The organism is Sphingomonas swuensis, from assembly GCF_039538045.1.
Taxonomy (GTDB): domain Bacteria; phylum Pseudomonadota; class Alphaproteobacteria; order Sphingomonadales; family Sphingomonadaceae; genus Sphingomicrobium; species Sphingomicrobium swuense.
In genome coordinates this window covers 493,337-547,053 of record NZ_BAABBQ010000001.1, presented here as the reverse complement: position 1 = coordinate 547,053, position 53,717 = coordinate 493,337, and the positions used below count along the sequence as shown (strand labels likewise).

Below are 53,717 nucleotides of genomic sequence, written 5' to 3'. Positions count from 1 at the left end.
CAGCGCGACGCGCTGACCGAGGGGCCTTCCGCGATCCCGATCGGCCCCTCCACGACTCGCTTTGCGCGCGGTTTTCCTTCCGACCGCTTCGCGGCAGGAAGGTTCGATGACCGCCTCCGACCTCGTCCCCGACAGCGAACGCCGCGGCCTCATCGCCGCGCTTCCCGCTTCGGCCCGCCCCTATGCCAGCCTGATGCGGATCGACCGCCCGATCGGAACCTGGCTGCTCTACTGGCCCTGCGCGTGGAGCGTCGCGCTGGCTGGCGTTCAGGGACGCTGGGACCTCTTCGCCTGGTTCCTCCTCGGCGCCTTCGCGATGCGCTCGGCGGGCTGCGTCTACAACGACCTCGTCGATCGCGACCTCGACGCCAGGGTCGAGCGCACCCGCCTTCGCCCGCTCGCCAGCGGCCGGGTCTCGCCGCGCTCGGCGTGGCTGCTGGTCGGGCTGCTCTGCGGGCTCGGCCTACTGGTCCTCTTCCAGCTTCCGGCCATCGCGCAGCTGGTCTCGCTCGCCAGCGTCGCACTGGTCGCCGCCTACCCTTTCATGAAGCGGATCACCTGGTGGCCGCAGGCCTGGCTCGGACTGGTCTTCAGCTGGGGAGCATTGGTCGGCTGGCCCGCGGCAACGGGCTCGCTGGCCGCCGCTCCCATCCTGCTCTGGCTCGGAAGCATCTTCTGGGTGATCGGCTACGACACGCTCTACGCGATCCAGGACAAGGAGGACGACGCGCTGGTCGGCGTCCGCTCCTCTGCCCGTCGCCTCGGCCGCCACGCCCAAGCGGGTATCGCGACCTGCTACCTCCTCGCCCTCCTCGGCTGGGGCGCGGCATTGTGGCAGGTTCGTCCCGACCTGCTCGGGCTCGTCGCCCTGCTCCCCGCTGCCGTCCACCTTGCCGGCCAGGCGCTCCGGACCGACCCCGACGACGGCGAGCTCGCGCTTCGCCTGTTCCGCTCCAACCGCTTCACCGGCCTCCTCCTGCTGCTCGGTTTCGCCGCGGTGGGGTTGAGCAGCGCTCCTTAGCCTCTACATCGCGGCCATGCTCACAGAGGAACAAGCCGCCGCGCTCGCCGCCGACCTGGTCTCGGCCGCCACCAGGGCTGGCGCCACCGCCGCCGACGCAATGATCGGGGTCAGCCGCTCGAGCGGCATCTCGATGCGGCTTGGCGAGGTCGAGGACATCGACCGGAGCGAAAGCTTCGAGGTCGGGCTTCGGCTGTTCGTCGGCCAGCGCAGCGCCACCGTCTCGACCGCCAGCCTCGATCGCGCCGACTTTCCGGAGCTTGCCGAGCGCGCCTTCGCCATGGCCGAGCAGGCCCCCGAAGATCCCTATGCCGGCCTCGCCGATCCCGCGCTGATCGGCGACGGGCGTGGCATCGACCTCGACCTGTTCGACCCCGCCGAGCCCGACCTCGCCAGCCTGCGCGCCAGCGCCACTCGCGCCGAGGAAGCCGCACGAGCGGTCACCGGCGTGACCAACAGCAACGGCGGCTCGGCCGGCGCCGGCCAGAGCCTCGTCGCTCTGGCCACCTCGACCGGCTTCGCCCGTGCGCTGCGAAGCAGTCATCACAGCATCTCGGCCAGCGTCGTCGCGGGCGAAGCGGGCGGGCTCCAGCGCGACTATGCGCACCATGGCGCGCGCTTCCTCGCCGACCTCGAGGCGGCCGAGATCGTCGGCCAGCGCGCCGGCGACCGCGCGGTCGCCCGCCTGAACCCGGTCCGGATCGAATCGGGCACCATGCCGGTGCTGTTCGACCCGCGTGTCTCGGCCTCGCTGCTCGGCCACTTCGTCGCCGCCATTACCGGCAGCGCCATCGCCCGCCGGACGAGCTTCCTCCTCGACGCGCTCGACACGCCGGTGTTCGCCAAGGGCGTCACCGTCCGCGACGACCCTCTGCGAGTACGCGGGCTTCGCAGCCGTGCCTTCGACGGCGAGGGCCTGCCCTGCCGTCCGCTCGACCTCATCGCCGACGGTATTCTCACCAGCTGGCTCGCCGACAGCGCCTCCGCCCGCCAGCTCGGCATCCGGCCGACCGGTCACGCCGGACGCGCGGTCGGCGGGAGCCCGGGCGCGGGCCCGTCCAACCTGTTCATGCTCCCCGGCAAGCGAAGCCGCGAGGAGCTGCTCGCAGCGGCCCCGCGCGCGATCCTCGTCACCGAGCTGATCGGACAGGGCGTCAATCCGGTCACCGGCGACTACAGCCGCGGCGCCGCCGGCTTCCTCGTCGAGAATGGCGAGATTGGCCCCGCGGTCGCCGAGATCACCATCGCCGGCAATCTCCGCGACATGCTGCGGACGCTCGAGCCCGCGTCCGATCTCGAGCTTCGCCACGGCATGGATGCCCCGACCCTGCTCGTCCCCGAGATGACGGTGGCGAGCGCCTAAGGGTCGAGCCGGGCGAGCACCGCCTCGGCAAGCATCCGGAAGGCCGCGGCGGCCGGTCCCTCGCCGGCGGCCGGCGGGCGGCCCGCGTCGGACGCCTCGCGCAGGCTTGCCGACAGCGGCAGCCGGCCGAGGAACGGCACGTCGAGCGCGGCCGCCGCCGCTTCCGCCCCTCCGCTCCCGAACGGATCGGAGGTCTCCCCGCAGTTCGGGCACTGGTAGCCGGCCATATTCTCGATCAGCCCGAGGATCGGCACCTCGGTCTTGCGGAACAGGTCGACTGCCCGCCGCGCGTCGATCAGCGCCAGGTCCTGCGGGGTCGAGACGATCACCGCCCCCGCCGGCCGGCTCTTCTGGATCAGCGACAGCTGGACGTCGCCGGTTCCCGGCGGCAGGTCGATGATCAGTATCTCACGGTCCGACCAGTCGCCCTCGACCAATTGGGTCAGCGCGCCGGATGCCATCGGTCCACGCCAGGCAAGCGCGTGGCCGGGGCTGACCAGTTGCCCGACCGACAGCAGCCGGATGCCATGCGCCTCGACCGGGATCAGCTGCTTGTCCTTGGCCTCGGGCCGCTCGCTGGTCCCGAGCAGCGTTGGCTGCGAGGGACCGTAGATGTCGGCGTCGATGATCCCGACCTTCCGGCCGAGCCGCGCCATCGCGATCGCGAGGTTGGCCGAGACCGTCGACTTGCCGACCCCACCCTTGCCCGAACCGACCGCGATCAGCCGCGGCCCCGCCTTGCGGCTGGCGGTCATCGCGACCCGCACTTCGTGGACGTCGGGCTGCGCCAGCGCGACCGCGCGCAGATCCTTCTCGAGCGCCGCGCGCTCGCCTTCCGACAGGCCGGTCGCCTCGACAACCAGGGTCGCCACGCCGTCGACCAGGCGGGACGAGCGGAGCCGCTCGCGGGCGGGACCGAAGATGCTGGGGTCGAGGCTCATGGCCGCTCCCTTGCGACCGTCATGGGTACGGCACAAGGGCGATTGTTCCGCCCCCACTGTTAATCGCGGCGGCGGCATCTATATCTGCCTCCATGAGCATTTTCCCGGGGTGGGCGGCGCGCGGGCGCGGTCTTTTTGCGGACAACAAGGGACCGTGGGGTCCGTCGAGCGGCGGCACTCCGTCGGAGCCTCAAGGCAGCGGGGCCGAGTCGCCTCGTCCGTCGAGCCCGTGGGGCAATCCCGGTCCGTCGACCGGAAGCGGTCCCGGCAGCGTCACCAGCCTCGACGACTTTCTTGCCCGTGGCCGGGCCCGCTTCGGCGGCGGCGGAGGTGGCGGCCGTGGTCCGGCGCTCAACCGCTCGCTCATCCTGTGGGGCATCGCCGCCTTCCTCCTCCTCTGGCTGCTGCTCAGCACCTTCCACCGCATCGCGCCCGAAGAGCGCGGCGTGGTCACCCAGTTCGGCCGCTACAGCCGCACCCTCGGCCCCGGCATCGGCATCACCCTCCCCTCTCCGCTCGAGCGGGTGCAGAAAGTCGACGTCGAGAACATCCGCAACGTCGACCTCGGCTCCACCGCCGAGGAGACGGTGATGCTGACCGGCGACCAGAACATCATCGACATCGCTTATTCGGTCCGCTGGAACGTGCGCGATCCCGAGCTCTTCCTGTTCGAGCTTCAGAACACCGAGCAGACCATCCAGCAGGTCGCCGAGAGCACCATGCGGGCGGCCTTGAGCGGCGTGACGCTCAATCAGGCGATCGGCGAAGGCCGCGGCGACATCGAGAACCGCGTTCAGGAGAACATGCAGCGCGTGCTCGACGCCTACCGCTCCGGCGTTCGCATCCAGGGCGTCGCGATCAAGCAGGCCGACCCGCCTGCCGCGGTCAACGACGCCTTCAAGGCGGTCAGCGCGGCCCAGCAGGCGGCGCAGAGCGACATCAACCAGGCCCGCGCCTATGCGCTCCAGCTCGCCCAGCTCAGCCAGGGCGAGGCGACTGCCTTCGACAAGGTCTACGAGCAGTATCGGCTCGCCCCCGAGGTGACTCGCCGCCGCATGTATTACGAGACCATGGAGCGCGTTCTGCAGAACGTCGACAAGACCATCGTCGAGGCCCCGGGCGTGACGCCCTACCTCCCGCTCAATCAGACCCGTCCGCCGACCGCCGTCCTCCAGGATCCGACGGCCTCGGGAACGACCGCGCAGGGAGCCGGCCGATGATCGACGCCATCCTCCGCCGCCCGTTGTTCAGCGGGATCATCGCCCTGCTCGTGCTGGTCACCATCCTGTCGAGCGTCAAGATCGTCCCCGAAACCAGCCAGGCGATCATCGTCCGCTTCGGCAAGCCCGAGCGTATCCTCAACCGCTACCAGGCCAATGCCCCGATCGGCGGGCCCGGTGCCGGAATCGCGGTCAAGGTGCCGTTCGTCGACGACATCGTGTGGATCGACAAGCGCGTCCGCGACGTCGACATGGAGCGCCAGATGGTGCTTTCGACCGACCAGCTCCGGCTCGAGGTCGACGCCTTCGCCCGCTACCGGGTGGTCGACCCGCTGCGCATGTACATCCGCGCCCGCTCGGAAGAGCGCGTCGGCGAGGCGCTTCGTCCGATCCTCGGTTCGGAGCTCCGCAACGAGCTCGGCAAGCGGCCGTTTGCCGACCTGCTGAGCCCCGAGCGGCAGGGCGCGATGGAGAATATCCGCCGCGGCCTCGACCGGATCGCCCGCCAATATGGCGTCCAGATCATCGACGTCCGGATCAAGCGCGCCGACCTCCCGAGCGGAACGCCGCTGGAGAGCGCCTACGAGCGGATGCGGACTGCCCGCGAACAGGAGGCCCGCTCGATCCGCGCCGAGGGCAGCAAGCAGGCCCAGATCATCCGCGCCGAAGCCGACGCGTCGGCCGCCCGGACCTATGCCAACAGCTTCGGCAAGGACCCGGCCTTCTACGATTTCTACCGTGCCATGCAGGCCTACGACCGGACTTTCACCAGCAAGTCGAAGCCGACCAATGTCATCCTTTCCCCGCAGAACGAGTTCCTGCGTGAATTTACGAGCGGGGGCGGACGCTAAAGCGGTTCAATGAGCGTTCAGGCGCTTGACCTAGCACCAGAAGCCGGGGCCTTACGAGACAAGGAAGTTCATCCGAATGACGTCACCGAAGGAGTTTTCCAAAGTGCGCTATGCCTATGGTGTCGCGGCGGCCTTGCTGATCGGCGGAAGCGCCTTCTCGCTCGCCACCGGTCCGGTCGGTGCGCAGGTTGCCCAGAATGCGCCGGCCGTGATGGCCCCGCAGGGCGCGCCCATGTCGTTCGCCGACCTCGCCGCACGGTTGCAGCCGGCGGTCGTGAACATTTCCACCCGCCAGCGGGTGCCGGTGTCGCGCCAGCAGAATGATCCGCTGGCCGAGTTCCTCCGCCGCTTCGGCCAGCCCGCCCCCGGCGGCGGTGGCGGCGGCACGGGCGAAGCCCCTTCGCGCACCCGCGAGACCGGGTCGCTCGGCTCGGGCTTCTTCATCTCGGCCGACGGCTATGTCGTCACCAACAACCACCTGATCCAGGGCGCCGGCGGGACCGGCACGGTCGACAGCGTCACCGTCATCCTGACCGATCGTCGCGAGCTTCCGGCCCGCATCATCGGCCGCGACCAGGCTTCCGACCTCGCCCTGCTCAAGGTCGAGGGCGCCAACTTCCCCTACGTCAACTGGGGTGACAGCCAGCGCGCCCGGGTCGGCGACTGGGTGCTTGCGATCGGCAACCCCTACGGCCTTGGCGGAACGGTCACCTCGGGGATCATCTCGGCGCTCCATCGCGGGATCACCGGCGCCGGCGCCTACGATCGCTACATCCAGACCGATGCCAGCATCAACATGGGCAACAGCGGCGGCCCGATGTTCGATCTCAACGGCAACGTCATCGGGGTCAATTCGGCGCTGATCAGCCCGACCGGCGCGAGCGTCGGGATCGGTCTCGCCATCCCCGCCGAGCTCGCCCGCCCGGTGATCGACAGCCTTCGCCGCGGCCAGCGTCCGCAGCGCGGCTATCTCGGCATCGGCCTGCTTCCGCTCGACGAGAGCAGCGCCGCCGCCCTCGGCATCGCCAAGGATCGCGGCGAACTCGTCCGCTCGGTCGTCCCCGGCCAGCCGGCGCAGCGTGCCGGGCTCCAGCAGGGCGACGTCATCCTCCGCGTCGGTGGCCGTCCGGTCACCCCCGACGAGACCGCCTCCTACCTCATCGCCAACGTCACGCCCGGCCAGCGCGTGCCGATCGAGATCATCCGCGACGGTCGCCGCCAGACGGTCACCGCCACGGTGGCGCAGCGTCCGACCGAAGAGGAACTGGCGCGGATCGGCGGGGCGACCACCCCCGAGGGCACGCCGTTTGATCCCAACGATCGCAACCAGCCGGCGGTCCCCGCCGGACAGGCGCTCGGGCTCTCGCTCCAGCCGCTGACCGCCGAGATCGCGCAGGCGGTCAACGTCCCCGCGGGCACCCGCGGCATGGTCGTGACCAACGTCGATCCGAACAGCGACGCGGCCGAAAAGGGCATCCAGCGCGGCGACGTGATCATCTCGATCAACCGCCAGGCCGTGAACAGCCAGGCGCAGGTGACCGCTGCGGTCGACGCCGCGCGCCGGGCCAACCGCACCGCGGTCCTGCTGCTCGTCCGCCGGGCCCAGCTCCCCGAGCTGTTCATCGGCATCGACCTGCCCCCGCGCTAGGCTCTCGCCTTGAGCACCGTCCCTCGCTAGGCTTCCGCCGCAGCGAGGGACGGGAGTGGGCATGGCAGGAATCTTCATCGGCGCACGCAGCGGCGGCACGGCCCCGCAGCAACTCGAACTTAGGCGCGCCAATCGGCACGGGCTGATCGCCGGCGCGACCGGCACCGGCAAGACCGTCACGCTTCAGGGACTGGTCGAAGGCTTCTCCGCCGCCGGCGTCCCGACCTTCGTCGCCGACGTCAAGGGCGACCTCGCCGGGCTCGCCATGGCCGGCTCGCCGACTTCCAAGACCCATGAGATCTTCGCAGGCCGCGCCGCCGAGCTCGGCATCGCCGACTGGCAGTATCGCGACAATCCGACGGTCTTCTGGGACCTGTTCGGTCAGGCGGGTCACCCGATCCGGACCACCGTCAGCGAGATGGGGCCGCTGCTCCTCGCCCGGCTGATGAACCTGAACGACGTCCAGGAAGGCGTCCTCACCATCGCCTTCCACGTCGCCGACAAGGAGGGCCTGCTGCTGCTCGACCTCGGCGACCTTCAGGCGATGCTCGTCGCCTGCGGGGAGCGGGCCGAGGAGCTGACCCTCGAATATGGCAATGTGGCCAAGCCCACCATCGGCGCCATCCAGCGCAGCCTGCTCCAGCTCCGCAGCCAGGGCGGCGACAACTTCTTCGGCGAGCCCGCGCTCGATCTCGAGGACTTCCTCAAGCTCGACGACAGCGGCCGCGGCATGGTCAACATCCTCGCCGCCGACAAGCTGATGGCGTCGCCGCGGCTTTACGCGACCTTCCTCCTCTGGCTGCTCAGCGAGCTGTTCGAGCTGCTCCCCGAGGTCGGCGACCAGGACAAGCCCAAGCTCTGCTTCTTCTTCGACGAGGCCCACCTCCTGTTCGACGACGCCCCGCCGGCCTTGCTAGAGAAGGTCGAGCAGGTCGTCCGCCTGATCCGCTCCAAGGGCGTCGGCGTCTACTTCATCACCCAGAACCCGATCGACATTCCCGACAGCGTCGCCGGCCAGCTCGGCAACCGGGTCCAGCACGCGCTTCGCGCCTTCACCCCGCGCGACCAGGCCGCCGTGAAGAGCGCCGCCGACACCTTCCGCCCCAATCCCGAGGTCGACGTCGCCAGCGCGATCACCGAGTTGAAGGTGGGCGAGGCACTGGTCTCGCTCCTGCTCCCCGACGGCAGCCCGTCGCCGGTCGAGCGCGTCCTCATCCGCCCGCCTGCCTCGCGCGTCGGTCCGCTGAGCCCCGAGGAACGCCAGATCCTCATCTCGACCGATGCGATCGGCACCAAATACGATCAGGCGGTCGATCGCGACAGCGCCGAGGAGATCCTCCGGGCCAAGGCCGCCGAAGCCGTTGCCGCCGCCGATGCCTCGCGCGCCGAGAAGGAGGAAGCCAAGGCGGCCGCGCTCCGTGCCAAGGAAGATGCCCGGCTGGCCAAGGAACAGGCCCGAGCCGACCTCGCCGCCGAGCGCGAAGCCGACCGCCGGGCGAAGGAGGCCGAGCGCGAGGCCGCGCGCCAGGCCCGCGAGGCGGCACGCCCGACCATGTTCGACAAGGCGGTCCAGTCCGCCGCCCGCTCCGCCGCTTCGTCGGTCGGTCGCCAGCTCGGCAACCGTCTGCTCCGGGGAATTCTCGGCGGCCTTCTCAAATAAGGCGTTCCATGTCCGATCTCGTCATCAGCCCGGTCACCTCGACCGCCGACCGCAAGCGCTTCGTCCACTTCGTCTGGGACGTCTATCGCGACGATCCGGCATGGGTCCCGCCCTTGAAGTCCGAGGCGCTCGGCCTGTTCACCCCCGGCGAGAACCCGTGGTTCGAGCATGGCGAGGCGGCGCTGTGGCTGGCGACCCGTGGCGGCAGGCCCGTCGGCCGCATTTCCGCGCAGGTCGACCAGCTCGTCCTCGAGCATATGGGCGCGGGGACCGGCCAGTGGGGCTCGCTCGAGCTGCTCGACAGCGAGAAGGAAGCCGGCCCGATCCTCATCGCCACCGCCGAGGAGTGGCTTCGCGAGCGCGGCATGACCCGTGCGCTCGGCCCCTTCACCCTCGGCGTGTGGGACGAGCCCGGCGTGCTGATCGAGGGTTTCGACCAGCCCCCGACCGCGATGATGGGTCACCATCGCCCGACCTACGCCCCGATCATTGAGGCGGCCGGCTATGCCAAGGTCAAGGACCTCCACACCTACGAGCTCGACATCCGGATCCCCCTCCGGCCGCTGGTCCAGAAGCTGGTCGATGCGGGCAAGAAGTCCAAGCGGATGCGCATGCGCGAGGTCGACAAGAGCCAGTTCGACCGCGAGGCGCACATCATCCTCTCGCTCCTCAACGATGCCTGGTCGGACAATTGGGGCTTCATCCCGCTGACCGAATCCGAGATCGCCTACGCCGGCAAGAAGCTGAAGACGATCATCTACGAGGACCTCGTCACCATCTGCGAGGTGGTGAACGACGCGGGCGAGTGGGAGCCCGCCGCTTTCATGATCACCCTCCCCGACATCAACGAGCTGACCGGCGACCTCAACGGCCGGCTGTTTCCGTTCGGCTGGGCCAAGCTCCTCTGGCGCCTGCGCAAGCCGCGCGTGTCGCGTGTCCGGGTCCCGCTGATGGGTGTCGCCAAGCGCTTCCAGGGCAGCCGCCTCGCAAGCCAGCTCGCCTTCGTGATGATCGAGCATTGCCGCGAGCGGTCGGTCGCCGGCTATGGCGCCACCCATGGCGAGATCGGCTGGGTGCTCGAGGACAATCAGGGAATGGTGTCGATCGCCGACCTTGCCGGCACCACCCGCAACAAGGTCTACCGGATCTACGAGAAGGCGCTCTAGCCCGCGTCCGGCGAAGGCTTCTCGCGGTCGAACAGCACCCCGCCCTCGCCGTTGAAGGCCCAGCGCACCTGGCCCTCGATCGGCCCCGCGTCGGGCAGGATCAGCGTCACCCGCTCGCCGATCAGGAACACGCCGGCGACCCCGCACCCTTCGTCCGAAAGGTTGGTGACGATCGCGCTGCTGACCCGGCCATCGGCGTGCACGACCTCGGCAACGAGTTCGACAGGCTGGCGGGGATTGCGCTCTGACCAGTAGCAACTGTCCATGGCGACCATAAGGTGACCGTTCAGCAGCGTTCGGTCAACGCCAACTTATCGTCGTTACTTGATTCGGGTTAGGACGCCTCGGGCTGGAGGGTGATCCAGGTCGGCGCATGGTCGCTCGCCTTCTCCTGTCCGCGTGCCCAGCGATCGACTCCCGCCGCCTCGAGCCGGTCGGTCACCAGCGGCGACAGCAGGAGGTGGTCGATCCGGAATCCCGCATCGCGCTGCCAGCAGCCCGCCGTATAGTCCCAGAAGGTGAACAGCTTGTCCTCGGCCGGGTGGAGCGAGCGAAGCGCATCGGTCCAGCCCTGGTGCATGATCCGCCGCCACGCCGCCCTTGTCTCGGGCTGGGTCAGCGAATCGTTCGCCATCGCGGCGACGGAGAAGGTGTCGCGGTCGTCGGGAATGACGTTGAAGTCGCCCGCCAGGATGACCGGCTTCTCCTCCGCCAGAAGCTCCGCCGCGTGCGCCCGGAGCCGCTCCATCCAGCGCAGCTTGTAGTCGAACTTCTCGGTCCCGATCGGATTGCCGTTGGGCAGGTAGATGGAGGCGATGACCACTCCGTCCACCTCGGCCTCGATGTAGCGGCTGTGGCTGTCGTCCGGGTCGCCCGGAAGCCCGACCCGGCGCAGGTCGGGCGAGCGCCCGCGAACCAGGATCGCGACCCCGTTGAAGCCCTTCTGCCCGTGCCACACCGCGCGATAGCCGGCACCCTCGATGTCGAGCACCGGAAGCGCCTCGTCGGCGCACTTCAGCTCCTGCAGGCAGGCGACGTCGGGCTGCTCCTTCTCGAGCCACTCGAGCAGTCGCGGCAGCCGCGCGCGGATTCCGTTGATGTTGAAGGTCGCGATCTTCATCGGGCGGGCTTAGCGGGCCGCTCGGCCCTCGTCATCCCGCCGGATCGTCAGATCCCGAAGCTCGACCCGCAGCCGCAGCCGCTCGCGGCATTGGGGTTCTTCACCTTGAATGCCGAGCCGCCGAGATCCTCGACATAGTCGACCTCGCTTCCCTCGAGCAGGTCGAGGCTGACCGGATCGACCACCAGCCGAACGCCTCCGGTCTCGGCGATCGTGTCGCCTTCTTCCGGATCGCCGAGCGCGAACTTGTAGGTGAAGCCCGAGCAGCCGCCACCCTCGACGGCAAGGCGGAGCACGGGCGGCTTGGCCTGGCGGGCGGCGATCGCGGCGACGCGCGCGGCGGCCGATGGGGTCAGTTGCAGGGTCACGAAGCCGATGTAGGGCGGCGAGGCACCAGCCTCAAGCCGGGGTCTTAGCGCTCGGCGCGCTTGCCCGGGCCGCCGAGGGCGACCTGGTCCATCGCACCGTTGCGGTCGCGGATGGCGAGGATGAAGTCAGTCGAGCGCATGAAGGGGATCGGGTTGACGGCGCGGCCGTCGATTCGGACCTCATAGTGGAGGTGGCTTCCGGTCGAACGACCGGTCGAGCCCATGCGGCCGATCAGCTGGCCGCGCTTGACGCGCTCGCCGGCACGGACCGAAATCCCGCTGAGGTGGCCGTAGCGGGTCTCGATGCCGCGGCCATGGTCGAGCTTGATGAGGTTGCCGTAGCCGCCCGCGTTCCAGCCGCCCTCGGTGACGACGCCGTCGGCGGTCGCATAGATGGGGGTGCCGATCGGGCCGGCGAGGTCGATCCCGGCGTGCATCGCGGCGCCGCCCTTGAACGGGTCCGAACGGACTCCGAAGCTCGAGGTGAAGGCGGCCATCTTGACCGGCTTGTCCGACGGGACGGCGATCACGCCGTCCTGCAGGCTGTCGAGCTTCTTCCAGCTGTTGAACAGCGCCTTGAAGGTCGGGTCAGCCTTGCTGACCGGCTCGAACGGACCACCGACGCCGAGGCGCTGCGGGTTGAGGCCGAGCTTCTTCAGCTCGCGAGCGGCGCTCTTGTAACGGGCGTCCATCTGCGCGGCGGCGGCGCTTTCCTCGGCGGCGAGCTTGTCGGCGGCCCGCTCGAGCGGGGCGGCGACCGCCGCCGGAAGCGGCTCGACCGCGCCGGTCTTGGCGAGCAGGGCGGGATCGACCTCGCCGCCGGCGAGCATCGTCGCGAGCATCATCTGACGCTGCTCGATCGCACGGGCACGCTGCTCGGCGGCGAGCGCCAGCTGCTCGAGCTTGTCGGCATCGCTGACCACCACGGTCGCGGCCTTCTCGCCCGACACGAAATGCGCGGCGGCGAAGGCCGACCAGGCGATCATCACGGCGGCGAGAAGGAAGAAGGCGACCTGCACGGGAGCGGAAAGGCGGATCCGGCGAAGCTTGGTGCCGTCATGCACGAACAGGTCGCGGCTGCGAAGCAGTCCGGACGAGGCGATTGCATGAGCCATTCGTGTAACGCTCCTCACGTCATTCAGAGTTGAACCGGCCCAGTGCCGCGGGCGTGCCGCCGACCGTGCTGGTTCGCAAAATGTCAGAGGCTCCCCAGCCCCCGCCCGAAAGAAGCGATTTGCCCCTCGCCGTTTCGGACAGGCAGGAAAAGACCCGCTAGGGTTAATGAATACAACCTCTTCGTTCCCGCGTCGGGACGAGTCGCGGCGACCAAGCGGTGAACGGAGGCAAAATCGGCAATTCGCCGCAACTTTTTCGGTCCCGCCGCCGACTTATCCACAGAATCGCAGTGCCGCTTGCATGCGCCCGGATAGGCGCTACAGCGGCTGCGGGCCACGCCGTCCCAACGCGGCGCGTGCTCTCTGAAAGGAGAGTTTATATGACTGACATGTTGAAGCCGGACGTCCGTCCGGAACGCCCCTATTTCTCGTCCGGGCCTTGCGCCAAGCCGCCGGGCTGGGCCGCCGACAAGCTCGCGACCGACAGCCTCGGCCGGTCGCATCGCAGCAAGATCGGCAAGGCGCGGCTCAAGCGCTGCATCGACCTGATGCGCGGGCATCTCAAGCTTCCCGACAGCCACCGCATCGGAATCGTCCCCGGCTCCGACACCGGCGCCTACGAAATGGCGATGTGGACCATGCTCGGGCAGCGTCCGGTCACCGCCGTCGCCTGGGAAAGCTTCGGCGAGGGCTGGGTCACCGACGCGGTCAAGCAGCTGAAGCTCGATCCGACCATCCTCCGCGCCGACTATGGCCAGCTTCCCGACCTCGGCCAGGTCGACTGGTCGACCGACGTCCTCTTCACCTGGAACGGCACCACCAGCGGCGTCCGGGTCCCCGACGGTGAGTGGATCGCCGCCGACCGCGAAGGCCTCAGCTTCGCCGACGCGACCAGCGCGGTGTTCGCCTACGACCTTCCGTGGGACCGGATCGATGTCGCCACCTTCTCCTGGCAGAAGGTGCTCGGCGGCGAGGGCGCGCACGGCGTCCTCATCCTCGGACCCCGCGCGGTCGAGCGGCTCGAAAGCTATACGCCCGCCTGGCCGCTGCCCAAGCTCTTCCGCCTGACCAGCAAGGGCAAGCTGATCGAGGGCATCTTCTCGGGCGAGACGATCAACACGCCCTCGATGCTCGCGGTCGAGGATGCGATCGCCGCCCTCGAGTGGGTCGAGAGCATCGGCGGCCATGACGGTGCGATCGCCCGGACCAACGCCAATGCCGCGGCGCTGGACCGCATCGTCGAGTCCCGCCCGTGGCTCGGCCATCTCGCCGCCGATCCCGCCAGCCGGTCGCGCACCAGCGTCTGCCTGACGGTCGAGGGCGCCGACGAAGCCCGCATCAAGGCCATGGCCGCGCTGTTCGAGGCCGAGGGCACCGCCTATGACGTCGCCGGCTACCGCGACGCCCCGCCGGGCCTCCGGATCTGGTGCGGCGCGACGGTCGAGACGACCGACATCGAGGCCCTCGGGCCCTGGCTCGACTGGGCCTACGACCAGACCGCGTGACTGTTCTCCTGCGAACGCAGGAGCCCAGTGCCTTCTTTCTTCAAATGAACTGGCCCCCGCCTTCGCCGGGGATCGACGAGGTAAGACATGACCCAGCCCAAAGTCCTCATCTCCGACAAGATGGACCCCCGCGCCGCCGCCATCTTCCGCGAGCGCGGGATCCACGTCGACGAGATCACCGGCAAGACCCCCGACGAGCTCGCCGCGATCATCGGCGACTATGACGGCCTCGCCATCCGCTCCTCGACCAAGGCGACGCCCAAGCTGCTCGAGCATGCGACCCGGCTCAAGGTCATCGGCCGCGCTGGCATCGGGGTCGACAATGTCGACATTCCCGCCGCGACCCAGCGCGGCATCGTCGTCATGAACACGCCGTTCGGCAACTCGATCACCACCGCCGAGCACGCCATCGCATTGATGTTCGCGCTCGCCCGCCAGTTGCCCGAGGCCGACGCCTCGACCCAGGCCGGCAAGTGGGAGAAGAACCGCTTCATGGGGGTCGAGCTGACCGCCAAGACGCTCGGCCTGATCGGTGCCGGCAACATCGGCTCGATCGTCGCCAGCCGCGCGCTCGGCCTCAGGATGAAGGTCATCGCCTTCGACCCCTTCCTCTCGCCCGAGCGCGCGATGGAGCTGGGGATCGAGAAGGTCGAGCTCGATGCACTGCTTGCCCGCGCCGACTTCATCACCCTCCACACCCCGCTGACCGACCAGACCCGCGGGATCCTCAGCCGCGAGGCGCTCGCCAAGACCAAGAAGGGCGTGCGGATCATCAACTGCGCGCGCGGCGGGCTGATCGACGAGGCCGCCTTGAAGGACGCGCTCGACAGCGGCCAGGTCGCCGGCGCCGCCTTGGACGTGTTCGAGACCGAGCCCGCCACCGCCTCGCCGCTGTTCGGCACGCCCGGCTTCATCTCGACCCCGCACCTCGGCGCCTCGACGACCGAGGCGCAGGTCAACGTCGCGATCCAGGTCGCCGAGCAGATGAGCGACTTCCTGCTGCTGGGCGGGGTCACCAACGCCATCAACATGCCCTCGCTCTCGGCCGAGGAAGCGCCCCGCCTCAAGCCCTACATGGCCCTTGCCGAGAAGCTCGGCCGCCTGCTCGGACAGGTGCTTGGCGACCAGGTCCGGGCCGTCTCGATCGAGGTCGAGGGCGCGGCCGCGCAATTGAACCAGAAGCCGATCACCGGCGCCGTCCTGGCCGGCCTCATGGGCACCTATTCGCAGACGGTGAACATGGTGAATGCGCCCGTGCTGGCGAAGGAACGCGGACTCGACGTGCGCGAGGTCCGGCATGAGCGCGAGGGCGACTATCACACCCTCGTCCGGGTCACCGCCACCACGCCCGAGGGCAAGCGAAGCGCCGCCGGCACTCTGTTCGGCAACTCGGCCCCCCGCCTCGTCGACATCTTCGGAGTCGCGGTCGAGGCCGAACTCGACGGGCCGATGCTCTACATCGTCAACAATGACGCGCCGGGCTTCATCGGCAAGCTCGGGACGACGCTGGGCGAAGCCGGCATCAACATCGCCACCTTCAATCTCGGCCGCCGCAAGGCCGGAGGCGAGGCGGTCGCGCTGGTCGCCATCGACGATCCCGTCACGCCCCACCTCGTCCAGCAGCTGTGCGCGATCGAAGGCGTCCGCGAGGTCGTTCCCTTGAGCTTCTGAGCATCGCGACACTGATGGCCATTGTGGCAGCGTCACCCTGGGCCGCGCCCGGGGTCCACCTGCCCTCTCGCCAATGTCCGCTTACGACCCATTGCAGACATTTGCCGCGACTGCGACACAACAAGGAATGGCGAAGCAGATTGACTTGGAGGGGATTGAGGCAGCCCGCGTGATGGCTGCGCTTTCTCCCGAAACACAACGGCGCTTCGACAAAGCAACGTGGCGACTTACGGGTCATCCCAATGATGTCGCGCACGCCGCCTTCTCGGCCATCGGTGTGGCTGTTGGTTCAAGCAGGCAGCCCGTTCGAAGTTCTGACAAGAAGAAGCTGTTCACTTTCGCAGAGCAACTCATTCGAGATGGGTCTCAGGATTTGGTGTTCAGCGTCGCCAACGGTTTTTTGGTCGCTGTTTGGCAGGCCGCCCAGAATGGCGGCTTAGACTTTGGCGATGTGGATGACTTCTTAGGTCCGGAATCGCGCCGCTATCTCACATGGTGGGACGACACCCAAAGAACACGAACACCGGGTCTCCGACGCGCCTAAGCGGATGTCCGCTTTCCACCCAAAGCGGACAGTCCGCTTGCGACCCATTGCGGTCATTAGAGGGTCGAGGCATTGACCGTGAAACGGTCGAAGAAAAGCGCGGAGACTAAGTTGGGGTATCGCAACTGATTTTCTTGGTGCTCCTCCTCTTTCCTGCAGGGCTTGCGTGGGTGGTCATCCGTGGTCTTCGCAAAGGCGTAGTTTGGGGACCGAACGGCTCCTACGTCCGCTCAGAGGACCCTGTTTTCTTCTGGCTGCAAATGACGATTTGGGCAGGGTTTTCCGGATGGATGTTTTACACTCTGGGCCCGATATCGTTGGACCTATTGAAAAGTTTCATTGAATTCGGTTGGGTGGCCTAATGTCCGCTCTCCACCCATTGCGGCCATATGGCTCTGCCGCCATTCCAGATCGATGAGCGAACTTCCCTGCATCGTTTGCCCGCACGTCTTCGCTCACCAACGGAGCGTTCGAGTACTCATCCATCATTACGACAAGACGTGGCAGGCTGTTTGCGGAGAGCATGATCACCAAGACGATTGCAGTGATTTTCGGCCAGTCGGACTGAACCACATCATTGACCGTCAACCAAACCTGCAACCGCTACAATCATTGCCAACCTCGTCGATCGCAGAGCTCAGCGGTGACGGATGGCAGGTCTCGAGATTTGACGAATGACGGCGACGCCAAGGTCCGCTTTCCACCCAAAGCGGACATTCGGCGAAAAATCCCGGGTCGACCACCCGGCCTGAGCTCCGCTCGACCGCGCAGCCTCAGCGCAGGCCTTTCAGGAAGCGGTCCACCTCCGCCGTGCTCGGATCGCCGGCGGCCCCAAGCTCGCGGTTGAGCGTGGCGTGGGTCTTGCCGGCCTGCGGTACGACCCGCGCCTGCGCTCCTCCCGAACGCAGCGCCGTCGCCAGCTTCTCGCTCTGCGCGGTCGAGTCGCGCCGGCTAGCCACTGGAAGGATCAGCCAGTTGGCCGCATTGGGCGCGGCGGCGTGACGGGTCGGCGACAGCGCCGCCTGCCGCTTCGGATTGTTCGAAAAGGCCTGCGTGTACATCGACGCGACCGCGTTGTGCGGCTCGGCCATCTGCTCGCCGACGTCATAGCCCGCGCCGTCCAGCAGCACGACGCCGCGGATGGCGCTCATCGGCACCCCCGCCGCCTTGAGGTAGGTCGGATCGCTCGCCACCAGCGCCGCGAGATGCGCGCCAGCGCTATGGCCCATCAGAACGATCCCGTCGGCATCGATCCCCGGCTGCCGGCGAAGGAAGGCCACCGCCGCCGCGACGTCGGCCGCCTGCTGTTCGACGCTCGCCTGCGGAACCAGCCGGTAGTTGGTGCTCGCGAAGCCCCACCCTTCGGCCAGGAAATGCGCGCCCTTCTGCCCCGCGCCCATCCTCTTGTCGCCGATCGACCAGCCGCCGCCATGGACGAACAGCAGCAGCGGCACCTTGCCGGAGGCATTCGCCGGCACCGCCCAGTCGAGTGCCTGCCGCGGGTCGCTGCCATAGCGATCCTCGCGCCAGCCCGCGGGGAGCGTTCCGGCCCGTCCCGCCGCCCGCTCGCTCACCGCCTTGCGGCAACTGTCGGGAAGCGACTGCATGGCATCGCGGAAACAGGCCTGCCGGTCGCCGCCCGCGAGCAGGCACTGGCGGAGCGCCGGCACCCGGCACTCCTCGGGCAACATCCGCCCCTGCTGCGCCCACGCGCCGCCGCCCGCGACCGTCGCGGCCCCGACCAGCACCATCATTCCAACCCTTCCCCGTCCCATCCTTGTCACCCCTGAACTGGACCAAACGGCCGGCAATCAATAGGAGCGCCGCTGAACCGCGGCTGATCTGGCCGTTCACTTGTCGCACAGGAATCGTTTCGGATGGGCAACGTCACCGTCATCGGCGCGCAATGGGGCGATGAGGGCAAGGGCAAGATCGTCGACTGGCTCGCCAGCCGGGCCGACTGCGTGGTCCGCTTCCAGGGCGGCCACAACGCCGGCCACACGCTGGTCGTGGGCGAGCAGGTCTACAAGCTCAGCCTTCTTCCCAGCGGAATCGTCACCGGCACGCTGTCGATCATCGGCAACGGCGTGGTGCTCGATCCCTGGGCGCTTCGCGACGAGGTCGAGCGGCTCCGCGGCCAGGGCGTCCGGGTCGAGCCCGACGTCCTCCGCCTGGCCGAGACCTGCCCGCTGATCCTCCCCATCCACCGCGACCTCGACGCCCTGCGCGAGGATGCCTCGGGCGCCGGCAAGATCGGTACCACCCGCCGCGGCATCGGCCCGGCCTATGAGGACAAGGTAGGCCGCCGCGCGATCCGCGTCTGCGACCTCGCGCATCTCGACAGCCTCGATCCGCAGCTCGACCGCCTCTGCGCCCACCATGACGCGCTCCGCGCCGGCTTCGGCCATCCCCCGGTCGATCGCGAGCGGCTGAAGCGCGACCTTTCCGAGATCGCCGACTTCGTCCTCCAGTTTGCCCGCCCGGTCTGGCTCGACCTCGACGAGGCGAAGAGCCGCGGCCGCCGGATCCTGTTCGAGGGCGCGCAGGGCGTCCTGCTCGACGTCGATCACGGCACCTATCCGTTCGTCACCTCGTCCAACACCGTCGCCGGGACCACCGGAAGCGGCAGCGGCATGGGTCCGGGCGCGGCCGGCTTCGTCCTCGGCATCGTCAAGGCCTACACCACAAGGGTCGGCTCGGGCCCCTTCCCGACCGAGCTCGACGACGAGGTCGGCCAGATCCTCGGCACCCGCGGGCGCGAGTTCGGCACCGTCACCGGCCGCCAGCGCCGCTGTGGCTGGTTCGACGCGGTCCTCGTCCGCCAGGCGGCGGCGGTCAGCGGAGTCACGGGGATCGCCCTGACCAAGATCGACGTGCTTGACGGCCTCGAGACGGTGAAGATCTGCGTCGGTTACGAGATCGACGGCAAGCGCTTCGACTATCTCCCGCCGCACGCCGCCGACCAGGCCCGTGTCCGCCCGATCTACGAGGAGATGCCCGGCTGGGCCGAGAGCACCGCCGGCGCGCGCAGCTGGGCCGACCTCCCCGCCCAGGCGATCAAGTACATCCGCCGGGTCGAGGAGCTGATCCGCTGCCCGGTCGCGCTAGTCTCCACCAGCCCCGACCGCGACGACACCATCCTCGTCCGCGACCCCTTCGCGGGGTGAGCGCAGGAACCTCCCCGCGGCAAAGCCGCAGGGAGGTCCTTCAGCCCTACTGCCCGACGCTCGTCGCGCTCGGATCGAAGTCGAACCCTTCGGGCCGCTTCTTCGCGCTGCTGCCGCCGAAATTGTAGGTCAGGCCGAGGAACAGCGCGCGCGAGTTGACCTTGAAGTCGAGCTCGTCGCGGAGGCTCGGCGTGCGGATCACGACCTTCTGCCGAGCGGTTCCGAGGACGTCCTGCCCGGTCACCAGCAGCGACAACTTGTCGTTGATCTTGCGTCGGTAGCCAAGGTTCACGATGCCGCCGAGCTTGCGATAACCCTGGGCGATCAGCTGCTTGCCCGGCGAGGTCGCGCTCAATTGCACATAATCCTCCGCCGACGGCTGCCAGGTGATGCTGCCACGCGCCGAGGCGACCACGTCGCTGACCTCGGCGAAGTTTCCGCCGCTTCCGTCCGCATCGATCGTCCAGCGCTGCAGCGTGCCCGAAAGGTTGTAGGTCAGCTTCTTGCTGAGCCGGCCGTTGACGATCGCGTCCACGCCCAGCCGCTCGCCCTTGCCCAGGTTGGCGCGGGTGGTGAGCAGGGTGCCGTCCGGGAGCAGCTCGACGATCTCGCTGAACCCGTCCTTCGACCGCCGGTAGAAGGGCGTCAGCGACAGGAAGGTCGCGTCCTTGCGATATTGCAGTGCGACCTCGAAGGCATCGGTGATCTCGGGCTTCAGCTCGGGATTGCCGCGCCGGATGTTCCGCGGGTCGAGGTAGAAGGTGTAGGGGTTGAGCTCCAGCGGACCCGGCCGCTGGATGCGCCGGCTGTAGCTCGCGCGAAGCTTGGTCCGATCGCTCAGCGCCCGTCCGACGTGGATGGTGGGGTAGAGCCGCAGATAATCCTGGTCGTAGCGGGTCCCGTCGGTGCGCTGGTCGAGATCGAGCTTGACCTGCTCGAGCCGGAGCCCCGGCTGGAACTCCCACTTGCCGCTGTTGAGCTGGAGCGTGGCGTAGGCCGCGTGCACGTCCTGCCGGTAGATGAAGCGGTTGGTCAGTCCCGGCTGGACCACCAGTCCGCCTTCGCTCGGTCCGCGAGCGCCGCTGAAGTCGAGGTCCGCATAGCCGCGCTCATATTCGTAGCCGAGGTTGAGCGAGCGGCCTTCCTTGCCGAGCGGCTTCTTATAGTCGGCCTTCAGCCGGGTTTCCCTGCGATCGATGTCATTCTCGATCCGCTCGAAGCCGGTCGGCACCGAAGCGCCCGAAGTCACGCTCCTGATCACCCGGTTCATGCCGCCCTGGTCGCGCTCGAGGTCGACACTGAACGCATGGTCCTTGCCCGGCAGCGTCTTGCGCCACGACGAGCGCAGGCTGAGGACGCGCTGCTCCATGTCCTGGTCGCCCACACGGGTGAAGCTCGGCTCGACCCCGTTGCCGACGTAGAGCTCCTCGCGGTCGGAAGTGATCTCGGCGCGGCGATAGCCGATCTCGCCGGTCAGCCGATTGGTCTTGTCGAGATCCTTCTCGACCGTGATCCGGCTGTTGAATGCCTGCGCGACATTCTCGAACTCCGATTCCTGTCGGCTGAGCAGAAGCCCGCCGCCGGGCAGGATCCGCTCGCGTTCCTGGCTGACCTCGATCTCGTTGGTGAAGCGGCGGTACCCGGCCTCCGCCGAGATGTTGAGGCCCGGCTTGCTGTTGGTGGCATTGACCGAGAGGCTTCCGCGCCCCTTCGCGCCGATGTTTGCCCGCACCGTCCCCGAAGTGCCTGCCTGCCGCTGCTTCTTGGTGATGAGGTTGATGACCCCGCCCGACCCTTCGGGGCTCACCGCCGCCGACGGGTTGGTGATGACCTCGACGCGCTCGATCTGGTTGGCCGGCATCGACAGCAGGGCGTCGCCCCGGCCTTCACCCCTCAGCATTCCCGAAGGCCGCCCGTCGACGAGGATGGTGACCCCCTGGTCTCCGCGCAGGCTGACCTTGCCCTCGAGGTCGACCTCCACCCCCGGCACGTTGCGCAGCGCGTCCGCCAGGCTTCCGGTCTGCGCGCCAAGGTCGTTGGCGACGTTGAAACTCAACCGGTCGGGCGCGTCGATCACCTGCGGACGGCTGCCGGTGACGACGATCGGCTGACCCGGCCGCGATGCCTTGGGGGCAGCCGGCGCAGGGGCCGGTTGCGCATCCTGGGCGAGGGCCGAGGTGCCCGCCAGCAGCGCGGTCAGGAAGGCGGCGGCCCGGAAGGTGGAGGAAGACGATAAACTCATGACGAAGCGACCCCTGTGAACGGATGCACCGCGGGCCTCTGCGGACCCGTCGGTGCCTGGCGCTGCATGGAAGAGGGCGAGGTGAGCGGCATGAGCGATCGCTGAGCATCTCATGAGAAATGCCATCGTCCCCTCATTCGCCCCGTCCCGGACGGCGCTGGCGTCGAGCTAGGAGCCATCCCTGAGCGGTTGCACGCCGGCTTCGACGAACAGGCGTGTTACTTCTATAACACGCTGCGACGCTCGACGAACGGTGACCGCCGGGCGTGCTTGAACAATAGGATTTCGCATGATGTGGTCGGCGCCATGGCCCGGTCCGCCCAGCTCACCCGTACTCGCCCTGGTGGACCCGATGTGCGCGCGCGTCGTCGCCGACACCGCGAACAGCGCGCACCCGGGGAACTTTGGTAACTTCGGCTACCCCGTCGATGGCGAAGCACAGCCGCACCTGGGTAACTTCGGTAACTTCGAGCGCGTGGACAGCCCACAGCAGGGTAACTTCGGTAACTTCGGCGCGGCAGCCGCCGGCTCAGACGGTGGCGATGTCCGGTGCGTCCTCGGCCTTCATGCCGACGACATTGTAGCCCGAATCGACATGGTGGATCTCGCCCGTAACCCCGCTCGCGAGGTCGCTCAGCAGGTAGAGGCCGGCGCCGCCGACGTCCTCGATGGTGACGTTGCGGCGGAGCGGGCTGTTCAGCTCGTTCCACTTGAGGATGTAGCGGAAGTCGCCGATCCCGCTCGCCGCCAGCGTCTTTATCGGCCCCGCGCTGATCGCATTGACCCGGATCCCGTCCTTGCCGAGGTCGGCGGCGAGATATTTGGTCGCGGTCTCGAGCGCGGCCTTGGCGACGCCCATCACGTTATAGTGCGGGATGACCTTCTCGGCGCCGTAATAGGTCAGCGTCAGCAGGCTTCCGCCCGGCTTCATCAGCCGCGCCGCGCGCTGCGACACTGCGACGAAGCTGTAGACCGAGATGTTCATGGTCAGCAGGAAGTTGTCGAGGCTGGTGTCGACGAACCGCCCGCGAAGCTCGTTCTTGTCGGAAAAGCCGATCGCGTGGACCAGGAAGTCGAGCCCGCCCCAGCGCTCCTCGAGCGTGGCGAAGGTCCGGTCGAGCGCGTCCATGTCGCCGACGTCGCAGTCGAGCAGCACCGGTTCGCCGAGGCTCTCGGCGAGCGGGCGGACCCGCTTCTCGAGCGCTTCGCCCTGGTAGGAGAAGGCCAGTTCGGCGCCCTGCTCGGCCAGCTGCTTGGCGATCCCCCAGGCGAGGCTCCGGTCATTGGCGAGGCCCATGATCAGTCCGCGCTTGCCTGCCATCAATCCCGTCATGCGACTTCTTTCCCCTGCACCGGCTTGGCCGTCACTTTCTCCTCCGGATCGGGGGCCTCGACCTCGAGAGTCTCGGCGTGCGGTCCGGAATAATGCTCGCCCTCTAGCGCCACCGGGTCGGTCTCCGCCAGCCCGGCATTGAGCTCGGCCCCCATCACCACGCCCAGGCCCACGATGAAGAAGAAGAGCAATGCGATCATCACCCCGGCAAGGCTTCCGTAGGTCAGGTCATAGCCCCCGGCGAGGCCGATCGCGGCGGGGAGCAGGGTCGCGGTGGCGATCCACCAGCTGGTCACCAGCAGCGCCCCCGGCCACTTGCGGCATCCCCGCTTGCGATAACGGGACGGGGTCAGGACGACGAACACGAGGTAGACGGTGAGGTAGAGCGCCAGCGCGGGCACGATCCGGACCAGCGTCAACGTGTTCTCGAGCTCGGCCAGTCCGGGCAGCTTGGCGACGATGAACGCCTCGATCGAGCTCAGCGCGACGGTCATCGCAAGCGAGGTCATCAGCAAGAGGACCAGTCCGAGCATGAACATCGCCGAGATCAGCCGGTACTCCCAGAAAGGAGCGGTATATTTGACCCCATAGGCCCGGCGCAGGATGTCGCGGATGGTCTCGATGAAGCCCGACGCGGTCCACAGCCCGACGATCGCGCCGAACCACAGGAGCGGTCCCTGGCGTGCGGTCAGCACCTCGGTGACCGGTCCGCTCAGCACCGAGGCGATGCTCGGCGGAAGCGAGCGCAGCACGTTGAACACTGCGGCCTGCGCGCCGTCCGACGATCCCAGGAGCTGCGCTACCGCCGCCGCCAGGATGAAGAAGGGGAACATCGACAGGAGGCTGAGGTAGGCGAGGTTGCCGGCGTGGATGAAACCGTCGTTATAGACCCCGACCGCGACCCGCTTGGCGACCTCGAACGGCTTGGTGCCCGGCTTGAAGCGTTCCACGACCCGCGACCCGAAGCGGGCCTGGATCGCGGCCAGCCGCTTGCGCCGGGCCTCGGGACTCTGGGGGGAAATGTCCTGCATCAGTGGCGACTAGACGCCGAGACCCGCCCGCGGGTTGCCACCCGCGTCCCATCCTTCGACAAACCGCTCGAGCGCCGCGTCGCCGCTGGGGACCTCGACCATCAGCGTCACCAGCAGGTCGCCCCGGCTCCCGTCCTTGGCCGAGAAGCCGCGGCCCTTGATCCGCAGCACCTTGCCCGAGCTCGTCCCCTTGGGAACGCTCAGCATCACCGCTCCGTCGGGGGTGGGCACCTTGACCTTGGCGCCGAGCACCGCCTCCTTAAGGCTGAGCGGCAGGTCGAGCCGGACGTTCTGCCCGTCGCGGGTGAAGAAGCGGTGGGGATCGATCGCGACGGTCACGATCGCGTCGCCCTTGCCGCCCGGCCCCGCCTCGCCCCGCCCAGCAAGCCGGATCTTGGCGCCGTCCTCGAGGCCCTTGGGAAGCTTGAGCTCGATCGTCGCGCCGTCCGCCAGCGTCACCCGCTGCGGGGCGAGCGTCGCGGCGTCGGTGAAGGGCACGGTCAGCCGGTAGGCGACATCCGCGCCCTTCGACGGCGCCCGCGATCGGCCGCCACCAGCCGCTCCGCCGCCGAACGGCGAACCCTGCGCGCGGCGTCCGCCCGCGCCTCCGAACAGCCCTTCGAACAGGTCAGACAGGTCCGGCCCACCGGCCGCCCCGCCTTGGCTGAATCCCTCGAATCCGCTGGCTCCGCTGCCCGGCCGACCGCCGCCACCGCCATAGCCGCCGCCGAACGGCATCTTGGGATTGCCCTCCTCGTCCAGCTCGCCGCGGTCGTAGCGGGCGCGCTTGTCCGCGTCGGACAGCAGGTCATAGGCGGCGGTCACCTGCGCGAAGCGCTCGGCGGCCTTGGGGTTGTCCTGGTTGCGATCGGGGTGAAGCTGCTTGGCAAGGCTGCGATAGGCCTTCTTGATCTCGGCGTCGGTTGCCCCGCGCTTCACCCCGAGCCGTGCGTATAGATCCATGGTTCCCTTCCATAAGGGCTATTCCTTTTCGCGCTAGGTGGGAGCCTTTGCTTGCCTGCCAAGGTGCGAAGGCCCTACAGGCCGCGGCCATGCCGACCGACCCCTTCGCGCTGTTCGCCGAGTGGATGGCCCTCGCCCGCGAGAGCGAGGTCAACGATCCCGATGCGATGGCCCTTGCCACCGCGACTCCAGACGGCCGGCCATCGGTCCGGATCGTCCTGATGCGCCGCTACGGGCCGGAAGGCTTCGGCTTCTTCACCAATCTCGAGAGCGACAAGGGGCGGCAGATCGCCGCCAACCCGTTCGGCGCGCTCGCTATCCACTGGAAGAGCCTGCGCAAGCAGGTTCGCGCCGAGGGGCGGCTCGAGCAGGTCGCCGCGGCCGACGCCGACGACTATTTCGCCAGCCGCTCGCGCGACAGCCGGATCGGCGCCTGGGCGAGCGACCAGTCGCGTCCGCTCGACTCGCGGGAGACCTTCATCGACCGGATCGAGGCGGTGCGCACGCGCTTCGAGGGCGGCGACGTGCCGCGTCCGCCGCACTGGTCGGGCTTCCGCCTGGTTCCCGACCGCATCGAATTCTGGGAAGACGGCGAGTTCAGGCTCCACCACCGCCGGCTGTTCACCCGCTCCGGCGAGGGCTGGAGCGAAGGGCTGCTCTACCCGTGAGGGTGGTCGGACCCGAGCGGACCCGGCTGACCCAACGCGCGGCGCTCGCCAGCGTCGGCATGGCGACGCTGCTGCTGACCGCCAAGGCCTGGGCTGCGATCGCCACCGATTCGACGGCGATGCTCGGAAGCCTCGCCGACACCGCGCTCGACCTCGTCGCCAGCCTGGTCACGCTTGCCGGGGTGCGCATCGCCGCGCTCCCGGCCGATCACGACCATCGCTTCGGCCATGGCAAGGCGGAAGCCCTGGTCGCGCTCGGCCAGGTCGTGCTGATCGCCGCTAGCGCGCTCGGGATCGGTTGGCGCGCGGTCGACCGGCTGCTCAACGGTGCGCCCACCGCCAATGCCGAGCTCGGGATCACCGTGTCGGTCGCGGCGATCCTCGCGACGCTGCTGCTCCTCACCTATCAGAAGAGGGTCATCGCGCGGACCGGCTCGATCGCCATCCAGACCGACAACCTCCACTACAAGTCCGACCTGCTGCTCAACTCGGCGGTCATCGTGGCGCTGATCGTCGACCAGTATCTGAGGGTGCGTGGCGCCGACGCTGCCTTCGGCATCGGCATCGCGCTGTTCCTGCTCTGGGGTGCGTGGCAAGCGGCCGGCGAGAGCGTCAACCAGCTGATGGATGCCGAATGGCCGCTCGAGAAAAGGGAAGCCTTCCTCGCGGCCTGCGCCGACTATCCCGAGCTCAAGGGAATGCATGACGTCCGGACCCGTACGTCGGGAGTCCACGACTTCATCCAGTTCCACGTCTGGGTGCCCGAGGAATGGTCGGTGCGTCAGGCGCACGACAGGCTCGACCGGGTCGAGGAGGACCTTCAGCGGCGTTTCCCCGGGACCGAGATCTTCCTTCATCTCGACCCCGAAGGACATACCGATCGCGAGGGCATGCTGCCCCACGAGATCACGGAGCGGCGATGATCCTTCCTTTCTTCCAGGTCGACGCCTTCGCGCCGGCCCCGCTAAGCGGAAATCCGGCCGCGGTCATGCCGCTGGAAGAATGGCTCCCTGACGCGACGCTTCAGGCGATCGCGGCCGAGAACAACCTCAGCGAGACCGCCTTCATCGTGCCGCTCGACGAGGAAGACGCCGACTATCACCTGCGCTGGTTCACCCCGACGGTCGAGGTCGACCTGTGCGGCCACGCCACGCTTGCGACCGGCCACATCCTGCTGACGGGAGAGCAGGTCCGCTTCCGCACCCGCTCAGGCGTGCTGTCGGTCTCCCGGCACGACGGGCTGCTGTGGCTCGACCTTCCGGCGAGCCGGCTTCGCGAAGGCAGCGCCGACCAGGTGCTCGCCGCGCTCGGCACGGATGGGAACGTCATGCTCGGCGAGGGTGCCAATGGCGCGATCCTGGTCCGGTTGGCCGACGAGGCAGCAGTGCGCGCAATATGCCCGGACTTCGCGCGCCTCCGCGCGATCGACGCGCTGGTGATGATCACCGCGCCGGGCGACCAGACCGACATCGCCAGTCGCGTCTTCGCCTCCTACCACGGGATCGACGAGGATCCGGTGACCGGATCGGCACATTGCGCGCTCGTGCCCTACTGGGCGAAGGAGCTCGACCGAACCCGCTTCAGCGCCGCGCAGGTCGGCCGCCGCGGCGGCGAATTGCAGTGCCAACTTGCCGGAGATAGGGTGCGCCTCGGCGGGGAGGCACGAACGGTGATCGAAGGCAGTTTCCAGCTTTGAGCCAAGCGGAGCTGCCGAAGCGGGTCGGCCTTGGCGGCGCCATCCTCATTTCCTTCAATGGCGCGGTCGGAGCGGCCATCTTCGCCCTGCCCGCGACGCTGGCCGGCGACGTCGGAGCCTGGGCGCCCTGGCTGTTCCCGCTCGCCGGGCTGGTCGTGCTGCTGATTGCCATCCCATTCGCGAAGGCGGCCGCAAGCATGCCGGGCGAAAGCGGGCCGGTCACCTACGGCTCCGCCTTCGGCCGCGCCGCCGGCTTTGAGGTCGGCTGGATCTACTATGTCGCGCGGGTGTCGGCCTTTGCCGCCAACGTCCATGTGCTGGTCGACTATCTCCTTCGCTGGACCGAAGTGGAGGTCTCCCCGCTCGGCCGCTCGGGCCTTATCCTCGGCGCGATCCTGCTGATCGGCTGGGCCAACATCGTCGGGATGACCCGCGCCCTCCGGCTGCTCGGCGGGATGACGTTGCTCAAGAGCCTGCCCTTGCTGGCACTTGCGCTGCTCGCGCTGGTCACGACTCCCCTCCCCACCCTGGGCCTGCCGCCGCCGCTCGGCGCGGTCGAAGCGAGCATGCTGCTGGTCTTCTACGCCTTCGTCGGATTCGAGAGCTCGGTCGCGGTATCGGGCGAGACTCGCGACTCCTCCCGCTCCCTGCCGCGCGCGCTGCTGCTGACGGTCGGCGGGATCGTCCTCCTCTACCTGATGGTGCAGCTGGCCTTCGTCGCGGTCGATCCCGCCTACCCGAAGGGCGACAAGGCACCGTTGCTGGCGCTCGGGACCGCGCTGCTCGGGCCGCTCGGCGCCCTGATGGTCCTCCTCGCGGCAGTGGCGAGTCTCGCCGGCAACCTCCATGCCAACATGGCCGCGACCCCGCGGGTCAGCCATGCGCTCGCGCTCCGCGGCGACCTTCCGGCATGGCTCGCGGCCGTTCATCCGCGCTTCCTCAGCCCGCACCACTCGATCTTCCTGCTCGCGGCGCTCGCCGCCATCCTCGCTCTGACGGGCGGCTTCGTCTGGCTGGCGGTGGTCAGCACGCTGGCGCGGATGGTCGTTTATGCGGTGACAATCGCGGCGTGGCTGAAGCTCGGACGGCGGTCGACCGGGGACGTGATGCTCGGAGCAGTCGGCATCGCGCTGTCGGCCCTCGTCGCGAGCCAGGCCGGATCGACGGCGTGGGTCACGCTGGCGGTCCTAGCGCTGGCCGGGGCCCTGCTCTTCGCCGTCGCGCGGCGGTCCCGCTAGCTGCTCCTCGAGGGCGGCGAGTAGCGGCTGCTGGCTTGCAAGGATGCGACGCCTGGCTTCCGCCATCCCCATCCACCGCACCTTGTCGAGTTCGGGAAAGCGCTTGATCCGGCCCGAGCGCGGCGGCCATTCGAGCTCGAACTCGTTGCTCGACAGCGCGAGCGGATCGAAGTTCCCCTCGAGCGCGAAGACTTCGACCAGCTTGCCGCCGTTCTGCCGGACGGTCATGAGCGGAACCGGCTTTCCCGGCGGGAGGGGACCGACCTCTTCCTCGAACTCGCGAACGGCGGCTTCGCTGGCCTGCTCGCCCGGCTCGACCGCGCCCTTGGGAACCATCCAGGCGCCGACGTCCTTGCGCGCCCAATAGGGGCCGCCGGGGTGGCCGAGCAGAACCTCGAGAGCCGACGCGCGCCAACGGTAGAGAAGGATTCCGGCGCTGCGCTGCTGCGGCATGTCAGGCGGCGGACGCCAGGGCGCAGTCGGCAGCCATCGTACTTTCGATCCAGCCACCGCCGAGCAGCCGGTCGCCTTCATAGGCCACCGCCGCCTGGCCCGGCGCGACGCCGAACTCGGGCTGGTGGAAGCGGATGGTTCCCTCGCTGATCGTGGCCGGCACCGGCCGGCTGAGCGAACGGACCTTGACCGCAACCTCGCGCTGGTCCTCGGTAAGCCAGTTCCAGTCGGCGACCCGGGCTTCCGAAATCGCCAGCGCCTGCTTGGGTCCGACCACCAGCCGGCGCTCTTCGGGCTCGATCCGGAGGACGTAGAGCGGCTCGGCATGACCGCCGATCTCGAGTCCGCGGCGCTGACCGACGGTGAAGTGGACCACCCCGGGATGCCGGCCGAGGACCCTACCCGAGCGGTCGACGATCTCGCCCGGTGCGTCGGTTTCGGGGCGCATGCGCTTGACCAGCCCGGCGTAGTCGCCGTCGGGGACGAAGCAGATGTCTTGGCTGTCTGGCTTGTCCGCGACGATCAGCCCGGCCTCGGCCGCGAGCGCACGGACGTCGGCCTTCGGCATCTCGCCGATCGGGAAGCGCAGCAGGGCGAGCTGCTCGGCGGTGGTGCCGTAGAGAAAGTAGCTCTGGTCGCGAGCGGGGTCGCGGCCCTTGTGCAGCTCCGCCCGGCCATCCCGGACCACCCGCCGGACATAATGGCCGGTCACCAGCGCATCGGCGCCGAGCTCGCGGGCAAAGGCGTGGAGGTCGGTGAACTTCACCCCCTGGTTGCACAGCGAACAGGGCACGGGCGTCCGCCCGCGGGCATAATCGTCGGCGAAGCGCTCGATCACGCCGGTGCGGAAGCGGCTCTCATAATCGAGGACGTAGTGAGCGATGCCGAGTTTCTCGCAGACCTGCGCCGCGTCATAGATGTCCTGGCCCGCGCAGCAGGCGCCCGAGCGCTTGGCCGCCTCACCATGGTCGTAGAGCTGGAGCGTGACCCCGATGACCTCGGCGCCGCTCTTTGCCGCGAGCAGGGCGGCAACCGACGAGTCGACCCCGCCGGACATTGCGACGACGATCCGCGCACCCGAAGCGGGCCGGTCGAGCTGGAAATCGGCAATCATCGCGGCGGTTCTTTACTCGGCATTCACCCTCTTCCGCTAGTGCCTGAGCCATGGCGCCACGTGATGGAGGGTGACGGCGAGTTGGCGGAGCTGAGCAACAATTGGACCCAGGCGGCCGCGCTTCGCTCTGACGAGCTTGGAACGGTCCTGGAGAGCCTCGGCCCCGTTGGCGATGCCCGGGCACGACTCGATGCGGTGGTCGCCCTGCTGGTGGGTGGCGGCACGGTTCGCAGGGGCAGTCGCCTCGGCGCCTTTGCCGCCGCGGCGCCAATCATGACGGGTTCGTTTACCAGCGGACTTCACAATTGCTTGAGAGGGTCGGCGGTAAGTCAGGGACAACAAGCCACCACGAACCATCGTCGTCCGAGGAAGCAATGCTAGAGAACCAGAAGTTTCGTCCCCATCAGGTGATCGGCCCCCTTGGCGAGCCGCTCACGCTGGAGACGCTTCCTCCTCCCTCCACCACCCGGTGGGTGGTCCGCCGCAAGGCCGAAGTGGTCGCCGCGGTCGCCGGCGGGCTGCTGACGGTCGACGAGGTCTGCCAGCGCTACAACCTCAGCCTCGAGGAATTCGCGAGTTGGCAGCGGGCCGTGGATCGGAGCGGAATGCCGGGTCTCCGGGTGACGCGGATCCAGCACTATCGCCAGGTCTACGAGCGCCAGCAGCGATACTGATCGCACCCGTTACGGAACCGACACGGCCCTCGCGCCGTTCCCTCATCGGAACAAGACAACGCCTTGCCGCGTCTTGATGCCGCAAGAACCGTCCGGCGGGCACGCACGGACGGACTACAGGAGGGAACGCATGGACTGGATTATCATCATCATCGTCGGCGGCATTTTGGGCTGGCTGGCGAGCATCGTCATGCGCACCGACGCGCAGCAGGGCATCCTGCTCAACGTGATCGTCGGTATCCTTGGCGCACTGCTCGGCCGCTTCCTGCTCGCGCCGCTGCTCGGTGGCGGGTCGATCACCGACGCTCCGCTGTCGCTCCCCAACATCCTGGTCTCGCTGCTTGGCGCGATCATCCTGCTGGCGATCGTCAATCTGGTGCGTCGCGGCCGCGTCCGCTAAACAGCACCACATCGATTACCGTGAGGGTCGTGCATCCGAGAGGGTGCGCGGCCCTTGCCGCATGAGGAGCCCCATCGATGCCGCTGACCTGGATCCTGCTTCTGCTTGCCGGAGCATTGCTCGGCTGGCTCGTCAGCGTGATGGTCGCCAGCAGCACGCCGCGCGAAGTGCTGACCATGGTTGGGCTCGGAATCGTCGGCGCCGTCCTCGGTGCCTTGCTGGTGACTCCGATCCTCGCCGGCCCAGTGGAGCCGACCGGCTTCTCGCTTCCGGCGTTACTGCTGTCGCTGCTCGGCGCGATCCTGTTGCTGGCGGCGGGCGTGCTGCTCCGCCGCCTGGACCTTCGCCGGCCCTAGATCAGCGCCGCTTCAGCACGAGGCGGTAGATGAAGAGGATCAGCACCGCGCCGATGATCGCGGCGATCCAGCTCGCTCCGTCGCCCGGATCCCGGTAGACGCCGAGCACGCGCCCGAGCGCGCCGGCGAGCATCGCGCCGCCGATCCCGAGCAGGATGGTGATGATGCAGCCACCCGGATCGCGGCCCGGCATCAACAGCTTGGCAATACCACCGGCGACGAGGCCGATGATGATCCACATAAACCAGCCATGATCGGCAAGCATCACATTCTCCCTGCGGTTGTCAGGAGAAACGCTAACCGCCATCTACGGGGCTCGGCAATGACCTTTTCGCGGTGCCCATCGGACCGTTGGTCGAATGGCGCTTGCGCTTGAAGCAGGGCCGTCCTGTGTTGCGCGTAGTGACTTACTAGGCTAATACAGCCTTTGAGCGGCCAGAGAGTCGTGACCGGAAAAGAGAAGGTGTGGGCATGAATCGCGAGACCCGGTTTGAGCGGGACGAAACGATTGTCGTGGTGGATGACAGCCGGCGCCGCCGGAATCTGATCCTCGCCGCGGTGGTCGGGATCCTGGTTCTTGGCCTCGCCTACTTCTTCTTCTCGCGGGGAAGCGACCAGAGCACCCCGGCCGCCGGGAGCGGCACCGCCGCCGCCGGCCAGGGCAAGCGCGGCGGCCAGGTCCCGACCGTCTCGGTGATCGTCCCCGGTCGCAGCCAGGTCGCGAGCATCATCACCGCGAGCGGCGCCCTCGCCGCCCGCCGCGACCAGCCGGTCGGAGCCGCCGGACAGGGCGGACGGGTGACCGCGGTGCTGGTCGATGCCGGCACCTGGGTGCGCGCGGGGCAGGTTCTCGCCACCGTCGACCGCTCGGTGCAGGCGCAGACCAGTGCCCAGCTGTCCGCCGCGGTAGAATCGGCCCGCGCCAGCGCGGCGCTGGCCCAGAACGAATATGACCGCTCGGCGGCGCTCGTCGGCCGCGGCTTCGTCTCCAAGGCCGACCTCGACCGCAAGCGGGCCGCTCGCGACCAGGCGCAGGCCCAGGTCCGCGTCGCCCAGGCCCAGCTCGGCGCGACCCGCGCGGGCATCGGCCTCCTCGACATCACCGCGCCGAGCGCGGGCCTCGTCCTTCAGCGCAATCTCGAAGTCGGCCAGGTCATCGGACCGGGCAGCCAGGGCCTGTTTCGCCTCGCCCGTGGCGGCGAGATGGAAATGCGGGCGCAGCTCAGCCAACAGGACATCGCCAAGGTCCGGGTCGGAATGCCCGCCAGCGTGACCCCGATCGGGTCGAGTGGAAGCGTGTCCGGCTCGATCTGGCAGGTCGCCCCGGTGATCGACCCGAACAGCCGTCAGGGCGAAGTCCGGATTGCCATTCCGTATGGCCCAGGCATCCGCCCGGGCGGTTTCGCCGAGGCGCGCATCTCGGCGGGCGCGACGACCGCTCCCCTGCTTCCGCAGAGCGCGGTGCTGGCTGACGACGAGGGCAATTACGTCTTCATCATCAACGACTGCAACGAGGCGGAGCGGCGCAACGTGAAGATCGGCGCGGTCGACGACAGCGGCGTCTCGATCCTCGGCGGGCTCAACGGTCAGGAAGTCGTGGTCGTCTCGGCCGGTCCGTTCCTCAACCCCGGCCAGAAGGTCAATCCCAGGCGGCAGGCAGCGGCCAACTGAGCGGCGCGCGCCAACGCGCCCGTTCGGTCCCGATCAGGACAGGAAGACCCATGAGTTTCCGCAACATCTCGGCCTGGTGCATCCGCAACCCGGTGCCGCCCATCGTCCTGTTCATCGCGCTTCTGCTGACGGGCATCTATGCCTTCAAGACAATGGAGGTCACGGACAATCCAGACATCGACTTCCCCGCGGCCAACGTCGTCATCGCCCAGCCGGGCGCCGCCCCGTCGGAGATGGTCAACCAGGTCACCCAGAAGGTCGAGGCGGCCGTCCGCGGGGTCGAGGGCGTCGACGAGATCAACTCGGACGTCCGCGAAGGCAACAGCAACACCTTCATCCAGTTCAAGATCGGAACGCCGACCGACCGGGCGGTCAATGACATCAAGGCGGCGATCGACCAGATCCGAAGCGACCTTCCGGAGGGCATCCTCGAGCCGCAGGTGAGCCGGGTCAATTTCGGTGGCGACGGCTTCGTCTTCATCGCTGTCGAGGCGACCGACATGAGCCTTCCCGAGCTCAGCTGGTACGTCGACAACAAGATCTCGCGTCGCCTGCTTGGCCAGGCCGGGATCGCGCAGGTCACCCGCGAAGGCGGCGTCGAGCGCCAGATCCGGGTCGTCCTCGATCCGGCAGCACTGCAGGCGCAGGGCATCACCGCGGCGCAGGTCAACCAGCAGCTGCGTGCGATCAATCTCGACGCGCCGGGCGGCCGAGCCGAGATCGCCGGCTCGGAGCAGACCGTTCGCGTGCTCGGCAATGCCGACAGTGCCGCCGCGCTCGCCAACACCCAGATCGCGCTTCCCGGTGGCCGCTTCGTCCGCCTTGCCGACATCGCGCAGGTGCGCGACGCCTCGGCCGAACCGCGCTCCTCGGCGGTGCTCGGCGACAATCCGGTGGTCAGCTTCAACGTCGCCCGTGCCAAGGGCGCGTCGGTCGTCACCGCCTATGACAACACCTGGGCCGAACTCCGGAAGATCGAAAAGGAGGATCCCCGGGTCAAGTTCGTCGAGGTCAACAACAGCGTCGACTACACCAAGGGCCAGTACAGCTCGTCGATGCACGCGCTGATGGAAGGCGCGGCGCTGGCGGTTCTGGTCGTGTTCCTTTTCCTCCGCGACGTCCGCGCAACGGTTATCTCGGCCATTGCCATCCCGCTCTCCGCGATCCCGGCCTTCTGGTTCATGGACCTGATGGGGATCAACCTCAACTTCCTGTCGCTGCTCGCGCTGGCGCTGGTCGCGGGCGTCCTGGTCGACGATGCGATCGTCGAGATCGAGAACATCGTCCGCCACATGCGCATGGGCAAGAGCGCCTTCCAGGCCTCGATCGACGCCGCCGACGAGATCGGTCTGGCGGTGCTCGCCACCACCATGTCGATCGTCGCGGTGTTCCTGCCCGTGGCGCTGATGCCGGGGATCTCGGGCCAGTTCTTCCGCAACTTCGGGTACACCGTCGTCCTCGCGGTGTTCATGAGCCTGCTCGTGGCGCGAATGATCACGCCATTGATGGCGGCCTACTTCCTCAAGAGCGGCGGCATCCAGGAGCATGCCTCGGGCAAGTGGATGGACCGCTATCTCGACACGCTCAAGTGGACGCTGCGGCACCGCTGGGTGACCGTCGTCGCGGGATTCGCCATCCTCGGCGCGACCGCCTTGGGCGTCATGACCCTGTCGATGGCCTTCCAGCCCGAGACCGACCAGCCGAGCAGCACCATCCGCATCGGCATGCCCCCGGGAAGCACGCTCAACCGGACCAAGGTGGTTACCGAGCAGGTCCGCGACATCGTCCGCCAGGACCCGAACGTCGAGAACGTCTTCCAGCGCAGCTTCACCGGCGCGGCGTTCCTCAACGTCGTCTACAAGAAGGACCGCGAGCTCAAGAGCTTCGAGATCGAGCGGCAGATCACGCCGCTGCTCGCCAAGGTTCCCGATGCGCAGGTCAACTTCCTCAGCCAGGGCGGCGGCGGACCCGGCGGCGGCGGCCGTCCGGTTACCCTTTATCTGGGCGGTGATGACCCGATCAAACTGCGTCAGGCCGCCAACCAGATCGAGGACGAGATGGGCAGGCTGCGCGAACTGGTCGCGCCGCGCGTCCAAGGCGACAACGTCCGTCCCGAGATTCGGATCAAGCCGCGCTTCGACCTTGCCGCCGACCTCGGCGTGAGCACGAGCGCGCTGGCCTCGACCATCCGCATCGCGACCATCGGCGACATCGCCCAGAACAGCGCGCGCTTCTCGCTGAGCGATCGCCAGGTGCCGATCATCGTCAGCCTCGACCAGTCCGAGCGACGCGACATCTCGACGCTCGAGAACCTGCCGGTGCCGACCGCAAGCGGCGGCTCCGTCCCGCTGAAGTCGGTGGCGGAGATCAGCTTCGGTTCGGGCCCGATCACCGTCAACCGCACCAACCAGCTCTACCGCATTGCGGTCGGCGCCGACCTCGCTCCGGGCCTCGTCAGCGGCGACGCCTGGAAGAAGGTCAACGAGCTTCCGACCGTCAAGAACCTGCCCGAGGGCGTCCAGCAGATGTCGCTTGGCGAACAGAAGTGGCAGGGCGAGCTGATCCAGAACTTCGTGATCGCGGTCATGGCCGGAATTGCGCTGGTGTTCGCGGTGCTGGTGCTGCTCTATCGCCGCTTCCTGGCGCCGCTGGTCAACCTCGGCTCGCTGCTGCTGGCGCCGCTCGGTGCGGTGATCGCGCTCCACATCGCCGGCCAGCCGCTCAGCCTTCCTGTCTTCATCGGACTCCTGATGCTGCTCGGCATCGTCGCCAAGAACTCGATCCTTCTGGTCGATTTCGCGGTCGAGATGATGGACCATGGGATGACCAAGGAGGATGCCATCGTCGAGGCCGGGCACAAGCGTGCCCAGCCGATCGTGATGACCACGGTGGCGATGGTCGCGGGCATGGTCCCGATCGCGCTCTCGCTGACCGGCGACGGCAGCTGGCGTGCGCCAATGGGCGTGACGGTGATCGGCGGCCTCATCCTGTCGACCTTCCTCACGCTGCTGCTGGTCCCGGCCTATTTCAGCATGGCGATCGACATGGAGCAGTGGATCGGGCGCAAGCTCGGGCGGCACCTCCGGGCGAGCGCGCACGAGATGCCCGATTCCGGTGTGGAGATCCGTCCCAAGCGGCCGCCGGCCACGATCGCGCAGCCGGCGGAGTGAACCGGAGCCGCCATTCGGCTATTCTAGTGGCTGAATGACCCGTTCCGGACCACTTGCCCGCTTCAACCCGACCCAGCCTGGTGCCGCCGGGATGAAGGTGGTCGCCACCGGCCTTCTGGTCGTGATGGCTGCGATCTTCATCACCGCGCGCGCTCTCGAGCCGCGCTATCCGTGGCTGTCCTTCGTCAAGGCATTCGCCGAGGCGGCGATGGTCGGCGGGCTGGCCGACTGGTTCGCGGTCACCGCGCTGTTCCGCCATCCCCTCGGACTGCCGATCCCGCACACGGCGATCATCCCGCGCAACAAGGACCGCATCGGCCTCACGCTGGCGGCCTTCATCCGCGACAATTTCCTCGTCGCGCGGGTGGTCGCCCGACGGATGCGCGGGCTCGATATCGCCGCCGCCGCGGGTCGCTTCCTCAGTGCTCCGAGCGCCGACGGCAACCGCATCCGCCGCGGTGCCTCGCGGCTGATCGCGGACCTGTTCGAGGCGCTTGACGACGAGCGGCTCGGCGGGATCGTCAAGGGCGCGATCTCGGCCAAGATCGCCCGGACCGAAGTCGCGCCGCTGCTCGGCGCGGCGCTCGCCTCGGCGATCGAGGACAATCGCCACGTGCCGATGCTCGAGGCGGCGATCAAGGTGCTCAGCCGGGCGCTCGACGCCAACGAGCCGCTGATCCGCGACATGGTCCGAAAGCGGGCAAGCTGGGTGCTCAGGCTGGCCGGGCTCGACGACAAACTGTCGGATGCAATCCTCGACGGGCTCCGCAAGCTGACCGTCGAGATGAGCACCGATCCCGACCATCCGGTCCGCGAGAAGATGGTCGAGGCGCTGACCGCCCTCGCCCACGACCTCCAGCACAAGCCCGAGACAAGGGCGCGGGTCGAAGGCTGGAAGGAGGAACTGCTCGCCAACCGCTCGGTCGCGCAGTGGCTCGACCGGCTTTGGCAGCGCGGGCGGGCGTCAATCATCGCCGCGGCCCGGGCGCCCGAAGCGGTGCTCGCCGGGCGGATGGGCGAAGTCCTGCGCTCGGCCGGAGCGACGCTCGAGGGCGATCCGCGAATCCGTGCTGCGGTCAACCAGTTCGCCCGCCGAGCGGTCGCCGGCATGGCGGCGAGCTACGGGGGCTCGATCGTCAGCCTCGTCAGCGACACCATCCGCGGATGGGATGCGCGAACGGTCACCGACCGGCTCGAATCCGCGGTCGGCCGCGACCTCCAGTACATCCGGATCAACGGCACGCTGGTCGGCGGCCTTGTCGGGCTCGTCCTCCACCTCCTCGACACGCTCTAGGTCGAGCGGCTAGGGCGCGGCGCCATGAGCAGCGAGACCAGCAGCGGCGAGTCCCGCACCTTCACCGTCGCGGCGGACGACGACGGAATCCGTCTCGACCGCTGGTTCAAGCGCCACATGGGCGAGGAAGTCAGCTTCAACCTGGTGTCACGCTGGGCGCGAACCGGCCAGCTTCGGATCGATGGCAACAAGGCAGCTCCGGGCGACCGGATCGAGGCGGGGCAGCAAATCCGTATGCCCGCCGCCGAGGCGGTGCCCGACCGCTCCGCGCGCCCGCAGCGCCCGGTCGATCCCCTGACTGACGACGAGCGCGACTTCGTCCGCGAGATGGTGATCCAGTCGACGCCCGACGCCTTCCTGCTCAACAAGCCGCCGGGTCTCGCGACGCAGGGCGGGACCAAGACCGACAAGCACCTCGACCGCCTTCTGTCGGGGCTGGAGGACGAGGACGGACAGCGGCCCAAGCTGGTTCATCGTCTCGACAAGGACACCAGCGGCGTACTGTTGGTCGCCCGCTCGGCTCGCGCCGCCGCCTTCTTCTCGAAGAGCTTCGCCGGACGGACCGCGCGCAAGGTTTACTGGGCGCTGGTCGTCGGCGACCTCAGCCAGGACGAAGGGCTGATCGACGCGCCGCTCGCCAAGCAGCCGGGCACCGGCGGCGAGAAGATGCACGTCAGCGAGGAAGGCTCGCCCGCTCGCACCCGCTGGCGGGTCATCGACCGTGCCGGGACACGGACGGCCTGGGTCGAGCTCCAGCCCCTGACCGGTCGCACGCACCAGCTCCGCGCGCACATGGCGCACCTTGGGCATCCGATCGTCGGCGACGCCAAATATGGCGGGGCGGAAGCGTTCCTGACCGGCGGGATCAGCCGCAAGCTTCACCTCCATGCACGGCGTCTCAAGATCGACGCACCGGGCGGTGCCAAGCCGATCGACGGCACGGCCGAGCTTCCGACCCACTTCGCCGAGACCCTCGCCACCCTCGGTTTCGAGGCCCGCGCCGGAGACAATATGCCGCTCGACCGGCCCGATCCGGCGAAGAGCCCCGAGGTGCGCGCTCGCCGCCAGGCGGCTGCAGCCAAGACCGCGCGCAAGGAGCGCAAGGGAGAGCGTCGCAATCGCGGTGGCAACAGCGCCGGCGGGGGACGAAGCGGTGGCGGGTCCAAGGGCCCGCGCCGGTGAATCGCTGCGCCATCTTCGACTGCGACGGGACGCTCGTCGACAGCGGCAACACCATCCACCGCGCGCTGGGCCTCGCCTTCGCCGATCACGGACTGACCCTCCCGCCGCGCGAGCAGGCGCAGAAGGTCATCGGCCTGTCCCTCGTCGAGGCAATGGAGCAGCTCGCCCCCGAGCTCGAGAGCGAGCGGCACCACCGCATCGCCGACACCTACAAGGATGCCTTCGTCACCCTCCGCGGACAGCGCGAGGTCGAGGAGCCGTTGTACGAGGGCATCCTCGACCTGCTCGACGCGCTTGAGAAGCGCGGCTGGACCCTAGCGGTGGCGACGGGCAAGTCCGACCGCGGGCTCAGGCACTGCCTGACCAGCCACGGCATCCACGCCCGCTTCGTCTCCCTGCAGACCGCCGACCGGCATCCTTCGAAGCCGCATCCCTCGATGGCCGTCACCGCCATGGCCGAGTGCGGCGCGAGTCCTGAGCGGAGCGTGGTGATCGGCGACACGGGCTGGGACATGGGCATGGCGCGGGCGGCGGGCTGCGGCGCGATCGGCGCCTTGTGGGGCTACCATGACTCCGCAGAGCTCACCGCTGCTGGCGCACAGGTTCTCGCGACGCGGCCGGCCGAGGTGCTCGCCTTTGCCGAGCGGATGGTCGCCGCATGAACCCCGATGACGCGGTCTGGAAGCGACGCTTCGCCCTCTTCGCCCTGGCCCGCATCTCGGGGCTGGCGCTCTTCTTCCTTGGCATGACGATCGCCTTCAGCGCGCTGGTCCGACCAGGCGGTCATCTTCCGCTCGGACTGGTCGTCATCGGCCTCGGCCTATGCGACGCCCTGCTCGGCCCGGTCCTCCTCCGCCAGCATTGGGAGCGGACGGACCGTCGATGAAGCGCTTCTGGAAGGAAGTCGCCCTCGAGCCTGAGGATGGCAGCTGGCGGGTCGCGCTCGACGGACGTCCCGTGCGGACCCCCGCGCGCGCCCTGCTGACGCTTCCCACTCGCGACCTCGGCGAGGCAGTGGCGGCCGAGTGGCGCGAGACCGGCGAGACGATCGATCCCCGGGCGATGCCGCTGACCGGCCTTTCCAACGCCGCCATCGACCGGGTCGCGACCGCCCCCGATGCCTTCGCCGAGGGACTGGCCCGTTATGCGGCAAGCGACCTCCTCTGCTACCGCGCCGAAGGACCGGCGAAGCTGGTCGCGCTCCAGTCGGAGCAATGGGATCCGCTGCTGCAATGGGCGCGGCGGCGGTACGACGTGGACTTCGTCGTCACGCAAGGCGTTCTTCCGGTGGACCAGAGCGTCGAGACCATCGCGAAGCTTGGGCAGGCGACCGCGGTGCTCGATCCCTTCACCCTTGCCGCCATGTCACCGCTGGTGACGATCGGCGGTTCGCTGGTGGCCGGTCTGGCGCTCGTCGAGCAGGCGATCACCGTTGATGCGGCGTGGGAGGCAGTCAGCCTCGACGACCGCTGGCAGCTCGAACAATGGGGCAGCGACGCCGAGGCAGAAAAGGCGCTCGCCGCGCGCGAAGCGGACTTCCGCTCCGGGCATCGGCTGCTGACGCTGCTCGGCTAGTTGGGGCGCTCGACCAGTTCGCGAACGGTCTTGAGGAGATAGGGCTGGCGTTCACGCCGAAGCCGTTCCGCCTCGACGATCGCCCGCACCTTCTGGGTGCATTGATCGACATCGTCGTTGGTCAGCACATAATCATATTCAGCCCAGTGGCCGATCTCGGCGGCGGCACGGCGCATGCGGTCGTTGATGACGCTCTCGCTGTCGGTCCCGCGCTTGCGCAGCCGCTCCTCGAGGATCTCCATCGACGGCGGCAGGATGAAGATCCGCACGAGGTCGGTGCGGAAGGCATATTCGAGTTGCTGCGTGCCTTGCCAGTCGATGTCGAACAGGGTGTCGACGCCGTTCTTCAGCGCCTCCTTGATCGGCTCCTTGGGGCTTCCGTAGCGATGCCCGAAGACATAGGCCCACTCCGCCAGCTCGTCGGTATCGACGAGGTTCTGGAAGGTGGCGTCATCGACGAAGTGATAATCGACGTCGGCGACCTCGCCGGGGCGCATTCCACGGGTCGTGGCGCTGATCGACATGGTGATGGTGGGATCCTCGGCCATCAGCTTGCGGCTAATCGTCGACTTGCCGGCGCCGCTCGGCGAGGAAAGCACGATAAGCAGGCCGCGGCGGGTGCGCAGAGGATGATCCATGCGCGCTCTTGGCGCGGAGATGGTGGCACCGTCAATGCTGCAGGTGCGAGAAAGCCTCTTGATTTGTTGTGCACTGCACTATATTGTGCACTGCAACAAGGAAGAGATTTATGACCGACAACGTCACTTTCGATCAGAACGAAGCCAGTGTCGAGACCGCCGATGCGGTCGAGCCGTCGGTCGTGGCTGCAGTCCAGAAGGTCAACGCCCGCCGGGTGAAGACCGAACGCAAGCCCCGCGCACGCAAGGCGGCGACGACGGCTTCCTCCACTCCGCGCGCCGAGCAGCAGGCTGCGCCGCAAGCCAAGGAAATCAGCATGAACTTCGATCCCGTCAACTGGATGAACCAGAACCTCGCCAACCTTCCGGGCGCCGATCGCCTCCAGACCATGTTCGCCGAAGCCGGCAGCAAGGGCCAGGAAGCGGTCGAGAAGAGCCGCCTGGTCGCCGAGGAGCTGACCGACCTGACCCGCGCGAACGTCGAGGCGATGGTCGAGGCGGGCAAGATCGCCGCGACCGGCGCGAAGACCGTCGGCGAGGAGGCGCTGCAGCGCGCTCGTGAGGGCCTCGAGCAGAACGTCGCCGAGTTCAAGAGCCTGGCCCAGGCCGGTTCGCCGACCGAATTCTTCCAGCTCCAGAGCGAAATCGCGCGCAGCAACTTCGACCGCATGGTCGCCAGCTTCAGCCAGCTGACCGAATCGACGGTCAAGCTCGCCGGCGAGGCGATCCAGCCGCTCTCGAACCGCGCCGCGGTCAACGCCGAGAAGTTGAACGAGCTCACTGCCTGATAACCCTCCTCCTGTCAGGCAATCGAGGTGGCCGTCTCTCGCGTATCCGAGAGGCGGCCTCTTTCGTTTGGTCGTGGGACAAAGCGGTCCAAGCGCCTTGGCAATCGCCGCGACCATGACCTATCTAGGCCCGAGCATGTCAGAGCTGATTATGATGGGTCCCGAGGACGACGCTCCCGGCAAGGGCGATGGTCTCGAGGAGATCGAGCGCGGGGTCGCGGTCCGAACCCGTCCGCGCACGCGCAAGCCAAGCAACTACAAGGTGTTGATGCTGAATGACGACTACACTCCGATGGAGTTTGTCGTCCTGTGTCTGCAGCGCTTCTTCAGCATGGGGATCGACGATGCGACCCGGGTCATGCTGCAGGTCCACCAGCAGGGCGTCGGCGTGTGCGGCGTGTTCACCTACGAGGTCGCCGAGACCAAGGTGAGCCAGGTGACCGACTTCGCGCGTGAGAACCAGCACCCGCTGCAGTGCACGCTCGAGAAGGCCTGAACTGACGCCGCCCGGGCGCTCCCCTTGCGCGCCCGCAATGAAGTTCTAAAGCGCCGCGATGGACTCCATCCTCATCCAGGGCGGCAAGCGCCTCGAAGGCATCATCACCATCTCGGGCGCCAAGAACAGCGCTCTGACGCTTCTTCCCTGCGCACTGCTCACCGCGGACAAGGTGACGCTGACCAACCTGCCGCGTCTGGCGGACGTGGACAGCTTCGGCCACCTTCTCAACGGGCTCGGGGTCTCGACCAAGATCGAGGGCGTCAAGAAGGGCGAGATCGGCCGGCGGATGACGCTTCAGGCCGACGAGATCGCGTCGACCGTCGCACCCTACGACATGGTCCGGCGGATGCGCGCCTCGATCCTCGTGCTCGGTCCGCTGCTCGCGCGGGCCGGCGAGGCGACGGTGTCGCTGCCCGGCGGCTGCGCGATCGGCGACCGTCCGATCGACCTCCACCTCCAGGCGCTCGAAGCGATGGGCGCCGACATCGAGATCGCCGCCGGCTTCGTGAAGGCGAGCGCGCCCAAGGGCAGGATCAGCGGCGGCGACTTCAGCTTCCCGGTGGTCTCGGTCGGCGCGACCGAGAACGCGCTGATGGCGGCAGTCACCGCGACCGGCCGGACCCAATTGTTCAACGCGGCCCGCGAACCCGAGATCATCGACCTCTGCGGCCTGCTGGTCGCGATGGGGGCGAAGATCCAGGGGATCGGCTCGTCGCACCTCATCATCGACGGTGTCGAGGGACTGCACGGCTGCACCTATGCCGTGATGCCCGACCGGATCGAGGCGGGCAGCTATGCCTGCGCCGCCGGCATCACCGGTGGGAGCATTGATCTCGTCGGCGCCCGCCCCGAGGACATGCTCGCGACCACCAACGCGCTGGCGCAGTGCGGGCTGATGATCGAGATCCACGACAAGGGCATCAAGGTCACCGCCGACGGCCCGCTGAAGCCGCTGGCATTGTCGACCGCGCCCTTCCCCGGCTTTGCGACCGACATGCAGGCGCAGTTCATGGCGATGCTCTGCCGGGCCAGTGGCGAGAGCTTCCTCGAGGAGACCATCTTCGAGAACCGCTACATGCACGTTCCCGAGCTTCGCCGGATGGGCGCCGAGATCGACGTGCGGGGTCGCTCGGCGATCGTCCATGGCGTCGACAAGCTGACCGGAGCCAAGGTCATGGCCACCGATCTCAGGGCCTCGATGAGCCTGATCCTCGCCGGCCTTGCCGCCGAGGGGGAGACCGAGGTGCTCCGGGTCTACCACCTCGATCGCGGCTACGAGCGGCTCGAGGAGAAGCTCTCGGCGGTCGGCGCGACCATCGAGCGAAAGAGCGCCGGCTAGCTTAGCGCCCTTTCCAGTAGGCGAAGACGTCGGCCTGGAGCCGGCGGATGAGAGCCGCGGCTTCGGGGCCCGTCCAGTCGCCACCGAAGCGATGCTTCTCCCAGCTCCCGATCCACCAGCCCTGCCCGGGCAGTCCGTCCGACTGGCGGACGACCAGCACCGCAAGCTCGGGCTCCCCCGACCCTTCCGCCTGCCCGTCGACCATGGCGAGGGTCTTGCAGACGGCCCGCATCTTCGGCCGGCTGAAACGGTGCCCGAGCCGCTCGAGCAGCTCGCTGTAGGTCAGCGGATGGCCGGCGCGGGCGGCCTCGACCAGGAAGCCGCGAACGACGTCCGGATCCGACAGGCTCACCCCTTGGGCTGCTCGGCGACCGGGGTGAGTTCGTAGACGTCCAAGCGGGCGCCGCTCCGGGGATAGGGGATGGCGAGCCGCCAGCGCATCGGCCCGATCCGCTCGAGCACCCCGGCCATGTCGCGGCTCTTGTCCTCGCCATAGGCCTTGGGCTGGTTTTCGTTGCCGAGCGCCACGCTGCCGAGGAAGATGAGGCGGGTGGCGACATCGTCCTCCCACAGCCGGCCGGCAGGTCGCTCGGAGCCGGTCTGCTTGACGATGGTCAGCAAGTCGCCCTCGACCTCGACGTAGCAGAAGAAGGGCTTGAAGCCGACGAAGGCGGGCGAGCGGCGGTCGGTCTTGCCGAGCCGGACGAGCCGGCAATTGTAGCTTCCAGGGGTCGGCGCCGGCCGGGCCAGTGCGGCGCCGGGGCGGAGCAGGTCGCCTTCCTGCCGGATCCCGGCGGAGAAGCGGCCCGAACGTGCTTCCTGAAGCCCCTCGCTCCATGCCATCGGCAGGCGGCGGAGGCGGTCGCTGTCCTCGGGTCCGGCGATGCCGAGCCAAGTATCGGCCTTGGTCGGCGGCAGCGCCGCGACGACCGTGTTGACCGGACCCGCCTTCGATTTGTCGAGCAGAGTGCAGCCGCTGAGGGCGAGCAGAAGGAGGACGGAGGGGATCAGCCGAGAGCCACGCATGACGTCTCCTTCGCTAGCACAGCGCTCGCCGCCGTCCACCATGGTGAAAGGTCATAAAGGTTAACAAAGTGTTGCGATGGCGGTCCGAGGCCTCCACAGCGCGGCGGATGGATGCTCCCGCTGCTCGCCCCGACCACCATGCCAGGAACGGCCTCGCGCTCGGCATCGGTGCCTATGCCCTGTGGGGGCTGCTGCCGATCTACTTCAAGCTGCTCCAGGGAGTTCCGGCGGTGGCGATCGTCGCCCACCGCATCGTCTGGTCGATGGTGCTGCTCACGGCGCTGCTGTTCGCCCGCCGGGCATGGAGCGAGGTCAGGGCGGCGGTGGCGCATCCGGGAACGGTCAAGCTGCTTCTGGCGACGGCGCTGCTGATCGGGACCAACTGGCTGATCTACGTCTATGCGGTGAACAGCGGCCACATCCTTGCCGGAAGCCTCGGCTATTATCTCAACCCGCTCGCCAACATCCTGCTCGGCCGTTTCGTCCTCGGCGAAGCGCTGTCGAAGCGGCAGTGGCTGGCGGTCGCGATCGCCGCGGTCGGGGTCTCGATCCTTGCCGTCGGAGCGTTGTCCCACCTATGGATCAGCCTCGCCCTGTGCGTCTCCTTCGCCTTCTACGGCCTGCTTCGGAAGGTCGCCAAGGTCGACGCCACCGCCGGCCTCGCGATCGAGACCGCGCTGCTGGTCGTCCCCGCCATCCTCTGGCTGGCATGGGCGAGCCGGGGGACGCTGCCGACCTGGGGTGAGGACCGGACGGACCTCGCCCTCCTCATCTTCAGCGGGGTTGCCTCGACCATTCCGCTCCTGCTGTTCACCGCGGCGGCGCGGCGACTGCCCTACTCGACCCTCGGCATTCTCCAGTTCATCGCCCCGACCCTGCAGTTCCTGGTCGCGGTGTTCATCTATGGCGAGCCGTTCACCACCGCCCACGCCTGGGCCTTCGGCTGCATCTGGACGGCGGCGCTCATCTACCTCATGGCTGCGCTTCGGGGAGCAGATGCTCCCGGACCCGGGGCCAGCCCGAACAAGGAGTGAAGGATGCCCAATCTCGTCGCACTGATCGTCGGCGTCATCTCGCTGCTGCTGGTCGCGGTCGCCTTCATCCCCCTGCTCGGCTGGGCCAACTGGCTGATCATCCCGGTGGCACTGGTCGGCGCAGGCATCGGCCAGCTCAGCGGAGGCTCGAAGGCCGGGCGCAACCTCTGCCTGTTCGTGATCCTCGTCGGGATCGTCCGCCTGTCGCTGGGCGGCGGGATCATCTGAGCTAGCGCGTCTTCACGTAGCGGCCGGGGGCGTCCTCGATCGCCTTGAGCTTGCCCTTGCCGGGTTGACGTGCGCTGGTCGCCGGCACTTCCCCGGGTGCGCGCGCCTTGAGCCACGAAAGCCAGTCCGGCCACCAGCTGCCCTTATGCTCGGTCGCTCCGGCGATGAACTCGTCGAGCGAGCGCGGCTCGCCCTCGTTGATCCAATATTGGTATTTGCCGGCGCTCGGCGGATTGACGACCCCGGCAATGTGGCCCGACCCGGCGAGCACGAAGCGTTTCGGCCCGGCCATGTGGTCCATGATCTTCCACACGCTCTGCGGCGGCGCGATATGGTCCTCGCGCCCGGCCTGAACGTAGAGCGGCGTGGCGACGGTGGTTAGGTCGATGGGGGTGCCATCGACGCTGATCCCGCCGCATTCGACCAGCTTGTTCCCCTTGTAGAGGGTCTCGAGATAGTCGCGGTGCCAGCCGGCGGGGAGGCTGGTGACGTCGCCATTCCAGTGGAGCAGGTCGAACGGCGGCGGCTCCTTCCCCAGCAGGTAGTTGTTGACGACGTAGTTCCAGATGAGGTCGCGGCCGCGCAGCAGGTTGAAGGTCGAGGCCATGACCCGGCCGTCGACCACCCCCGTGTCGGCCGATAGCTGGCCGAGCAGCGCCATCGTCTCGTCGCCGAGGAACAGCTTGAGGTCGCCCGCTTCGGCGAAGTCGACCTGAGCGGTGAAGAAGGTGGCCGAGGCGACCTTGTCAGCCTCGCCGCGGGCGGCGAGCAGCGCGAGCGTCGCGGCGAGGGTGGTACCCGCGACGCAATAGCCGATTGTATGGACTTGCTCGACGCCGAGCAGGTCGCGGACGGTGTCGATCGCGTCGACCTGGCCGCGCAGGACATAGTCGTCGAGCGTCACGTCCCTGAGACTTTCGTCGGCCGACTTCCAGCTGACCATGAACAGCGTGATGCCCTGCTCGACGCACCAGCGGACGAAGCTCTTCTCGGCGGTGAGGTCGAGAATGTAGTAGCGGTTGATCCACGGCGGGAAGACGATCAGCGGCGTCTTCAGCACCGTGTCGGTGGCTGGCGTGTACTGGATGAGCTGGTAGAGCGGGGTTTCCCTGATCACCTTGCCCGGCGTGGTGGCGAGGTTGCGGCCGACCTCATAGGCGCCCTTGGGGACTTGGCTGAGCTGCCCCGCCTTCATGTCGTCGAGCATGTGGCGAAGCCCCGAGAGGAGGTTCTCGCCGCGCGACTCCATCGTCGCCTTGAGCACTTCGGGATTGGTCAGCGCGAAGTTGGACGGGCTCATCGCGTCGACGAAGCTTCTCGTCAGGAACTTGAGCCGGGCCTGCGCCGCCTCGTCGAGATGCTCGGCCTCGTCGGCCTGGCGGAGCAGCTGGTCGGAGATGGCGAGATAGGACTGGCGGATGGTGTCGAAGACCGGATTCTCGCGCCATTCGGCGGCGGCGAAGCGCTTGTCCTTGCGATCGGCCGCGCTGGCCATGCCGCCGAGCATCTGACCCCAGGCCTCGAAGCCCTTGCTCCACGCGTCGGCACCTGCGGTCAGCAGGTTCATTGCGTCGGGCGCCTGGGGGCTCTTGATCCCCGGCCCGGGTTCGCCCGCCTTCCAGCTCTCGGCCCAGGCTTCCATCAGCATCTGCTGGGCGCGGCCGGTGACCAGAGTCCAGTGCTGCCAGTCCTCGAGCGTGGGAAAAGGCGGAACCTGGTCGGTACTCATCGGCGCATCTCCGGGAACGTGATGGCTCCGGACGCGACGTAAACCGGGGGTTGTAACCCCGTGTCACCCCCCTCCTGGCGCATCGCACGGCAGGAGAATCGAGGAGCGCTAAGGCACATTCCGGCACCATGGCACAACCGGGTGGCTGTAGGACAGGGCCAGCGTCGGCGCGGCGCCATCACGCGCATCCCGAAAGTGGTTCAGGGCGAGGGTCCGGGGCGCTATTGGCGTACGCAATGACCCCCGACCTGCCCTCCCCAACCCTGCCCATGGCGATCGAATTCATCGACCTGTTCGGAATCGCGGTGTTCGCCATTTCGGGCGCGCTGCTGGCGGCGGAACGGCGTCAAACGCTGGTCACCTTCATCTTCTTCGCGGTGGTGACCGGGGTCGGCGGCGGGACCTTGCGCGACCTCCTGATCGGGGCGCCGGTCTTCTGGGTGCACCAGAATGGCGTGCTCCTGATCTGCATCGGCGCAGCCGGGCTGGTGTGGCTTGCGAGCCGGCGCTGGTTCGCCGGGCGGGCCCTGCTGTGGTTCGATGCCGCCGGCCTGGGTGCCTACGCCACCTACGGCGCGGCCAAGGCACTGGCGTTCGGGATCGCGCCTGTTCCCGCCTTCGCCATGGGCGTGCTGACCGCCTGCGCGGGCGGAATCATCCGCGACGTGCTTGCGGGCGAGCCGTCGATCCTGATGCGGCCCGAACTCTATGTCACAGCCGCCGCGCTGAGCAGCGGGCTGCTGGTCGGGCTGGCGCTGCTCGGCCTTGGCGGGTTCCCGGCCGCGGTGCTTGCGGCATTGGCGGGTTTCGCGCTTCGCGGACTGGCGATCGCACGCGGTTGGAGCCTGCCGGCCTATCGCGAGTGACAGGCGGCAGGCTCCGTTCCGGGGTCAGGCGTCGGCGGTCTCGCGGCGCTCGGCGAGGGCGGCGAGCAGCGCTTCGGCCGCGGGCTCACTCGACGGTGGGTTCTGGCCGGTGATCAGCAGACCGTCGCGGACGACATAGGGCTTGAAGGTCTCGCCCTTCTCGTAGCGGCCGCCGAGGCGCTTCAGCTCGTCCTCGAGGAGGAAGGGCACGACGTCGGTGAGCTGGACGGCCTCCTCTTCCTCGTTGGTGAAGCCGGTGACCTTGCGGCCCTTGACCAGCGGCTCGCCGTCGGGACCCTTGACGTTGCGCAGCGCCGCGGGGGCATGGCAGACGAGACCGACGGGCTTGCCGGCCGCGAGCGTGGTCTCGATGATCGAGCGCGAGGTCGAGTCTTCGGCGAGGTCCCACATCGGGCCGTGGCCGCCGGGATAGAAGACGGCATCGAACTGGGCCGCGTCGATTTCGGCCAGGCGCCTGGTGGAGGCGAGCTGGGCCTTGCCTTCCTCATCCTTCTTGAAGCGCTCGGTCGCCTCGGTCTGGGCGTCGGGCTCGTCGCTCTTGGGATCGAGCGGCGGCTGGCCGCCGGCCGGGCTGGCGAGGGTGATGTCGTGCCCGGCGTCCTTGAGGACGTAATAAGGCGCGGCGAACTCCTCGAGCCAGAAGCCGGTCTTCTTGCCCGTGTCGCCGAGCTGGTCGTGGCTGGTCAGCACCATCAAAATGTTCATGTCGGGTCCCTGTCGTTTTTCTCTCTCGTCCCCGCCCATGGTTGCAGATAGGAGCGGACGGGTGCGCTTTTAAGACGGACCTTCGACCCTTGCCGCAGTGCAGCAAGGGCGGCACAACACGAAAATGGACACCGACTTCTACCGCATCCAGCGGCTGCCGCCCTACGTCTTTGCCGAGGTCAACGGGATGCGCGCGGCGATGCGGGCGAAGGGCGAGGACGTGATCGACCTCGGGATGGGCAATCCCGACAGTCCGCCGCCGGCGCATGTCGTGGCCAAGCTCGCCGAGGTGGCGGCCAAGCCCGACGCGCACGGCTATTCGGCGTCGAAGGGCATTCCGGGGCTGCGCAAGGCGCAGGCGGCCTATTACCAGCGGCGGTTCGGGGTCGAGCTCGATCCCGACAGCGAGATCATCGTCACCTTGGGGTCGAAGGAAGGGCTCGCCAACCTCGCGCAGGCGATCACCGCGCCGGGCGACGTGGTGCTCGCCCCCAACCCGTCCTACCCGATCCACAGCTTCGGCTTCATCATCGCCGGCGCGGCGATCCGCTCGATCCCGGCGGCGCCCGGCGAGGAGTTCTTCGAGCGGCTCCGGATGGCGATGCGCTACACCGTGCCGCGGCCCAAGGTGCTGGTGATCGGCTATCCGTCCAACCCGACGGCCTATGTCGCCGACAAGCCCTTCTACGAGAAGCTCGTGGCCTTCGCCCGCGAGCACAAGCTGTGGATCATCTCCGACCTCGCCTATGCCGAAATCTATTTCGGCGAGGAGCCGACCCCGTCGATCCTCGCGGTCGAGGGGGCGAAGGAAGTCGCGGTCGAGTTCACCTCGATGAGCAAGACCTATTCGATGGCCGGCTGGCGGATCGGCTTCGCGGTCGGCAACCGCGAGCTGATCGGGGCGCTGACTCGGGTCAAGAGCTACCTCGACTATGGCGCCTTCACCCCGATCCAGGCGGCCGCGGTCGCGGCGCTGAACGGCCCGCAGGAATGCGTCGCAGAGATGCGCGCGCTCTACAAGCGGCGACGCGACGTGCTGGTCGAGAGCTTCGGCCGCGCCGGCTGGGAGATCCCGGTGCCGCAGGCGAGCATGTTCGCCTGGGCCCCGATCCCGGAAGCGATGCGGCACCTCGGCTCGATGGAGTTCGCCAAGCGCATGCTGGTCGAGGCCGGGGTCGCGGTGGCTCCGGGGGTCGGCTTCGGCGAGGAGGGCGAAGGCTTCGTCCGGATCGCGCTGGTCGAGAATGAGCAGCGCCTCCGCCAGGCGGCGCGCGGCGTGAAGAAGCTGCTCAAGAAGGGCTAGGGAAGCACCGTCACCAGCAAATAGGCGGCGAAGATGACGAGGTGCACCATTCCGTGGAGCACCGTGACCCGCCCGCGGGCAAGGCTGAGGCTGCCGACGAACAGGGTCAGGGCGAGGAGCACGATGCTCTTGGGCTCGAGCCCGAGGGCGAGCGGAAGCCCGAGCATGAAGGAGACGACGGTGACCGCCGGGATGGTCAGGCCGATCGTCGCAAGTGCCGAGCCGAGGGCCAGGTTGAGGCTGGTCTGGAGGCGGCCGAAGCGCGCCGCCTTCACCGCCGCCAGCCCCTCTGGCAGCAGGACCACGCCGGCGATCGCGATCCCGACCAGCGCGATCGGGGCACCGGCGGCGGCGATCGCCTGCTCGAGCGGCTTGGACAGCGCCTTGGCGAGCAGCACGACCGCGAACAGGCTGACCAGAAGCAGGGCGAAGGAGCGGGTCGCGACGGCCTTGGTCGGGCGGCACTCCTCGGGCGCGGCGGTGTCCGGGCGGACGAAATAGTCGCGGTGGCGGACCGTCTGGGCGAAGACGAAGGTCAGGTAGAGGATGAGGGCGAAGCCGGCGACGAAGGCGAGCTGGACGTAGCTGAACACCGGGCCGGCGACGCTGGTGGTGAAGTTGGGAAGGACCAGCGTCAGCACGAGCAAAGCGGCGAGCGTGCTCAGCGCGGCATTGGCGCCGGTCCGGATGAAGCGCTGCTCGACCGTCCGGCGGCCGGCGGCGATCAGGCACATGCCGAGCAGAAGGTTGAGGATGATCATGCTCGCGGCGAACACCGTGTCGCGGGCGAGCGCCGCCGCTCCCTCGTTGTTGGCGAGCATCAGGCTGACGATGAGGCCGGTCTCGATAACCGTCACCGCGAGCGCGAGGATGAGGGTGCCGAACGGCTCCCCGACGCGCTCGGCGACGACCTCGGCATGATGGACCGCGGCGAGCACGGTCGCGATCAGCACCAGCGTCGACAGCCACCACCAGGACAGGCCGGCGAACTGGAGTCCGACGATCGCCGCGCCGACCAGCGGCGCGATGTCGCTCGCGCGGTTGTTCTCGGCCGCCATCAGAAGACCAGGTAGCTGATGACGTAGCGGCCGACCAGCGCGGCCATGACCAGGGTCAGCAAGCGGCCGCGCGGAAGGAACGCGGCGAGGATCATCAGCACCCCGAGCAGGCACGTCAGCGACAGGGACAGGGGTCGCACCAGTCGGGGAGCGAGCTCGGGAAGGGAGGCGTACCAGGTCATCTGCACGATCAACAGGACGAACAGGATGCCGATGACGATCCGCCGGATTCGGAAGAAATGCTCGTCGAGCCGCTCGATCGCATCGACGTCGCGCGGAAACACCAGCCGCGCGGCCATGTAATAGGCACTGGCGAAGGCGGTCACCAGCATCAGGCTCTCGCCCGACACGCGGACGAGGTCGCGGGTCAGCCAGGCGGCGCCCCAGAAGGACAGGAGGTCGAGCAGGACGAAGGCGGCGAGCAGCGGGGTAAGCCAGCCGAGACGGAAGCCGCGTCGCGATCCGAGCCGTTCCTCGATCGCACGGGCGAGGCCGCTCAGCAGCTCGGCGATCGAGAGGCCGAGCAGCAGCCCGAACAGCGCGAACATGAACTCGAAGTCGCTCATCGCGGCCGTTCATGCGGTCTTGTGGCCGGTTTGACTAGGCCGCAGCACGCCAGCATGGCCGGGTGATGCCCAAGATGCGCAAGAAGGCCGACCTGCCGAGCAAGACCTGCGCTTCGTGCGGGCTGCCGTTCACCTGGCGAAAGAAGTGGGCGCGCGACTGGGAGCAGGTCCGCTACTGCTCGGATCGCTGCCGAGGAGCGGGCGCCAGGAAGCCTGACGAAAAATAGTGCGGCCACAAGCATCCGGAGAGACCGCGGCTTCGTAGCTGCTCGGACGGTTTCGCGTGCGCCTACGCGTCTGATCTCGCCCTCTCCGAGCAGCCCCCGCAGTGTCGGGGAGGGCGGGACCGCTGGCGCGAGAGAGGTGCGGCAGCTATGCCCGCCCGATGCTTCCGACCACCGAAAGCGCGACGCAGATCGCCCAGATCATCCAGCTCGCCGTCGCGCCGGTGTTCCTGCTCGCAGGCGTCGGCGCTTTCCTCAACGTCTGTGCCTCGCGGCTGGCGCGGATCGTCGATCGCGGCCGGGCGCTCGAGCCGATGATCCTCAAGGCGCGCGGCAACGAGCATGACCGGCTGCTTCGCGAACTGCACACGGTCGACCGGCGGATGCGGCTGGTCAGCAGCGCGATCACGCTGACCGTGGCCTCGGCGGTGCTGGTCTGCGCGGTGGTCGTGCTGCTGTTCGCGGCGGCGCTGATCGACCTTCACGCGGGCACCAGCATCGCGCTCCTGTTCATCGGGTCGATGGTGACGCTGGCGCTAGGGTTGAGCATCTTCCTGATCGAGACAAGGGTCGCCGCCCGGGTGATCCGGGTGCGCCAGACCCTGCTCGACCATGAAGTGGATGAAGTGGACGAAGCCGCCGGGGACGAATAGCCGGGCGGGCTAGTTTCGCCCGAGCGAGGGCACGTTCGTCCCGGGTGTCGACCATTCGCGCCACCCCTGCCCCGTGCGCAGCGCTGCCCGGAAGGCGTGCTCGCCCGGTTGCAGGACCAGCCACGCCTTGCCGCTCTTCGATGTCGCCACGAGCAGATCGTCGCGGCGGGTCAGCGGTCCGGCATCGGCCATGGCGTCGCGGAAGCGGGAGGCCTCGGGCCCGAGCACGGAATTGATGTCGACCGTCACGGGACTCTCGTCGAGCAGCCCGCTTTCGAACGGGGTTCGGCCGACCATCCGGTCGAGTTCCGACCAGTCGCCCGGCTGCTCGGTCATGACCTCGAGCGACGGGGTGGCGGCATTGCTGGAGACCTTTTCGTCACCGGAACAAGCCGAGGCGAGAAGGATTGGCAGGACAAGCAGGAAGTGGCGCATCGATCGACCCAACGCGCCGCTGCTTGTTCGGGGCCCGCCCATCCCGTAGCGCGGTCCCAAGCCGAATTGCACAGGAGCTAACGCCAAGTGATCCAAGCCTCGTCCGTCCTCGACCGAGTCCTCGTCCTCGAAATGGTCCGGGTGACCGAAGCGGCGGCGATCGCGGCCTCCACGCTGATCGGCCG

General features: G+C 68.3%; 56 protein-coding genes (1 of these 56 cut by a window edge). 35 read left to right on the top strand and 21 right to left on the bottom strand.

The window, feature by feature from the left end:
• Positions 1-106: 106 nt before the first annotated feature.
• The gene (gene ubiA / locus ABD727_RS02780) at positions 107-1,021 is read left to right on the top strand and encodes a 4-hydroxybenzoate octaprenyltransferase (RefSeq protein WP_344705863.1); all 915 of its coding nucleotides are present in this window, start codon (positions 107-109) and stop codon (positions 1,019-1,021) included.
• Positions 1,022-1,037: 16 nt separating this feature from the next.
• Positions 1,038-2,384: a TldD/PmbA family protein gene (locus ABD727_RS02775; RefSeq protein ID WP_344705862.1), complete on the top strand. Its 1,347-nt coding sequence runs from the start codon at positions 1,038-1,040 to the stop codon at positions 2,382-2,384.
• Here ABD727_RS02775 and ABD727_RS02770 read toward each other — a convergent pair.
• Positions 2,381-3,325 (bottom strand): Mrp/NBP35 family ATP-binding protein, encoded by a 945-nt coding sequence (locus ABD727_RS02770; RefSeq protein ID WP_344705861.1) that lies wholly within the window; start codon positions 3,323-3,325, stop codon positions 2,381-2,383. The genes ABD727_RS02775 and ABD727_RS02770 overlap by 4 nt on opposite strands.
• A gap of 92 nt (positions 3,326-3,417) precedes the next feature.
• Here ABD727_RS02770 and hflK point away from each other — a divergent pair, with 92 nt between their 5' ends.
• From hflK to ABD727_RS02745, 5 genes are all read left to right on the top strand, one after another.
• Entirely contained in the window at positions 3,418-4,545 is a 1,128-nt protein-coding gene (gene hflK, locus ABD727_RS02765; protein ID WP_344705860.1) for an FtsH protease activity modulator HflK, read from the top strand.
• On the top strand, positions 4,542-5,396 hold the full coding sequence (gene hflC, locus ABD727_RS02760) for a protease modulator HflC (RefSeq protein WP_344705859.1): 855 nt from the start codon (positions 4,542-4,544) through the stop codon (positions 5,394-5,396). The genes hflK and hflC overlap by 4 nt, the downstream gene beginning before the upstream one ends.
• Positions 5,397-5,472: 76 nt before the next feature.
• Positions 5,473-7,044: a Do family serine endopeptidase gene (locus ABD727_RS02755; RefSeq protein ID WP_344705858.1), complete on the top strand. Its 1,572-nt coding sequence runs from the start codon at positions 5,473-5,475 to the stop codon at positions 7,042-7,044.
• A 61-nt stretch (positions 7,045-7,105) separates the two neighbouring features.
• Positions 7,106-8,704: a helicase HerA-like domain-containing protein gene (locus tag ABD727_RS02750; protein ID WP_344705857.1), complete on the top strand. Its 1,599-nt coding sequence runs from the start codon at positions 7,106-7,108 to the stop codon at positions 8,702-8,704.
• A gap of 8 nt (positions 8,705-8,712) precedes the next feature.
• Positions 8,713-9,870, top strand: a complete 1,158-nt coding sequence (locus ABD727_RS02745; RefSeq protein WP_344705856.1) for an N-acetyltransferase — start codon at positions 8,713-8,715, stop codon at positions 9,868-9,870.
• Here the strand turns inward: ABD727_RS02745 and ABD727_RS02740 are convergent.
• The 4 genes from ABD727_RS02740 to ABD727_RS02725 form a co-directional block, all read right to left on the bottom strand.
• Positions 9,867-10,136 (bottom strand): PilZ domain-containing protein, encoded by a 270-nt coding sequence (locus ABD727_RS02740; protein WP_344705855.1) that lies wholly within the window; start codon positions 10,134-10,136, stop codon positions 9,867-9,869. The two genes, ABD727_RS02745 and ABD727_RS02740, sit on opposite strands and share 4 nt — an antisense overlap.
• A gap of 68 nt (positions 10,137-10,204) precedes the next feature.
• Positions 10,205-10,990 carry an exodeoxyribonuclease III gene (gene xth, locus ABD727_RS02735; protein ID WP_344705854.1) on the bottom strand — a complete coding sequence of 262 codons (786 nt, stop codon included), beginning with the start codon at positions 10,988-10,990 and terminating at the stop codon, positions 10,205-10,207.
• A 47-nt stretch (positions 10,991-11,037) separates the two neighbouring features.
• Positions 11,038-11,358 carry a HesB/IscA family protein gene (locus ABD727_RS02730; protein WP_425566748.1) on the bottom strand — a complete coding sequence of 107 codons (321 nt, stop codon included), beginning with the start codon at positions 11,356-11,358 and terminating at the stop codon, positions 11,038-11,040.
• 44 nt (positions 11,359-11,402) lie between these two features.
• On the bottom strand, positions 11,403-12,473 hold the full coding sequence (locus tag ABD727_RS02725) for a M23 family metallopeptidase (RefSeq protein ID WP_344705853.1): 1,071 nt from the start codon (positions 12,471-12,473) through the stop codon (positions 11,403-11,405).
• 380 nt (positions 12,474-12,853) lie between these two features.
• On the opposite strand from ABD727_RS02725, the gene ABD727_RS02720 reads away from it, so the two are divergent.
• The 3 genes from ABD727_RS02720 (at position 12,854) to ABD727_RS02710 (ending at position 16,193) form a co-directional block, all read left to right on the top strand.
• Complete coding sequence (locus tag ABD727_RS02720) at positions 12,854-13,978, top strand: phosphoserine transaminase (protein WP_344705852.1); 1,125 nt, start codon at positions 12,854-12,856, stop codon at positions 13,976-13,978.
• Between the two features lie 87 nt (positions 13,979-14,065).
• Positions 14,066-15,649, top strand: a complete 1,584-nt coding sequence (serA, locus tag ABD727_RS02715; protein WP_344705851.1) for a phosphoglycerate dehydrogenase — start codon at positions 14,066-14,068, stop codon at positions 15,647-15,649.
• A 127-nt stretch (positions 15,650-15,776) separates the two neighbouring features.
• Positions 15,777-16,193: a hypothetical protein gene (locus tag ABD727_RS02710; RefSeq protein WP_344705850.1), complete on the top strand. Its 417-nt coding sequence runs from the start codon at positions 15,777-15,779 to the stop codon at positions 16,191-16,193.
• A gap of 773 nt (positions 16,194-16,966) precedes the next feature.
• Here the strand turns inward: ABD727_RS02710 and ABD727_RS02705 are convergent.
• Positions 16,967-17,947 carry an alpha/beta hydrolase gene (locus ABD727_RS02705; RefSeq protein ID WP_344705849.1) on the bottom strand — a complete coding sequence of 327 codons (981 nt, stop codon included), beginning with the start codon at positions 17,945-17,947 and terminating at the stop codon, positions 16,967-16,969.
• Between the two features lie 123 nt (positions 17,948-18,070).
• On the opposite strand from ABD727_RS02705, the gene ABD727_RS02700 reads away from it, so the two are divergent.
• Positions 18,071-19,360: an adenylosuccinate synthase gene (locus tag ABD727_RS02700; protein WP_344705848.1), complete on the top strand. Its 1,290-nt coding sequence runs from the start codon at positions 18,071-18,073 to the stop codon at positions 19,358-19,360.
• 46 nt (positions 19,361-19,406) lie between these two features.
• On the opposite strand, the gene ABD727_RS02695 is transcribed toward ABD727_RS02700, so the two are convergent.
• The 4 genes from ABD727_RS02695 to ABD727_RS02680 all read right to left on the bottom strand — a co-directional run bounded on the left by ABD727_RS02695 (position 19,407) and on the right by ABD727_RS02680 (position 24,929).
• A complete protein-coding gene (locus tag ABD727_RS02695) occupies positions 19,407-21,602 on the bottom strand; it encodes a TonB-dependent receptor domain-containing protein (RefSeq protein WP_344705847.1) in 2,196 nt (731 codons plus the stop codon).
• Positions 21,603-22,131: 529 nt separating this feature from the next.
• The gene (gene fabI, locus ABD727_RS02690; protein ID WP_344705846.1) at positions 22,132-22,935 is read right to left on the bottom strand and encodes an enoyl-ACP reductase FabI; all 804 of its coding nucleotides are present in this window, start codon (positions 22,933-22,935) and stop codon (positions 22,132-22,134) included.
• Positions 22,932-23,966: a YihY/virulence factor BrkB family protein gene (locus tag ABD727_RS02685; RefSeq protein ID WP_344705845.1), complete on the bottom strand. Its 1,035-nt coding sequence runs from the start codon at positions 23,964-23,966 to the stop codon at positions 22,932-22,934. The genes fabI and ABD727_RS02685 overlap by 4 nt, the downstream gene beginning before the upstream one ends.
• Before the next feature lie 9 nt (positions 23,967-23,975).
• Complete coding sequence (locus ABD727_RS02680; protein WP_344705844.1) at positions 23,976-24,929, bottom strand: DnaJ C-terminal domain-containing protein; 954 nt, start codon at positions 24,927-24,929, stop codon at positions 23,976-23,978.
• 89 nt (positions 24,930-25,018) lie between these two features.
• On the opposite strand from ABD727_RS02680, the gene pdxH reads away from it, so the two are divergent.
• From pdxH to ABD727_RS02660, 4 genes are read left to right on the top strand one after another with little or no spacing between them, the layout of a single operon-like run.
• Entirely contained in the window at positions 25,019-25,597 is a 579-nt protein-coding gene (gene pdxH / locus ABD727_RS02675; protein WP_344705843.1) for a pyridoxamine 5'-phosphate oxidase, read from the top strand.
• A complete protein-coding gene (locus ABD727_RS02670) occupies positions 25,594-26,520 on the top strand; it encodes a cation diffusion facilitator family transporter (protein WP_344705842.1) in 927 nt (308 codons plus the stop codon). The genes pdxH and ABD727_RS02670 overlap by 4 nt, the downstream gene beginning before the upstream one ends.
• The gene (locus ABD727_RS02665) at positions 26,517-27,293 is read left to right on the top strand and encodes a PhzF family phenazine biosynthesis protein (protein WP_344705841.1); all 777 of its coding nucleotides are present in this window, start codon (positions 26,517-26,519) and stop codon (positions 27,291-27,293) included. The genes ABD727_RS02670 and ABD727_RS02665 overlap by 4 nt, the downstream gene beginning before the upstream one ends.
• Entirely contained in the window at positions 27,290-28,531 is a 1,242-nt protein-coding gene (locus tag ABD727_RS02660) for an APC family permease (RefSeq protein ID WP_344705840.1), read from the top strand. Before ABD727_RS02665 ends, ABD727_RS02660 begins: the two co-directional genes overlap by 4 nt.
• On the opposite strand, the gene ABD727_RS02655 is transcribed toward ABD727_RS02660, so the two are convergent.
• Both ABD727_RS02655 and mnmA read right to left on the bottom strand, forming a co-directional pair.
• Complete coding sequence (locus ABD727_RS02655) at positions 28,481-28,984, bottom strand: NUDIX hydrolase (RefSeq protein WP_344705839.1); 504 nt, start codon at positions 28,982-28,984, stop codon at positions 28,481-28,483. The two genes, ABD727_RS02660 and ABD727_RS02655, sit on opposite strands and share 51 nt — an antisense overlap.
• 1 nt (position 28,985) lies before the next feature.
• Complete coding sequence (mnmA, locus tag ABD727_RS02650) at positions 28,986-30,098, bottom strand: tRNA 2-thiouridine(34) synthase MnmA (RefSeq protein ID WP_344705838.1); 1,113 nt, start codon at positions 30,096-30,098, stop codon at positions 28,986-28,988.
• A gap of 374 nt (positions 30,099-30,472) precedes the next feature.
• On the opposite strand from mnmA, the gene sciP reads away from it, so the two are divergent.
• The 3 genes from sciP to ABD727_RS02635 all read left to right on the top strand — a co-directional run bounded on the left by sciP (position 30,473) and on the right by ABD727_RS02635 (position 31,528).
• Positions 30,473-30,772, top strand: a complete 300-nt coding sequence (sciP, locus tag ABD727_RS02645) for a CtrA inhibitor SciP (protein ID WP_344705837.1) — start codon at positions 30,473-30,475, stop codon at positions 30,770-30,772.
• 130 nt (positions 30,773-30,902) lie between these two features.
• Positions 30,903-31,172 (top strand): GlsB/YeaQ/YmgE family stress response membrane protein, encoded by a 270-nt coding sequence (locus tag ABD727_RS02640; protein WP_344705836.1) that lies wholly within the window; start codon positions 30,903-30,905, stop codon positions 31,170-31,172.
• Positions 31,173-31,249: 77 nt separating this feature from the next.
• Entirely contained in the window at positions 31,250-31,528 is a 279-nt protein-coding gene (locus ABD727_RS02635) for a GlsB/YeaQ/YmgE family stress response membrane protein (protein ID WP_344705835.1), read from the top strand.
• A 1-nt stretch (position 31,529) separates the two neighbouring features.
• Here the strand turns inward: ABD727_RS02635 and ABD727_RS02630 are convergent, their stop codons facing one another.
• Positions 31,530-31,793 (bottom strand): GlsB/YeaQ/YmgE family stress response membrane protein, encoded by a 264-nt coding sequence (locus ABD727_RS02630; RefSeq protein WP_344705834.1) that lies wholly within the window; start codon positions 31,791-31,793, stop codon positions 31,530-31,532.
• Positions 31,794-31,999: 206 nt separating this feature from the next.
• On the opposite strand from ABD727_RS02630, the gene ABD727_RS02625 reads away from it, so the two are divergent.
• From ABD727_RS02625 to ABD727_RS02595, 7 genes are read left to right on the top strand one after another with little or no spacing between them, the layout of a single operon-like run.
• On the top strand, positions 32,000-33,199 hold the full coding sequence (locus ABD727_RS02625; protein ID WP_344705833.1) for an efflux RND transporter periplasmic adaptor subunit: 1,200 nt from the start codon (positions 32,000-32,002) through the stop codon (positions 33,197-33,199).
• Positions 33,200-33,249: 50 nt separating this feature from the next.
• Positions 33,250-36,369, top strand: coding sequence for an efflux RND transporter permease subunit (locus ABD727_RS02620; protein WP_344705832.1), 3,120 nt, complete (start codon positions 33,250-33,252; stop codon positions 36,367-36,369).
• A 34-nt stretch (positions 36,370-36,403) separates the two neighbouring features.
• Positions 36,404-37,663 (top strand): DUF445 domain-containing protein, encoded by a 1,260-nt coding sequence (locus ABD727_RS02615; RefSeq protein ID WP_344705831.1) that lies wholly within the window; start codon positions 36,404-36,406, stop codon positions 37,661-37,663.
• A gap of 24 nt (positions 37,664-37,687) precedes the next feature.
• Positions 37,688-38,845, top strand: a complete 1,158-nt coding sequence (locus ABD727_RS02610; RefSeq protein WP_344705830.1) for an RluA family pseudouridine synthase — start codon at positions 37,688-37,690, stop codon at positions 38,843-38,845.
• Complete coding sequence (locus tag ABD727_RS02605) at positions 38,842-39,507, top strand: HAD-IA family hydrolase (protein ID WP_344705829.1); 666 nt, start codon at positions 38,842-38,844, stop codon at positions 39,505-39,507. The genes ABD727_RS02610 and ABD727_RS02605 overlap by 4 nt, the downstream gene beginning before the upstream one ends.
• Positions 39,504-39,731 (top strand): hypothetical protein, encoded by a 228-nt coding sequence (locus tag ABD727_RS02600; protein ID WP_344705828.1) that lies wholly within the window; start codon positions 39,504-39,506, stop codon positions 39,729-39,731. The genes ABD727_RS02605 and ABD727_RS02600 overlap by 4 nt, the downstream gene beginning before the upstream one ends.
• Positions 39,728-40,420 (top strand): ATP12 family chaperone protein, encoded by a 693-nt coding sequence (locus tag ABD727_RS02595; protein ID WP_344705827.1) that lies wholly within the window; start codon positions 39,728-39,730, stop codon positions 40,418-40,420. The genes ABD727_RS02600 and ABD727_RS02595 overlap by 4 nt, the downstream gene beginning before the upstream one ends.
• On the opposite strand, the gene gmk is transcribed toward ABD727_RS02595, so the two are convergent.
• A complete protein-coding gene (gene gmk / locus ABD727_RS02590) occupies positions 40,417-41,058 on the bottom strand; it encodes a guanylate kinase (protein WP_344705826.1) in 642 nt (213 codons plus the stop codon). The two genes, ABD727_RS02595 and gmk, sit on opposite strands and share 4 nt — an antisense overlap.
• A 110-nt stretch (positions 41,059-41,168) precedes the next feature.
• On the opposite strand from gmk, the gene ABD727_RS02585 reads away from it, so the two are divergent.
• The 3 genes from ABD727_RS02585 (at position 41,169) to murA (ending at position 43,684) form a co-directional block, all read left to right on the top strand.
• Positions 41,169-41,846, top strand: coding sequence for a phasin family protein (locus ABD727_RS02585; protein ID WP_344705825.1), 678 nt, complete (start codon positions 41,169-41,171; stop codon positions 41,844-41,846).
• A 154-nt stretch (positions 41,847-42,000) separates the two neighbouring features.
• Positions 42,001-42,342: an ATP-dependent Clp protease adapter ClpS gene (gene clpS, locus ABD727_RS02580; protein ID WP_425566797.1), complete on the top strand. Its 342-nt coding sequence runs from the start codon at positions 42,001-42,003 to the stop codon at positions 42,340-42,342.
• Between the two features lie 58 nt (positions 42,343-42,400).
• Entirely contained in the window at positions 42,401-43,684 is a 1,284-nt protein-coding gene (gene murA / locus ABD727_RS02575; protein WP_344705824.1) for a UDP-N-acetylglucosamine 1-carboxyvinyltransferase, read from the top strand.
• A 1-nt stretch (position 43,685) separates the two neighbouring features.
• Here murA and ABD727_RS02570 read toward each other — a convergent pair whose 3' ends face one another.
• Together ABD727_RS02570 and ABD727_RS02565 are read right to left on the bottom strand one after the other, a co-directional pair.
• Positions 43,686-44,036: a ribose-phosphate pyrophosphokinase gene (locus tag ABD727_RS02570; protein ID WP_344705823.1), complete on the bottom strand. Its 351-nt coding sequence runs from the start codon at positions 44,034-44,036 to the stop codon at positions 43,686-43,688.
• On the bottom strand, positions 44,033-44,710 hold the full coding sequence (locus ABD727_RS02565) for a DUF4893 domain-containing protein (protein ID WP_344705822.1): 678 nt from the start codon (positions 44,708-44,710) through the stop codon (positions 44,033-44,035). Before ABD727_RS02565 ends, ABD727_RS02570 begins: the two co-directional genes overlap by 4 nt.
• 107 nt (positions 44,711-44,817) lie before the next feature.
• Here ABD727_RS02565 and rarD point away from each other — a divergent pair, with 107 nt between their 5' ends.
• Together rarD and ABD727_RS02555 are read left to right on the top strand one after the other, a co-directional pair.
• Entirely contained in the window at positions 44,818-45,744 is a 927-nt protein-coding gene (rarD, locus tag ABD727_RS02560) for an EamA family transporter RarD (RefSeq protein ID WP_344705821.1), read from the top strand.
• Between the two features lie 3 nt (positions 45,745-45,747).
• Positions 45,748-45,972, top strand: coding sequence for a hypothetical protein (locus ABD727_RS02555; protein WP_344705820.1), 225 nt, complete (start codon positions 45,748-45,750; stop codon positions 45,970-45,972).
• Between the two features lies 1 nt (position 45,973).
• On the opposite strand, the gene ABD727_RS02550 is transcribed toward ABD727_RS02555, so the two are convergent.
• Positions 45,974-47,701: a PHA/PHB synthase family protein gene (locus tag ABD727_RS02550; RefSeq protein WP_344705819.1), complete on the bottom strand. Its 1,728-nt coding sequence runs from the start codon at positions 47,699-47,701 to the stop codon at positions 45,974-45,976.
• Between the two features lie 236 nt (positions 47,702-47,937).
• Between ABD727_RS02550 and ABD727_RS02545 the strand changes: the two genes are divergently transcribed.
• Complete coding sequence (locus tag ABD727_RS02545; protein WP_344705818.1) at positions 47,938-48,567, top strand: trimeric intracellular cation channel family protein; 630 nt, start codon at positions 47,938-47,940, stop codon at positions 48,565-48,567.
• Between the two features lie 24 nt (positions 48,568-48,591).
• Here the strand turns inward: ABD727_RS02545 and ABD727_RS02540 are convergent, their stop codons facing one another.
• Positions 48,592-49,293 (bottom strand): type 1 glutamine amidotransferase domain-containing protein, encoded by a 702-nt coding sequence (locus tag ABD727_RS02540; RefSeq protein WP_344705817.1) that lies wholly within the window; start codon positions 49,291-49,293, stop codon positions 48,592-48,594.
• Positions 49,294-49,417: 124 nt separating this feature from the next.
• Here ABD727_RS02540 and ABD727_RS02535 point away from each other — a divergent pair, with 124 nt between their 5' ends.
• A complete protein-coding gene (locus ABD727_RS02535) occupies positions 49,418-50,596 on the top strand; it encodes an LL-diaminopimelate aminotransferase (protein WP_344705816.1) in 1,179 nt (392 codons plus the stop codon).
• On the opposite strand, the gene ABD727_RS02530 is transcribed toward ABD727_RS02535, so the two are convergent.
• Together ABD727_RS02530 and ABD727_RS02525 are read right to left on the bottom strand one after the other, a co-directional pair.
• Positions 50,593-51,654 (bottom strand): calcium:cation antiporter, encoded by a 1,062-nt coding sequence (locus ABD727_RS02530; RefSeq protein WP_344705815.1) that lies wholly within the window; start codon positions 51,652-51,654, stop codon positions 50,593-50,595. The two genes, ABD727_RS02535 and ABD727_RS02530, sit on opposite strands and share 4 nt — an antisense overlap.
• The gene (locus tag ABD727_RS02525; protein ID WP_344705814.1) at positions 51,654-52,220 is read right to left on the bottom strand and encodes a hypothetical protein; all 567 of its coding nucleotides are present in this window, start codon (positions 52,218-52,220) and stop codon (positions 51,654-51,656) included. The genes ABD727_RS02530 and ABD727_RS02525 overlap by 1 nt, the downstream gene beginning before the upstream one ends.
• A gap of 65 nt (positions 52,221-52,285) precedes the next feature.
• On the opposite strand from ABD727_RS02525, the gene ABD727_RS02520 reads away from it, so the two are divergent.
• Together ABD727_RS02520 and ABD727_RS02515 are read left to right on the top strand one after the other, a co-directional pair.
• The gene (locus tag ABD727_RS02520; RefSeq protein ID WP_344705813.1) at positions 52,286-52,447 is read left to right on the top strand and encodes a DUF2256 domain-containing protein; all 162 of its coding nucleotides are present in this window, start codon (positions 52,286-52,288) and stop codon (positions 52,445-52,447) included.
• Positions 52,448-52,605: 158 nt separating this feature from the next.
• Complete coding sequence (locus ABD727_RS02515; protein WP_344705812.1) at positions 52,606-53,097, top strand: DUF2721 domain-containing protein; 492 nt, start codon at positions 52,606-52,608, stop codon at positions 53,095-53,097.
• Positions 53,098-53,106: 9 nt separating this feature from the next.
• On the opposite strand, the gene ABD727_RS02510 is transcribed toward ABD727_RS02515, so the two are convergent.
• A complete protein-coding gene (locus ABD727_RS02510) occupies positions 53,107-53,544 on the bottom strand; it encodes a hypothetical protein (protein WP_344705811.1) in 438 nt (145 codons plus the stop codon).
• Between the two features lie 75 nt (positions 53,545-53,619).
• Between ABD727_RS02510 and glpX the strand changes: the two genes are divergently transcribed.
• Positions 53,620-53,717, top strand: partial view of a class II fructose-bisphosphatase gene (gene glpX, locus ABD727_RS02505; RefSeq protein ID WP_344705810.1) — the 5' portion only. 874 nt of this gene lie beyond the right edge of the window; the window shows 98 of its 972 coding nt (coding positions 1-98); it begins with the start codon at positions 53,620-53,622; its stop codon lies off the right edge, out of view.

What these genes read in the sequence shown, in the direction of transcription:
- ubiA (WP_344705863.1), top strand. Translation starts at nt 107, where the DNA reads ATGACCGCCTCCGACCTCGTCCCCGACAGCGAACGCCGCGGCCTCATC.
- ABD727_RS02775 (WP_344705862.1), top strand. Translation starts at nt 1,038, where the DNA reads ATGCTCACAGAGGAACAAGCCGCCGCGCTCGCCGCCGACCTGGTCTCG.
- ABD727_RS02770 (WP_344705861.1), bottom strand. Translation starts at nt 3,325, where the DNA reads ATGAGCCTCGACCCCAGCATCTTCGGTCCCGCCCGCGAGCGGCTCCGC.
- hflK (WP_344705860.1), top strand. Translation starts at nt 3,418, where the DNA reads ATGAGCATTTTCCCGGGGTGGGCGGCGCGCGGGCGCGGTCTTTTTGCG.
- hflC (WP_344705859.1), top strand. Translation starts at nt 4,542, where the DNA reads ATGATCGACGCCATCCTCCGCCGCCCGTTGTTCAGCGGGATCATCGCC.
- ABD727_RS02755 (WP_344705858.1), top strand. Translation starts at nt 5,473, where the DNA reads ATGACGTCACCGAAGGAGTTTTCCAAAGTGCGCTATGCCTATGGTGTC.
- ABD727_RS02750 (WP_344705857.1), top strand. Translation starts at nt 7,106, where the DNA reads ATGGCAGGAATCTTCATCGGCGCACGCAGCGGCGGCACGGCCCCGCAG.
- ABD727_RS02745 (WP_344705856.1), top strand. Translation starts at nt 8,713, where the DNA reads ATGTCCGATCTCGTCATCAGCCCGGTCACCTCGACCGCCGACCGCAAG.
- ABD727_RS02740 (WP_344705855.1), bottom strand. Translation starts at nt 10,136, where the DNA reads ATGGACAGTTGCTACTGGTCAGAGCGCAATCCCCGCCAGCCTGTCGAA.
- xth (WP_344705854.1), bottom strand. Translation starts at nt 10,990, where the DNA reads ATGAAGATCGCGACCTTCAACATCAACGGAATCCGCGCGCGGCTGCCG.
- ABD727_RS02725 (WP_344705853.1), bottom strand. Translation starts at nt 12,473, where the DNA reads ATGGCTCATGCAATCGCCTCGTCCGGACTGCTTCGCAGCCGCGACCTG.
- ABD727_RS02720 (WP_344705852.1), top strand. Translation starts at nt 12,854, where the DNA reads ATGACTGACATGTTGAAGCCGGACGTCCGTCCGGAACGCCCCTATTTC.
- serA (WP_344705851.1), top strand. Translation starts at nt 14,066, where the DNA reads ATGACCCAGCCCAAAGTCCTCATCTCCGACAAGATGGACCCCCGCGCC.
- ABD727_RS02710 (WP_344705850.1), top strand. Translation starts at nt 15,777, where the DNA reads ATGGCGAAGCAGATTGACTTGGAGGGGATTGAGGCAGCCCGCGTGATG.
- ABD727_RS02705 (WP_344705849.1), bottom strand. Translation starts at nt 17,947, where the DNA reads ATGATGGTGCTGGTCGGGGCCGCGACGGTCGCGGGCGGCGGCGCGTGG.
- ABD727_RS02700 (WP_344705848.1), top strand. Translation starts at nt 18,071, where the DNA reads ATGGGCAACGTCACCGTCATCGGCGCGCAATGGGGCGATGAGGGCAAG.
- ABD727_RS02695 (WP_344705847.1), bottom strand. Translation starts at nt 21,602, where the DNA reads ATGAGTTTATCGTCTTCCTCCACCTTCCGGGCCGCCGCCTTCCTGACC.
- fabI (WP_344705846.1), bottom strand. Translation starts at nt 22,935, where the DNA reads ATGACGGGATTGATGGCAGGCAAGCGCGGACTGATCATGGGCCTCGCC.
- ABD727_RS02685 (WP_344705845.1), bottom strand. Translation starts at nt 23,966, where the DNA reads ATGCAGGACATTTCCCCCCAGAGTCCCGAGGCCCGGCGCAAGCGGCTG.
- ABD727_RS02680 (WP_344705844.1), bottom strand. Translation starts at nt 24,929, where the DNA reads ATGGATCTATACGCACGGCTCGGGGTGAAGCGCGGGGCAACCGACGCC.
- pdxH (WP_344705843.1), top strand. Translation starts at nt 25,019, where the DNA reads ATGCCGACCGACCCCTTCGCGCTGTTCGCCGAGTGGATGGCCCTCGCC.
- ABD727_RS02665 (WP_344705841.1), top strand. Translation starts at nt 26,517, where the DNA reads ATGATCCTTCCTTTCTTCCAGGTCGACGCCTTCGCGCCGGCCCCGCTA.
- ABD727_RS02655 (WP_344705839.1), bottom strand. Translation starts at nt 28,984, where the DNA reads ATGCCGCAGCAGCGCAGCGCCGGAATCCTTCTCTACCGTTGGCGCGCG.
- mnmA (WP_344705838.1), bottom strand. Translation starts at nt 30,098, where the DNA reads ATGATTGCCGATTTCCAGCTCGACCGGCCCGCTTCGGGTGCGCGGATC.
- sciP (WP_344705837.1), top strand. Translation starts at nt 30,473, where the DNA reads ATGCTAGAGAACCAGAAGTTTCGTCCCCATCAGGTGATCGGCCCCCTT.
- ABD727_RS02640 (WP_344705836.1), top strand. Translation starts at nt 30,903, where the DNA reads ATGGACTGGATTATCATCATCATCGTCGGCGGCATTTTGGGCTGGCTG.
- ABD727_RS02635 (WP_344705835.1), top strand. Translation starts at nt 31,250, where the DNA reads ATGCCGCTGACCTGGATCCTGCTTCTGCTTGCCGGAGCATTGCTCGGC.
- ABD727_RS02630 (WP_344705834.1), bottom strand. Translation starts at nt 31,793, where the DNA reads ATGCTTGCCGATCATGGCTGGTTTATGTGGATCATCATCGGCCTCGTC.
- ABD727_RS02625 (WP_344705833.1), top strand. Translation starts at nt 32,000, where the DNA reads ATGAATCGCGAGACCCGGTTTGAGCGGGACGAAACGATTGTCGTGGTG.
- ABD727_RS02620 (WP_344705832.1), top strand. Translation starts at nt 33,250, where the DNA reads ATGAGTTTCCGCAACATCTCGGCCTGGTGCATCCGCAACCCGGTGCCG.
- ABD727_RS02615 (WP_344705831.1), top strand. Translation starts at nt 36,404, where the DNA reads ATGACCCGTTCCGGACCACTTGCCCGCTTCAACCCGACCCAGCCTGGT.
- ABD727_RS02610 (WP_344705830.1), top strand. Translation starts at nt 37,688, where the DNA reads ATGAGCAGCGAGACCAGCAGCGGCGAGTCCCGCACCTTCACCGTCGCG.
- ABD727_RS02600 (WP_344705828.1), top strand. Translation starts at nt 39,504, where the DNA reads ATGAACCCCGATGACGCGGTCTGGAAGCGACGCTTCGCCCTCTTCGCC.
- ABD727_RS02595 (WP_344705827.1), top strand. Translation starts at nt 39,728, where the DNA reads ATGAAGCGCTTCTGGAAGGAAGTCGCCCTCGAGCCTGAGGATGGCAGC.
- gmk (WP_344705826.1), bottom strand. Translation starts at nt 41,058, where the DNA reads ATGGATCATCCTCTGCGCACCCGCCGCGGCCTGCTTATCGTGCTTTCC.
- ABD727_RS02585 (WP_344705825.1), top strand. Translation starts at nt 41,169, where the DNA reads ATGACCGACAACGTCACTTTCGATCAGAACGAAGCCAGTGTCGAGACC.
- clpS (WP_425566797.1), top strand. Translation starts at nt 42,001, where the DNA reads ATGGGTCCCGAGGACGACGCTCCCGGCAAGGGCGATGGTCTCGAGGAG.
- murA (WP_344705824.1), top strand. Translation starts at nt 42,401, where the DNA reads ATGGACTCCATCCTCATCCAGGGCGGCAAGCGCCTCGAAGGCATCATC.
- ABD727_RS02565 (WP_344705822.1), bottom strand. Translation starts at nt 44,710, where the DNA reads ATGCGTGGCTCTCGGCTGATCCCCTCCGTCCTCCTTCTGCTCGCCCTC.
- rarD (WP_344705821.1), top strand. Translation starts at nt 44,818, where the DNA reads ATGGATGCTCCCGCTGCTCGCCCCGACCACCATGCCAGGAACGGCCTC.
- ABD727_RS02555 (WP_344705820.1), top strand. Translation starts at nt 45,748, where the DNA reads ATGCCCAATCTCGTCGCACTGATCGTCGGCGTCATCTCGCTGCTGCTG.
- ABD727_RS02550 (WP_344705819.1), bottom strand. Translation starts at nt 47,701, where the DNA reads ATGAGTACCGACCAGGTTCCGCCTTTTCCCACGCTCGAGGACTGGCAG.
- ABD727_RS02545 (WP_344705818.1), top strand. Translation starts at nt 47,938, where the DNA reads ATGACCCCCGACCTGCCCTCCCCAACCCTGCCCATGGCGATCGAATTC.
- ABD727_RS02540 (WP_344705817.1), bottom strand. Translation starts at nt 49,293, where the DNA reads ATGAACATTTTGATGGTGCTGACCAGCCACGACCAGCTCGGCGACACG.
- ABD727_RS02535 (WP_344705816.1), top strand. Translation starts at nt 49,418, where the DNA reads ATGGACACCGACTTCTACCGCATCCAGCGGCTGCCGCCCTACGTCTTT.
- ABD727_RS02530 (WP_344705815.1), bottom strand. Translation starts at nt 51,654, where the DNA reads ATGGCGGCCGAGAACAACCGCGCGAGCGACATCGCGCCGCTGGTCGGC.
- ABD727_RS02525 (WP_344705814.1), bottom strand. Translation starts at nt 52,220, where the DNA reads ATGAGCGACTTCGAGTTCATGTTCGCGCTGTTCGGGCTGCTGCTCGGC.
- ABD727_RS02520 (WP_344705813.1), top strand. Translation starts at nt 52,286, where the DNA reads ATGCCCAAGATGCGCAAGAAGGCCGACCTGCCGAGCAAGACCTGCGCT.
- ABD727_RS02515 (WP_344705812.1), top strand. Translation starts at nt 52,606, where the DNA reads ATGCTTCCGACCACCGAAAGCGCGACGCAGATCGCCCAGATCATCCAG.